The 57,671-nt window shown below is 38.2% G+C and carries 54 protein-coding genes (1 of these 54 running past the window's edge); 29 read left to right on the top strand and 25 right to left on the bottom strand.

What is annotated here, in order from left to right:
• A protein-coding gene (locus B4Z90_RS19830; protein ID WP_145330273.1) for a hypothetical protein crosses the window boundary here: on the bottom strand, positions 1-138 show its beginning. It extends 453 nt beyond the left edge of the window; the window shows 138 of its 591 coding nt (coding positions 1-138); it begins with the start codon at positions 136-138; its stop codon lies off the left edge, out of view.
• Positions 139-753: 615 nt separating this feature from the next.
• Between B4Z90_RS19830 and B4Z90_RS19825 the strand changes: the two genes are divergently transcribed.
• The 4 genes from B4Z90_RS19825 to B4Z90_RS19810 are packed head-to-tail and all read left to right on the top strand — an operon-like array spanning position 754 to position 7,768.
• Complete coding sequence (locus tag B4Z90_RS19825; protein ID WP_145330271.1) at positions 754-1,128, top strand: hypothetical protein; 375 nt, start codon at positions 754-756, stop codon at positions 1,126-1,128.
• 14 nt (positions 1,129-1,142) lie between these two features.
• Positions 1,143-3,209, top strand: coding sequence for a TlpA family protein disulfide reductase (locus B4Z90_RS19820; protein ID WP_286803091.1), 2,067 nt, complete (start codon positions 1,143-1,145; stop codon positions 3,207-3,209).
• Entirely contained in the window at positions 3,202-6,399 is a 3,198-nt protein-coding gene (locus tag B4Z90_RS19815; RefSeq protein WP_145330267.1) for a SusC/RagA family TonB-linked outer membrane protein, read from the top strand. Before B4Z90_RS19820 ends, B4Z90_RS19815 begins: the two co-directional genes overlap by 8 nt.
• 19 nt (positions 6,400-6,418) lie before the next feature.
• Complete coding sequence (locus B4Z90_RS19810; protein ID WP_145330265.1) at positions 6,419-7,768, top strand: RagB/SusD family nutrient uptake outer membrane protein; 1,350 nt, start codon at positions 6,419-6,421, stop codon at positions 7,766-7,768.
• Positions 7,769-7,832: 64 nt separating this feature from the next.
• On the opposite strand, the gene B4Z90_RS19805 is transcribed toward B4Z90_RS19810, so the two are convergent.
• Both B4Z90_RS19805 and B4Z90_RS19800 read right to left on the bottom strand, forming a co-directional pair.
• Positions 7,833-8,156 carry a hypothetical protein gene (locus B4Z90_RS19805; protein ID WP_145330263.1) on the bottom strand — a complete coding sequence of 108 codons (324 nt, stop codon included), beginning with the start codon at positions 8,154-8,156 and terminating at the stop codon, positions 7,833-7,835.
• A 158-nt stretch (positions 8,157-8,314) separates the two neighbouring features.
• Complete coding sequence (locus B4Z90_RS19800; protein WP_286803090.1) at positions 8,315-8,881, bottom strand: MauE/DoxX family redox-associated membrane protein; 567 nt, start codon at positions 8,879-8,881, stop codon at positions 8,315-8,317.
• 291 nt (positions 8,882-9,172) lie between these two features.
• Between B4Z90_RS19800 and B4Z90_RS19795 the strand changes: the two genes are divergently transcribed.
• The 6 genes from B4Z90_RS19795 (at position 9,173) to B4Z90_RS19770 (ending at position 17,876) form a co-directional block, all read left to right on the top strand.
• Positions 9,173-9,739, top strand: coding sequence for an RNA polymerase sigma factor (locus B4Z90_RS19795; protein WP_286803088.1), 567 nt, complete (start codon positions 9,173-9,175; stop codon positions 9,737-9,739).
• Positions 9,740-9,750: 11 nt separating this feature from the next.
• Positions 9,751-11,007 carry a FecR family protein gene (locus B4Z90_RS19790; RefSeq protein WP_286803086.1) on the top strand — a complete coding sequence of 419 codons (1,257 nt, stop codon included), beginning with the start codon at positions 9,751-9,753 and terminating at the stop codon, positions 11,005-11,007.
• 465 nt (positions 11,008-11,472) lie between these two features.
• Positions 11,473-14,610, top strand: coding sequence for a SusC/RagA family TonB-linked outer membrane protein (locus tag B4Z90_RS19785; protein ID WP_088160467.1), 3,138 nt, complete (start codon positions 11,473-11,475; stop codon positions 14,608-14,610).
• Between the two features lie 11 nt (positions 14,611-14,621).
• Positions 14,622-16,244 carry a SusD/RagB family nutrient-binding outer membrane lipoprotein gene (locus B4Z90_RS19780; protein WP_088160468.1) on the top strand — a complete coding sequence of 541 codons (1,623 nt, stop codon included), beginning with the start codon at positions 14,622-14,624 and terminating at the stop codon, positions 16,242-16,244.
• A 12-nt stretch (positions 16,245-16,256) separates the two neighbouring features.
• Positions 16,257-17,117: a DUF1735 domain-containing protein gene (locus tag B4Z90_RS19775; RefSeq protein WP_286803084.1), complete on the top strand. Its 861-nt coding sequence runs from the start codon at positions 16,257-16,259 to the stop codon at positions 17,115-17,117.
• A 66-nt stretch (positions 17,118-17,183) separates the two neighbouring features.
• Complete coding sequence (locus B4Z90_RS19770) at positions 17,184-17,876, top strand: energy transducer TonB (protein WP_088160470.1); 693 nt, start codon at positions 17,184-17,186, stop codon at positions 17,874-17,876.
• Positions 17,877-17,931: 55 nt separating this feature from the next.
• Here the strand turns inward: B4Z90_RS19770 and B4Z90_RS19765 are convergent, their stop codons facing one another.
• On the bottom strand, positions 17,932-18,291 hold the full coding sequence (locus tag B4Z90_RS19765) for a VOC family protein (RefSeq protein ID WP_286803081.1): 360 nt from the start codon (positions 18,289-18,291) through the stop codon (positions 17,932-17,934).
• Positions 18,292-18,765: 474 nt separating this feature from the next.
• Here B4Z90_RS19765 and B4Z90_RS19760 point away from each other — a divergent pair, with 474 nt between their 5' ends.
• The 3 genes from B4Z90_RS19760 (at position 18,766) to B4Z90_RS19750 (ending at position 25,093) form a co-directional block, all read left to right on the top strand.
• The gene (locus B4Z90_RS19760) at positions 18,766-22,008 is read left to right on the top strand and encodes a SusC/RagA family TonB-linked outer membrane protein (RefSeq protein ID WP_286803078.1); all 3,243 of its coding nucleotides are present in this window, start codon (positions 18,766-18,768) and stop codon (positions 22,006-22,008) included.
• 11 nt (positions 22,009-22,019) lie between these two features.
• Positions 22,020-23,555 (top strand): RagB/SusD family nutrient uptake outer membrane protein, encoded by a 1,536-nt coding sequence (locus B4Z90_RS19755; protein ID WP_286803076.1) that lies wholly within the window; start codon positions 22,020-22,022, stop codon positions 23,553-23,555.
• 302 nt (positions 23,556-23,857) lie between these two features.
• Positions 23,858-25,093, top strand: a complete 1,236-nt coding sequence (locus B4Z90_RS19750; RefSeq protein ID WP_070565147.1) for a porin — start codon at positions 23,858-23,860, stop codon at positions 25,091-25,093.
• A gap of 108 nt (positions 25,094-25,201) precedes the next feature.
• Here the strand turns inward: B4Z90_RS19750 and B4Z90_RS19745 are convergent, their stop codons facing one another.
• The 8 genes from B4Z90_RS19745 to B4Z90_RS19710 form a co-directional block, all read right to left on the bottom strand.
• Positions 25,202-25,768: a Crp/Fnr family transcriptional regulator gene (locus tag B4Z90_RS19745; protein WP_070565150.1), complete on the bottom strand. Its 567-nt coding sequence runs from the start codon at positions 25,766-25,768 to the stop codon at positions 25,202-25,204.
• Between the two features lie 12 nt (positions 25,769-25,780).
• Positions 25,781-27,055, bottom strand: coding sequence for an adenylosuccinate synthase (locus tag B4Z90_RS19740; protein WP_070565152.1), 1,275 nt, complete (start codon positions 27,053-27,055; stop codon positions 25,781-25,783).
• 122 nt (positions 27,056-27,177) lie between these two features.
• Entirely contained in the window at positions 27,178-27,759 is a 582-nt protein-coding gene (locus B4Z90_RS19735) for an NAD(P)H-dependent oxidoreductase (protein ID WP_070565155.1), read from the bottom strand.
• A 58-nt stretch (positions 27,760-27,817) separates the two neighbouring features.
• Positions 27,818-28,384, bottom strand: coding sequence for a Crp/Fnr family transcriptional regulator (locus tag B4Z90_RS19730; RefSeq protein WP_070565158.1), 567 nt, complete (start codon positions 28,382-28,384; stop codon positions 27,818-27,820).
• 102 nt (positions 28,385-28,486) lie between these two features.
• Complete coding sequence (locus B4Z90_RS19725; protein ID WP_236586118.1) at positions 28,487-28,672, bottom strand: cupin domain-containing protein; 186 nt, start codon at positions 28,670-28,672, stop codon at positions 28,487-28,489.
• A 37-nt stretch (positions 28,673-28,709) separates the two neighbouring features.
• The gene (locus B4Z90_RS19720) at positions 28,710-29,447 is read right to left on the bottom strand and encodes a metallophosphoesterase family protein (protein WP_046671713.1); all 738 of its coding nucleotides are present in this window, start codon (positions 29,445-29,447) and stop codon (positions 28,710-28,712) included.
• A gap of 192 nt (positions 29,448-29,639) precedes the next feature.
• Positions 29,640-30,401 carry an SDR family NAD(P)-dependent oxidoreductase gene (locus B4Z90_RS19715; protein WP_070565161.1) on the bottom strand — a complete coding sequence of 254 codons (762 nt, stop codon included), beginning with the start codon at positions 30,399-30,401 and terminating at the stop codon, positions 29,640-29,642.
• A 93-nt stretch (positions 30,402-30,494) separates the two neighbouring features.
• Positions 30,495-31,409, bottom strand: coding sequence for a helix-turn-helix domain-containing protein (locus tag B4Z90_RS19710; protein WP_070565164.1), 915 nt, complete (start codon positions 31,407-31,409; stop codon positions 30,495-30,497).
• Positions 31,410-31,575: 166 nt separating this feature from the next.
• On the opposite strand from B4Z90_RS19710, the gene B4Z90_RS19705 reads away from it, so the two are divergent.
• From B4Z90_RS19705 to B4Z90_RS19675, 7 genes are all read left to right on the top strand, one after another.
• Positions 31,576-32,001: an organic hydroperoxide resistance protein gene (locus tag B4Z90_RS19705; protein ID WP_046671710.1), complete on the top strand. Its 426-nt coding sequence runs from the start codon at positions 31,576-31,578 to the stop codon at positions 31,999-32,001.
• A gap of 3 nt (positions 32,002-32,004) precedes the next feature.
• On the top strand, positions 32,005-32,373 hold the full coding sequence (locus B4Z90_RS19700) for a DUF1304 domain-containing protein (RefSeq protein ID WP_070565167.1): 369 nt from the start codon (positions 32,005-32,007) through the stop codon (positions 32,371-32,373).
• Positions 32,374-32,385: 12 nt separating this feature from the next.
• On the top strand, positions 32,386-33,021 hold the full coding sequence (locus tag B4Z90_RS19695) for a nitroreductase family protein (RefSeq protein ID WP_046671708.1): 636 nt from the start codon (positions 32,386-32,388) through the stop codon (positions 33,019-33,021).
• Between the two features lie 48 nt (positions 33,022-33,069).
• Positions 33,070-33,501, top strand: coding sequence for a MarR family winged helix-turn-helix transcriptional regulator (locus B4Z90_RS19690; protein ID WP_070565170.1), 432 nt, complete (start codon positions 33,070-33,072; stop codon positions 33,499-33,501).
• Positions 33,502-33,671: 170 nt separating this feature from the next.
• A complete protein-coding gene (locus B4Z90_RS19685) occupies positions 33,672-34,385 on the top strand; it encodes a 2OG-Fe(II) oxygenase (RefSeq protein ID WP_286727244.1) in 714 nt (237 codons plus the stop codon).
• A 10-nt stretch (positions 34,386-34,395) separates the two neighbouring features.
• Positions 34,396-34,656 carry an Ada metal-binding domain-containing protein gene (locus B4Z90_RS19680; protein ID WP_070565173.1) on the top strand — a complete coding sequence of 87 codons (261 nt, stop codon included), beginning with the start codon at positions 34,396-34,398 and terminating at the stop codon, positions 34,654-34,656.
• A gap of 232 nt (positions 34,657-34,888) precedes the next feature.
• Positions 34,889-35,221, top strand: coding sequence for a hypothetical protein (locus B4Z90_RS19675; protein ID WP_139144961.1), 333 nt, complete (start codon positions 34,889-34,891; stop codon positions 35,219-35,221).
• 24 nt (positions 35,222-35,245) lie between these two features.
• Here the strand turns inward: B4Z90_RS19675 and nudK are convergent, their stop codons facing one another.
• From nudK to B4Z90_RS19655, 4 genes are all read right to left on the bottom strand, one after another.
• Positions 35,246-35,827: a GDP-mannose pyrophosphatase NudK gene (gene nudK / locus B4Z90_RS19670; RefSeq protein ID WP_046671704.1), complete on the bottom strand. Its 582-nt coding sequence runs from the start codon at positions 35,825-35,827 to the stop codon at positions 35,246-35,248.
• Positions 35,828-35,932: 105 nt separating this feature from the next.
• Positions 35,933-36,772 carry a helix-turn-helix domain-containing protein gene (locus B4Z90_RS19665; RefSeq protein WP_070565181.1) on the bottom strand — a complete coding sequence of 280 codons (840 nt, stop codon included), beginning with the start codon at positions 36,770-36,772 and terminating at the stop codon, positions 35,933-35,935.
• Positions 36,773-36,803: 31 nt separating this feature from the next.
• Positions 36,804-38,033 carry a hypothetical protein gene (locus tag B4Z90_RS19660; RefSeq protein WP_070565184.1) on the bottom strand — a complete coding sequence of 410 codons (1,230 nt, stop codon included), beginning with the start codon at positions 38,031-38,033 and terminating at the stop codon, positions 36,804-36,806.
• Between the two features lie 498 nt (positions 38,034-38,531).
• Positions 38,532-39,428: an SIR2 family protein gene (locus tag B4Z90_RS19655; protein ID WP_286803070.1), complete on the bottom strand. Its 897-nt coding sequence runs from the start codon at positions 39,426-39,428 to the stop codon at positions 38,532-38,534.
• Between the two features lie 728 nt (positions 39,429-40,156).
• Here B4Z90_RS19655 and B4Z90_RS19650 point away from each other — a divergent pair.
• The 3 genes from B4Z90_RS19650 to B4Z90_RS19640 are packed head-to-tail and all read left to right on the top strand — an operon-like array spanning position 40,157 to position 41,487.
• Positions 40,157-40,651 carry an N-acetylmuramoyl-L-alanine amidase gene (locus B4Z90_RS19650; RefSeq protein ID WP_286803068.1) on the top strand — a complete coding sequence of 165 codons (495 nt, stop codon included), beginning with the start codon at positions 40,157-40,159 and terminating at the stop codon, positions 40,649-40,651.
• Positions 40,638-41,015 (top strand): hypothetical protein, encoded by a 378-nt coding sequence (locus B4Z90_RS19645; RefSeq protein WP_046671699.1) that lies wholly within the window; start codon positions 40,638-40,640, stop codon positions 41,013-41,015. The genes B4Z90_RS19650 and B4Z90_RS19645 overlap by 14 nt, the downstream gene beginning before the upstream one ends.
• The gene (locus tag B4Z90_RS19640; protein WP_115049766.1) at positions 40,972-41,487 is read left to right on the top strand and encodes a hypothetical protein; all 516 of its coding nucleotides are present in this window, start codon (positions 40,972-40,974) and stop codon (positions 41,485-41,487) included. The genes B4Z90_RS19645 and B4Z90_RS19640 overlap by 44 nt, the downstream gene beginning before the upstream one ends.
• A 150-nt stretch (positions 41,488-41,637) precedes the next feature.
• Here the strand turns inward: B4Z90_RS19640 and B4Z90_RS19635 are convergent, their stop codons facing one another.
• Positions 41,638-42,210 carry a hypothetical protein gene (locus B4Z90_RS19635; RefSeq protein ID WP_286803064.1) on the bottom strand — a complete coding sequence of 191 codons (573 nt, stop codon included), beginning with the start codon at positions 42,208-42,210 and terminating at the stop codon, positions 41,638-41,640.
• 338 nt (positions 42,211-42,548) lie between these two features.
• Here B4Z90_RS19635 and B4Z90_RS19630 point away from each other — a divergent pair, with 338 nt between their 5' ends.
• The gene (locus tag B4Z90_RS19630; protein WP_053003475.1) at positions 42,549-43,355 is read left to right on the top strand and encodes a hypothetical protein; all 807 of its coding nucleotides are present in this window, start codon (positions 42,549-42,551) and stop codon (positions 43,353-43,355) included.
• Positions 43,356-43,880: 525 nt separating this feature from the next.
• On the opposite strand, the gene B4Z90_RS19625 is transcribed toward B4Z90_RS19630, so the two are convergent.
• The 5 genes from B4Z90_RS19625 to B4Z90_RS19605 all read right to left on the bottom strand — a co-directional run bounded on the left by B4Z90_RS19625 (position 43,881) and on the right by B4Z90_RS19605 (position 48,709).
• On the bottom strand, positions 43,881-44,384 hold the full coding sequence (locus tag B4Z90_RS19625; protein WP_070565311.1) for a hypothetical protein: 504 nt from the start codon (positions 44,382-44,384) through the stop codon (positions 43,881-43,883).
• Positions 44,385-44,734: 350 nt separating this feature from the next.
• Positions 44,735-45,256 (bottom strand): DUF1772 domain-containing protein, encoded by a 522-nt coding sequence (locus B4Z90_RS19620; protein WP_286803062.1) that lies wholly within the window; start codon positions 45,254-45,256, stop codon positions 44,735-44,737.
• A gap of 175 nt (positions 45,257-45,431) precedes the next feature.
• A complete protein-coding gene (locus tag B4Z90_RS19615; protein ID WP_312208518.1) occupies positions 45,432-46,205 on the bottom strand; it encodes a helix-turn-helix domain-containing protein in 774 nt (257 codons plus the stop codon).
• A 347-nt stretch (positions 46,206-46,552) separates the two neighbouring features.
• Positions 46,553-47,674 carry an NAD(P)-binding domain-containing protein gene (locus B4Z90_RS19610; protein ID WP_070565205.1) on the bottom strand — a complete coding sequence of 374 codons (1,122 nt, stop codon included), beginning with the start codon at positions 47,672-47,674 and terminating at the stop codon, positions 46,553-46,555.
• Between the two features lie 12 nt (positions 47,675-47,686).
• Entirely contained in the window at positions 47,687-48,709 is a 1,023-nt protein-coding gene (locus tag B4Z90_RS19605; RefSeq protein ID WP_112373585.1) for an LLM class flavin-dependent oxidoreductase, read from the bottom strand.
• Positions 48,710-48,890: 181 nt separating this feature from the next.
• Between B4Z90_RS19605 and B4Z90_RS19600 the strand changes: the two genes are divergently transcribed.
• Complete coding sequence (locus B4Z90_RS19600) at positions 48,891-49,487, top strand: HD domain-containing protein (RefSeq protein ID WP_286775417.1); 597 nt, start codon at positions 48,891-48,893, stop codon at positions 49,485-49,487.
• 71 nt (positions 49,488-49,558) lie between these two features.
• Here B4Z90_RS19600 and B4Z90_RS19595 read toward each other — a convergent pair whose 3' ends face one another.
• A complete protein-coding gene (locus B4Z90_RS19595; RefSeq protein WP_286752512.1) occupies positions 49,559-52,018 on the bottom strand; it encodes a bifunctional YncE family protein/alkaline phosphatase family protein in 2,460 nt (819 codons plus the stop codon).
• A gap of 751 nt (positions 52,019-52,769) precedes the next feature.
• Here B4Z90_RS19595 and B4Z90_RS19590 point away from each other — a divergent pair.
• The 3 genes from B4Z90_RS19590 (at position 52,770) to B4Z90_RS19580 (ending at position 54,307) form a co-directional block, all read left to right on the top strand.
• Positions 52,770-52,898 (top strand): hypothetical protein, encoded by a 129-nt coding sequence (locus B4Z90_RS19590; RefSeq protein ID WP_256602545.1) that lies wholly within the window; start codon positions 52,770-52,772, stop codon positions 52,896-52,898.
• Between the two features lie 157 nt (positions 52,899-53,055).
• Positions 53,056-53,277, top strand: coding sequence for a methyltransferase type 11 (locus B4Z90_RS19585; RefSeq protein ID WP_070565219.1), 222 nt, complete (start codon positions 53,056-53,058; stop codon positions 53,275-53,277).
• 187 nt (positions 53,278-53,464) lie between these two features.
• A complete protein-coding gene (locus B4Z90_RS19580; protein WP_286803058.1) occupies positions 53,465-54,307 on the top strand; it encodes an alpha/beta hydrolase in 843 nt (280 codons plus the stop codon).
• Positions 54,308-54,332: 25 nt separating this feature from the next.
• On the opposite strand, the gene B4Z90_RS19575 is transcribed toward B4Z90_RS19580, so the two are convergent.
• Positions 54,333-54,869, bottom strand: a complete 537-nt coding sequence (locus B4Z90_RS19575; RefSeq protein WP_115049783.1) for a GNAT family N-acetyltransferase — start codon at positions 54,867-54,869, stop codon at positions 54,333-54,335.
• 47 nt (positions 54,870-54,916) lie between these two features.
• Positions 54,917-56,083, bottom strand: coding sequence for an FN3 domain-containing metallophosphoesterase family protein (locus tag B4Z90_RS19570; RefSeq protein WP_286803057.1), 1,167 nt, complete (start codon positions 56,081-56,083; stop codon positions 54,917-54,919).
• Positions 56,084-56,322: 239 nt separating this feature from the next.
• Here B4Z90_RS19570 and B4Z90_RS19565 point away from each other — a divergent pair.
• Positions 56,323-57,671: TonB-dependent receptor plug domain-containing protein (locus B4Z90_RS19565; RefSeq protein ID WP_286803055.1), on the top strand; the 1,349-nt coding region annotated here is incomplete at its 3' end.

Genomic DNA, 57,671 nt, shown 5'->3' with positions numbered 1-57,671 from the left:
ATGTCCAATATATTTCTCTCCTTTCTTTAAAAAGTTTGAAAGCTCTTCTGCAACGATATTTAAATCTAATCTTATACGTCTTACCTGTATAATCAAATAAAGCTCTATAGGAAATAAAAACCAAATATTTGTAGCCATAAATAAAGGAAGTAATAAGATATCCTTATGCTTTATGTCTTAAATAATTTGATTTTTAAATTCTATTTTATTATCTTTGTTTTAGAAAGATATTAGATCAGTCATCTATAGTTTAGGTGTTTAAATCAAGAGTCTTGCGCCTGTAATTTCTCACGCCACAACGCAAGGCAGTAGTTTAAATACCCACGTCTATACTTTTATGCTATATTTGCATGTAAGATAGATGTGGGCGCTACTGTAAATCCGTGTTGTGTAAGGCGTGAGAACTTTATTTCAGGTACGGTTTGTAGCCCCACATTTATCATTAGGAAACCTACCGACAAGACTCGTTACCAATAAACGAGTTATGAACAAAAAACAAAGATCAAAAAACATCATCACTGCCCCCGAGTAGCTCGGCTGGTTTGGCCAAATAAGATTTGGCTTCTCTCGCCATGGAACGCGTAACGCCAATATTATACACCTTTGTGATCCCTCAATCAAACGCGCTCTGGCTCCCAGAATGAATTAATTATTACTAATGTGAACTGAGTAACATCAGGCTCCCAATAAAAAGCTGATTTCGATCGGAAGGGGCATGCTATGTACTTTCGGTTATGATTTATCTACTGAAAAATGAACAGGATTTTAGCGCTACAATTTGCTTTTGATCGTATGATTTATGATGTCCATTGCCTCGATTATGACCCTATAAAGGAGATTGAGACATTCTGGAATCACTATGCGCTGGAGACTGTATCTGCTAATACTTCGGAACTATTAATTGCTTATGTTGATGGTGACGTGAAGAAAAATAGGCTTCTGAAAGATGAGGAAATACAAGAATTTGCAACTGCCTTGTATCGCGTATTGATTGCTTATTGTATCGCCAATCATCACCATATAGACCTGAGTACAGTACAGCTGTCTGCAGAAGCAAAAGAGCGCATCGGAAAAGAGCTAGAGTTGAGCAGAAAGGTCGCTGAGTTTTTCGGTCGGTTATCGAAGTAACCACTAACAAAAAAATGATGAATACCCTAAAATTAATAACCTTTTTAAAGGCCTATATAACCTATATCTTTCAAGTACCTGTCAAGCAGTACTTAAGCACAGATATAGTACTATTTACACATCTGTTGCGCAAGAAAATTAGACAAGGAAAAACGTACTTTAAAGGTACTTCGATCCTGCTAAAAAAGCGCTACACGAGCGACTTTCAAAACCTAATAAAGATGGAGGCTTCTTCGGACTTTTGTCTGCCCAACTTCGCCCCAGCTTCTGCCTTTCATGCTATTGGCATCGAGTTTTCATCGGGATTTCATCGGGCCACACCGATCAAAACCCGATGCCGACCCGATGAAAATCCGATGAAACGTAGAAATTCGGTAGTTATTGGTTATTTAACGGTTGACTATACGTTCGCACAAGAAACACACAAGCTTGACTATAGCGCGACCCTAGGTTCACCCTTGCTAAGCCCTTGTTATACACAAGGACAACTAAACGATTGCACAAGTCCCACCCAACAAAAGCAAGCTTTTCAGCAGGTGGGAGAGTCTAGATTGACTTATGGAGTAGAATCTGAACGATCTGTTTTAAGGTTCTTTAAGTCGATCTGTAAGGCTTTGGAGTTTCGAGCCAATACTTTGCTTGGATCAATAGGCTTAGTTGTTCAGCGGGCTTTAAAATGCTTTTTATTCGTTGCATATTATAAGCGTGCGTATCGCATGGTTTTAACATGGATGTTTTTATGTTTTGTTTCTATGTTTAGTTTATCAGCTCAGACGCCCCGCAAGGACAGCGGGGCCGATGGGCTTTCAATCAAATCGCTGGAAGTAGGGAGCATTATTGAAAATCAATTATGGAATATGCCATTGAAGACTATCGATCACACTAAAGTTGAAAAAACAATAACATTGCAGAAGTATCGCGGCAAGAAACTTCTTATTCTGGATTTCTGGACAGTATGGTGTGCACCATGCATTCGTAAACTGAAAGAGTTATCGGCCAGTCAAACACTGATAGATACTAATGCGGTAGTCATACCCGTTACCATAAACGATGCACATGCAGCAGGCCGGATACTACAACAGAATAATATTGGTTTTTCTTCCATCTACGCAGATTCTCTCCTGAGAAAATATTTTCCCCATGTAAGCGTCCCTCATCAGATCTGGATCAAAGATGGTCGGGTAGCCTATATTACAGATGGAAACCTCACTTCCGTTGCCAATATAAATAAATTGGTGCACAACAAACGTGTTCAATTGCTGCCAAAGAATGCGGAAATAAGTCGCGAGGAACTACGTAATCTATCTAAGCCGGATATAGACTCAAATAGAATTGGACAGGTGATATTAAGTAGTGTGTTTGCTAAGTCTTTGCCATACAGTGTTTTTGCAAAATTCGATACAAAATATTCGCTGACTTTATACAATCATTCTGTTTTAGGTCTTTTGCTTTATGCGAATCGTAAAGAAATTCCTTTCGTAGGGATGCGTAATCGGGTCATATGGAACGTAGCAGATTCAACGCGGTATTGGATGGAATTGCCGGTAGAGCTTATCAATACAAAGAAGTATGAAAAGGAAAATGCATTAAGAGCTTGGAAAAGTTCCAATTTATATTGCTATTATCTTAAAAGTAACGAGATGCTGGACGAACAACAGAAGACAGATCTATTAAAATTGGATCTAGCTAAATTGCTTGAACTAAAATTTAATGCCCGATCCTACGTTGCGACAAGCAGGGTAGAAGCTTGGTGTCTCTATATTCGGGATGCAGCTGTCTTCAAAAAATGCTACAGTAAGAGTGGTGCTACAGGAAAAATAAAAGCTGACAAGGGCTATTTTAGTTTGGTCAATAGACCTCTGCAATCTTTGGTTTCCTATCTAGCCGATAATAATTATAAAGATAAATTGCCTGTTACTGATGCTACTGGTTATGCGGGGAATGTCAGCATGGATCTTTACGCTGATACAAAAAACCTCTGCGCAGTTGATGCTGCTTTGCAACGTTACGGCCTGGGGATAAAGAGAGATACAATAGCCTTGCCTATGCTGGTGATAGAAAGGAGGGGCGATCATGATTAATCGTTATTGTATACTTGCTTTCCTCGTTCTAATTACATTTTTTACTGCCAAGGGTCAATCATCTATTAAAGGGAGAGTTGTCGACGAAAAGACGCAGAAAGGTATTGCAGGGGCCACTATCAAGGCCGATCATTCGTTGGTACTGGCAAAAACGGACAGCGAAGGTGCTTTTGTTTTTTCTTTAAAGACATACGATACGGTCTGGATTTCATCGGTTGGGTATAAAGCAAAAAAGCTTGCTATTAAGCGTGAACAGAAAAATGTGTTGGTCAGTCTGATGCCCGAATCGGTGATGATAGAGGAGGTGCAGATCAGTACCGGTTATTATTCATTACCAAAGGAGCGTGCTACAGGTAGCTTTGATTTTATCGATAGAAAGACATTGCAGCGGAATACTTCTTCGGCGATACTGGATCGATTGGAAGATATTGCTCCTTCACTTCAGTTCGACAAAAGAAAAATAGGTCAGATGAACAGCGATAATAACCGGACTGCTATGCGCCTTCGTGGTACCAATACAATCTATGCCGATGGTTCTCCTTTGATCATATTGGATAATTTTCCATATGACGGTGATATCAATGGGCTCAACCCTAACGATATTGAATCAATAACGGTGCTTAAAGATGCGGCTGCGACGTCTATATGGGGTGCAAGGGCTTCAAATGGTGTTATTGTGCTGACTTCAAAAAAAGGAAAGAGAGATCAGCCATTGACAGTCAGCCTAAATGCAGTTAATTCTTTTTCTCCTAGACCGGATTTGACGTATGGTAAGGATTTTATTAATGCCAAGGACTATATTGATTTGGAGAAAGTTTTTTTTGAAAAGGGAATATATGATGCACGGTATAGCGATGCGAGCAAATCTCCATTGTCGCCGGTGGTTACATGGCTATATCAGCATAGGAATAATAAGATTAGCGATACCGATCTGGACCAGCGATTACGTAGTGCCGCACAGATAGATCTGCGCGATGAGGCGAAGCGGTACCTTTATAGGTCTTCCTTTTTGCAGCAATACAATGTAAATATGCGGGGCGGTTCTTCGGATCTCAGTTATTTTTTCTCTGGCGGATGGGATGGACAGCGTCTCCATGATATTGGCAATAGTCAAAAAAGAACCACCTTTTCATCTTCAGTCAGTTATTATCCGATAAGTCAGCTGAAGTTTGATTTTGGATACGGCTTTATTGCAAATAACAATGTGGCTAACACGGTGGATTTTAGAAATTTTGATTACCTCTATCCTTATATGTCGTTGAAGCAGGAGGACGGAAATGCACCTGTTCTAAGGGATTATAACTTAGAATATGTAGCGGAAGCTCCAACTTCAGGATTGCTAGACTGGAACTATAGACCATTGGATGAGCTCAATCTTCAAAGTAAGCGCTCCGGCATGAATGAGAATAGGTGGTCTTTAGCGATCAATTATGGAATTGTCAAAGGAATACGCTTGTCTCTCAATCTGCAGTCATTGATGGCATCGACCAATTATCGCAATCTGGAGAAAAAGGATGCTTATTATGTACGGAATTTGGTTAATCGCTATACACAGGCCGATGGGAGCCGGGTGTTTCCTTATGGAGATATACTCAGTCAGAGCCGGCAGCAACTGACCTCTAAGTCTGGCAGACTGCAGCTTGATGTCGATCGTCAGTTTGGATCTCATCGTGTTGTATTTCTTTCAGGCATGGAGCAGCGTGAAGTGGTCACTAAGCTGGATGATTACACACTGTATGGCTATAATGATGAATTGTTAACATCACAGATGATACTTGATTATACTAAGGTTTATCCACTTCGCCCGCAGTCTTCCGGAAGAATTCCTTTTCCGATGAGTACGCTTAAAGAAAATATTGATCGATACCTGTCTTATTATGCCAATTTGGGCTATGATTGGAAATCTAAATACCTGTTGTCGGGGAGTGTGCGCTGGGATGCTTCCAATCTGTTTGGCGTCAATACCAACCAAAAGGGTATTCCGCTCTGGTCTGTTGGTTTAGCATGGAATATGGGCGACGAAAATTTCTTTAAAAACGATGTTGTTCAGCAACTGAAATGGCGTGTTTCCTATGGCAAGAACGGTAATATTGACCGAAGTATGACTGCCTATCCTACAGTGTCATATAGTGTCAACTCATCGACCAATTTACAGCAGGCCTTGGTCACATCGCCAGGTAATCAAAATCTGCGCTGGGAAAAAGTGGCGACGTTAAATGTGGGAATGGATTTCAGGATCAAAGGAAAATTTAGAGGATCAGTGGATTACTATCGAAAGAAATCGGATGATCTTATCGGTATTGATCTTATCGATCCCACAGTGTATTATGGAGGTTCTCAGGCTAAGTTAAAACGTAATTATGCGAAAATGGAAACTGCTGGAATGGATCTGACTTTGGGCTATGGAGAAATAGGCAGCAGAATTAAATGGTCCAATGAATTTTGGTTATCGAAAACTAGCAACCGGGTGACCGATTATTATGGTGACAACACTATTACTGTAATGGGCTATACAACGGGTATGGATAAGCGTCCAATAAAAGATAAGTCACTGGATGCGCTGTATAGCTTGCCTTGGTTCGGTCTTGATCATACTACCGGCAATCCCTTGGTGATCAATGATGGCGTAAGGAATACCGAGTATACCAAATATATAAATAGTTTATCAATGAATGACCTTGTTAACCATGGCAGCAGTGTGCCCATCTGGACTGGGGCTTGGAGAAATAATTTTAGATGGAAAGACCTAACCCTGAGTTTCAATATCGCTTTTAAATTAGGATACTATTTCAGACGAAATTCAGTGGAATACAGCTTGCTGATGACAAATGGCAAAGGCATGCACGAAGATTATCTCAATCGTTGGAAGCAAGCGGGTGATGAAGCTGTGACAAATGTACCGTCAAATCCTTTTGCAAATATTGCGAACAGAGATATCGTGTATACGCAGTCTGAGATATTGGCAGAAAAAGGAGATCATATACGCCTGCGCGATATCAGACTAGATTATTCGCTGTCTAAATTGCTACATAATCGCTTCAAGATAAAGGATCTATCAATTTATGGGTATTTAAACAATGTCGGAATCTTGTGGCGCAAAAATAAGCTGGGTTTGGACCCCGATTATCCGTCTGCCTCTTATTACCTTTCACCACGTATTTTTTCTCTTGGAATTAAAATGAGCTATTAACCTTAAATGAACAGAGATCATGAAAGCTAGAAATACACTAACATTACTCTTCGTCTTCTTTTCCATCCTTATGCAGGGATGTAAAAAAGAATGGCTGGAGATCCGGTCATCCAAAGGATTGGTCATACCGAGCACCCTTGTAGATGCAGAAGCTATTCTTAATAGAACGTCTATCATGAATGCCAGCAGAGCCTCGCCGCTGGGCGATATTGCCGCAGGAGATTTTGTGGTTCCACCTAGTTATTGGTCGAGTCTGGTTCCATGGCAGGCGAACGCCTACCTCTGGCGAGATGAAGTTTTTATTGATAACGTTGGGCTGGAAAACTGGGGTAACTTTTATCAGCAAATCTATTACGCTAATTTGGCGCTGGACATCCTGTCAAAAAATGATAAAACCACCGATACCAATAAATTTAATAATATTCGCGGCAGGGCACTATTCTTCCGGTCATGGGCTTACTTTCAATTGGCACAAGTATATTGCATGTCTTACAGCGAACAGAATAAAAGTAAGCGGGGTCTGCCATTGAGAGAGGGAACTGATCTCGATGTAAAATTAGACCGTTCAACGCTAGAACAAACTTATATGCTGGTTAAGACGGATTTGGAAGAAGCGGTATCCTTATTAGATAAAAACTCTGAAAACATTTATCAGCCCAATAAGAAGTCGGCACTTATGATGCTAGCAAGAGTTAATCTAATTATGCAAGACTATAAGGAAGCTTTAGTTCATAGTGACGAGGCCATAAAGATTGACGGAACACTTTTGGATTACAACAAATTGAATCTTTCCTTGGCCTACCCATTTAAAGAAAATAATACCGAAGTGATTTTTTATGCTTCCATGAGTTATGCGCAGATTATCTCGGATACTCGTATTGATGTAAACGCAGAACTGTTGAAAACTTATGAAGACAATGACCTTCGCAAGAAAGGTTTTTTTAACCTGAAAAACGGTATTTACAATTTTAAGGGTTCTTATATAGGATCTGGTGTTTACTTTGCAGGACTTGCAAAAGATGAACTTTATCTCATTCGGTCCGAATCATATTTGCGAACGGGTGATGCAGACAAGAGTCTGGCGGACCTCAATCATTTATTGATAAATCGTTACTCGGACTTTCAACCTATAAAGGATTTGCCAAACGCCGAGCTATTGAAGCGGATACTCTTGGAGAGAAGAAAGGAATTGCTTTTGCGCTGTATTGCATGGTCGGATCTGAAACGGCTTAATTTGGATAAAGAAACTGCGCGAACAATTACAAGGAGTGTTGAAGGCAGTACTTATATCTTGGAACCGAATAGTGAACGATATGCAATGCCGATTCCAAAAGCTGTAGTTGACCTGGGTAAGTACGAACAGAATTAATTATTTCTAATCAGCTATCTCCCACATATTACGAGGCGGGAGATAGCTGATTATCCGTTATTGATTAATCTTCGTTACGGAATTTTGCATCATTAAATGGGACAGAACCTCCTTTCAGTTCTGTATCATTGATATGCGTAGCTGGAGGTGTGCCATTTGAGTTGGATTCCAATTGTATTTCACAGACAATTGGAAGTTCTTCCTCGCTACAGTCGCTCGTGGGCGAAGTACTCCCCGTACTGGAGATATTTCCAGACGAATCTACAGGGTACCACATTAAACCAGCTTTATTATAGTTCTCAGCAATCTTGAAGCTGGAGAATCCAATTATTGCAGCTCCGGCTAACATCACCGTTGCATGCTTTTTGATGAAAGATATTGCTTTCATACCGAGGCCTTTTTTATAAGAGCAAAAAAAGTTTACCTCCACAAAAAACTCAATTTTTTTATTAATGACTGAATCTTTGCTTTAACGAGGCGCTTCAGTCTGTTTTATACCTCGGGATCGATTTTTACGGGCTGTCCATCACGTGTCATAATTTATTTCTATACCGGCCAAGCCGGGAATAGTGCAAATTTTCGCGGAAAGCGTATTTGGGAAGTGTGATAAAGACAGAGTGTGACAATACCTAAATGAATGGGCGGTATAAAGGTAAAGCCAATTGATAGGTTCCTTTTCTTGTGCCTTTCCATGGGGCTGGTTGGGCCAGTCAAGTACCATCCCAATATGGATAACGTAAAAAGGACCATATTTACCACCAAGTGCCATTCCCACGACAAACTTTCAAATACGGATGCGCAGCCACACGGTTTCTGCGGATATAGATTGAGTAGTCCCAATGCAATATAGACACTGAAAGAGGATAATAAAGCTATAGATAGCAGTAATCCTATTTTTTTATACCGACCGGCTAAAAGGATTCCGGTAGCGAGCTCAATAGCAGGAAGTGTCAAAGAAAGAGGTTTTGCCCAGCTGCTTGGTAACGGTTGCCGGAGAAGAGCAGCTTGGAATGCGCTGGGTTCCATGAGCTTGTCTATAGCTACATAGATCCAAAAGACCATAAATCCGATTCGGATGCTTTCCATTGCGATATGTGCTGTTCTTGCGTTCATTTTTTTTGTTGTTACTGTCTTTTCTAATCTATAAAAGAAGCATAAGAGTATCGGGTTGAATTTTGAATTCAACTATTTGTAAATCAGTATATTGTAAATTATTTTTCTTGGTTTGTTATATAGCTTTTATTATCTTTGTTTTATTAATGATTTAAAATCTAATCTTCTAATTCTTCTATATACTACTAGCAATAAAGGCTAGTTCGTACCTGCTAATACGCTGTAATTTTTATAAGTATCTGATTTTTAAGTTTATAATTTTATCAAAATGATATTAGAGAGGGTAGACGAATGGCAAAAGAAACAAATACGTACGATCGTTACTTTTTTCAATTATTAGACTCACAGCCTAATGCAGCGCTTGAGCAGATTTTTGCGCATTATGGCGGGAGTCTGGAAAAGTATATCCGTCGGTTTATTTATGATAATGACGATCTGGTCAAAGATGTATTAAATGAGACATTAATCGTAATCTGGGAAAAAAGGCAATTGGTCGCGAAGCTAGAAGCACCCGTATATTGGATGCAGCGCGTAGCGAAAAATAAAGCTCTTTATTACATTAGAGATGAGGCAAAATATAATAAGATTTCGCTCGATAACGGTCTGGATATGGCTAGTGGTCAATGCGCAGACGATAGATTTGCCTATAACGAACTTGAGATGCTGATCTTGGAGGCTTGTGAGGAATTACCTCCCCAGGATCGGGAGCTCGTCATTAAATCGAAGTTTGAGGGTAGGAGTAACAAGGAATTAATGGCAACCTATGGAATGGCAGAACAGACGGTGAAAAATAAATTGTCTAGGGCACTGAAGGTGATCCGAAAAAAGTTGAAAGATCTTATGGGCTTATTTGTTTAATACAAGGTGAAATGATTTACAACAGAACATATGTAAAGGAACTGATTAGGAAGCGTATGGACGCGAGTATCAGTTTTACAGAATCCGATCAATTAGAAGCAGCGGAGAAAATTTTTAGTGAAGAGGAATTTGATGCAATGATTGCCGAGGTGATCGAAGAAATGTCTACTAATCGGTCAAACGAATTATCCATCGAGTGGCGGCCTGATTTTGAACAGATCCAGGCTGCGGGAGATCGGTTAGCTAAAAAAAAGAAACGGCAATTATGGTGGCGTTGTGCTGCAGCAGCAGTTTTATTTCTTTTGCTACCGGCTGTAATTGTCATGTTAAAACACAGGAATTATAGGGCTGAAATCGGTCTGGAATGTGCTAGTATGTCCTCTGGTACGGAAATACCGTTGTCTGAATCTGCAGGTACAATAATGCTTGCTGATTCATCTATCATTCGATTGGATACGAATGCAACCGGAGTATTGCTTGATTTAAACGGTATTTCGCTCGCCAAGACCGCCGAGGGGGTATTGGAATTTGATAAATCATCCAGCGGGCGGGAAATAAATACAAAAGATACGGCTATCGTGATCAGAACAGCTGCTCGTCAGCAATGTGTTATAGAATTCTCTTATGGTATGCGGGTCCGGCTAAATGCCCAATCAACCCTTCGTTATCCGTTGACGCAAGGAGGAGATAGTACACATCTGTTTATCGAGGGCGAGGTGCTTATAGACATACCTAGCCAACTGTTTGGGGGGGTGATGGTAATACAAACTAGCAATGGAAAAATTTCGAGTGATTACGGAAGGTTTGAATTAGCATCTTATGCCCAGTTTACGCGGGCAACGGTATCACATGGAGAGGTGCTTGTCTCTGATCGTAGATCATACAAAAGTAAGGAGCTTCAATGTTTGGATGAAGCTGTGGTTATCAAATCCTATTTACCTAAAGGTGAAAAAGTACAACGGGATAGTCTATTTTATTTAAAGAACGGGGATTTTGAACAAGCTTCGCAATGGGCGAATGCTGTACGTGAATACAAAGATGTCCCACTGAAAGAATTTGTCTGGCAGATGAGCCGCTGGCATGGATTTGCGGTTAAAAACATGAAATGTATACCGAACAAGTTGATAAGTACGACTGTCTACTATAGGACCAATCGGGAAAAGGTCTATGCCGTAATACGCGACGCTGGGGTGTTGATGTATGAGAAAAAAGGGATGATAAGTTTTTGTCCCGAAGATCATAAGGACAGTCGTACAGCGATGAAATGAAAATTTCCTTATCTATAAGTCTGAAGCGAACAGATGAATAGAGCGTTTGAGATCATTCATTTAAAGGTCGGATTTACCGCCAGTGGAAAATATACTATTATAAATAAATAGAATTTGATGAAAGATAAGTGAATGGATAACATGGTTCGAGGGGAAATACAAATAAATATGTTTGTTTAAACAATGTTACTTTAATTAATATTGCATCAAAAATAATAACCTGTTTATCAGATGTTTGTGATTTATTGTGAAATAAATGTTATCACAAAGTTATGCTTGCATTGCAAAAGTTAAAAAAAGTTATAAATTTGTATTTAACATTTTTTAACAGCTGACATTGTTGACTTAAAAGATGTATGACTAACTAACATCGCATATAATAATTATTGAGAAGTAAAAAATTCGCTAGCCAAGGTGCTGTATTGCCAAGAATTTAAATAAACATACTTAATTAAACATAAACATATGAAACACAAACTACTCAGTTTTTTATTGGGTGGTGCTATCCTCACTTCGGTAGCATTCGCCCAAGAAAAGAAGGTTAGTGGACGAGTGACAGGTACAAATGGCGAGGGGTTGCCAGGCGTTACTATTGTTATTCAAGGTACTAACCAAGCCACACAAACCGATGCAAACGGTAACTATTCCATTAATGTTCCTACTGGAAAAATTTTAGTCTTTCGTTCTGTAGGCTATTCAGACAAAACAATTACAGTTGCACAAGGTTCCAGTTTGTATAATATACAACTTAGTGGAAATGAATCTGTTCTTGATGAAGTCGTTGTGACTGGTGCGGGGTTAACTGCTAGTCGTCGTTCAATTGGAGCTGCACAGACCACAATTAAAGCGGAGGATTTACAACAGGCTAAGCCAACCAATATCGTGACAGGTTTAACTGGTAAAGTCGCAGGTCTTACTGTACAAGGTGTAGGATCGGGTGTGAACCCTAATTACCGTGTCATGTTAAGGGGGATGCGTTCGTTAACTGGTAATAACCAAGCATTGATTGTTATTGACAACGTAATTTCTCCATCTTCTATGCTGGGGAATTTAAACCCAGACGATGTTGAAGATATTACAGTTCTAAACGGATCTTCCGCGGCTGCCTTATATGGTTCGCAAGCTTCTAACGGTGCTTTGATTATTAAAACGAAAAGAGGTGCTGCTAGTAATGGATTAGAGGTAACTATCGATAATACGACTACATTTGAGAATGTTAACTTTTTGCCTGAAGTTCAAAAACGTTTTGGTTCAGGCTATTCGGCGCATGATATCTTTTATGTACCCTACGAAAACCAACAATATGGACCTGCTTTTGATGGGTCTATAGTGCAAATTGGTGATCCTCTAGAGGATGGATCAACACAAACAGGACCTTATTCGTGGAATGGTGGAAAGGATAAATTTTGGGAAACAGGAGTGACAAACATGACAAATTTGGCCGTGGCATCCAAACATGAGAATAGCTCTTTCCGTTTTTCAGGGCAATATTTAAAATCGACAGGTACCGTTCCTTTTGATAAATATAATAGAGCATCTGCTCGTGTAAACGGAAGTCGAAAATTAAATGATATTCTCAATATTAATTATACTTCATATTACGCTCAAAATAGATACGATCAAACATCTGCAAACGCAAATATTTATGATGCGGTTTTGCAATCTCCGGGTCAGGTGCCGTTAACAAGCTATAAAGATTGGCAAAATAATCCTTTTGCAAATCCAAATGGTTATTATAACGCTTACTATAATAACCCTTATTTTATTGCCGCAAATAATCGCCAAAAAATTAGGAATGATTATTTCATGGGTAATGTGGAATTGAATTTTAAACCTTTGTCTTGGTTAGACTTTATGGGACGTGTGGGTATGACCACTTCTAATCAATCCTATAAATATACGACTGGTAAATTCACCTTTACACCTTATGCTGCTGGTTTGCATGGTGCATATAAAGGAACTAATATTACTGGTAGCGTCTCTGATGCTGCAAGTTATGCAACAAGTATAGTGTCTGATTTTAATGCACATGCGACACATACAAACGGAGATTTCAAATTCGACTACACGGCGTTATTTCAATATGTTCAGAATCAATCTTCGAATTTGTCAGCTACAGTTAATGGTTTGGTTGTCGATGGTATTTACAATCAGGGAAATAGTTTGAATCCTCCATCTACAGGCCAAGCGGATTATCTAGCGAGAACTTTTGGTCTAGCTGGTAAAATTGATGTAGCCTACAAGAATTATTTATTTTTGACATTAACGGGACGTAATGATTGGGTTTCAATTTTAGATCCAGACAATCGTTCATTCTTCTATCCAGGGGCAACTGTTTCATTTGTTGCAACTGATGCAATTGAAGCATTAAAAGATTTTCAACCATTGAACTTTTTGAAGCTAAGAGGGAGTTTATCTAAAGTAGGTCAAGTCAACGTAGGTAGCTCATCCAACTTTGGAGCCTATGCAACGGTACCTACTTTTGGCCAAGGTTCCGGATATCCATATAATGGAATTGGCGGTCATACAGTTGGTAATCAGATAGTTCAGCCTGGATTAAAGCCGGAAATGACGCGATCTATTGAATTTGGTTTTGAATCTGCATGGTGGAATAATAGGGTATCTGCAGATGTTACATATTTTAATAATAAAACAACAGACAATACAGTTCCAACAGATATTTCTTGGGCATCTGGTTATAATAAATATTTACTGAATGCAGGAACAACCACAGGTAAAGGTATCGAATCGAGATTAAGCGTATCACCAATCCGTACGGCAGATTGGGACTTGACTTTAGGCGGAAATTTTACTTATATTCAGAATAAGGTTGTCGAAATTGCAGAAGGTTTAGACCAGTTGGCTTTGGCTACGTACACAGGTGGTACAGGATCTTACGCAGTAAAAGGCGAAGCTTTCCCTGTAATCATGGGTTCTACTTATAATAGAGACCCTGAAGGACGTATTATTGTGGATCGTATTACAGGATATCCAACTACAGATGGTACATTGAAGGTGCTGGGAGCAGCGCTTCCAACGCATACACTAGGTTTAAACTTGTCATTATCTTATAAAGATCTAACATTTTACACAAGTGCTGAGTATCGTACAGGTAACTATATCTTTAATAATGGAGCAGATTTGTTTGATTTCTCCGGATCAGGAATAAATACCGTTGCTTACGATCGTGAACGATTTGTTATTCCAAATTCATCTTATTGGGATGAAGCAACAAATTCTTATGTAAAAAATACAAACATTACTGTTTATGATGGTGGAGCTGATTATTGGACAATGGCTACTGGACGACGAAATATTGACGAAACCTATGTGACTTCAGCAGCATTCTGGAAAATCCGTGAAATGTCATTGTCTTATAATTTACCGAAATCTTTTCTTGCCGGTCAAAATGTGATTAAGAAGGCTCGAGTGAGTGTACAAGGTCGTAACTTGTTTCTATGGACACCTGCTACAAATGTTTATACCGATCCAGAATATTCTGATGGAAACGGATCATCCAATGGAAATGCGCTTGGTTTGACAGGTTTAAGTCAAACACCGCCGTCTCGTTACGTTGGTTTTTCTGTTAGTTTAACTTTTTAATATCGAATCTCATGAACAATAAAATAAAATATTTATCCATAGCAATGTCTACTTTATTGGTAGCTTCTTCCTGTAAAAAGGCTTTGGATATCAATGATAATCCAAATTCACCGACTCAGTCGACCCCAGAGCTTGTTTTGCCTCAAGCTATGGTTGCAACAGCGCTTTCTGTTCCAACATATAATACCTATGGCGGACGATTAGTAGGTTATTATGCTACATCGGGCGGGGTCTCTGGTTGGGGTGATATGATTACCTACGATTTTTCAACCGGGTTTATGACTGGCTTGTGGAGTACTCCATATAATACATTGACTGATCTTCAGTATGTTGTAGAAAAAGCAGGCGAAGGGAAAGCCCTTTTTGTACAAGCTGCAGAGGTCATGAAAGTGTATAATTATGCGAATCTTGTGGATACCTATAATGATGTTCCTTATTCAGATGCGTTAAAGGGCGCTGCTTCGCTAACTCCTAAATACGACAAGGCAGCTGATATCTATGTCGATCTTGCTAAAAAATTGGATGCAGCAGTGGCTTTCTTTAAATCGGCTACTGCTAGTGATGATTTTAAAACTGCAGATGTTATATTCAAAGGTAATACGACCTCGTGGGCTAAATTTGCTAATACATTGAAATTGAGGTTGGTGTTAAGAGCTGGTAGTAAAGCTACATTTGCTAATAAGACAATAGATAATATTGGCGTTATTGAAAGCGATGTAATTGTACAACCTGTATTTACCAAAATTGCGGGTAAGCAAAATCCGATGTGGAATACTTGGGCTTATGGCGCTGATAATGCCGCTGTGGGAACATGGGGAACCCAATTTATTCCTACCAATTATATAATGGCTTTCTACGATGGTTTTAAAATATCTGACTCGGAACGTGCATCATTAGTCTTCGCAAATGGAATATCAACCAATAAAAATCAACTTGGAAATGTTGATAATCCTCCAACTGGAGTTGCGCCATCTGCCTGGGTCATGCGTCCAGTCTCGGGTACGATAAGCGGTACAAATTATAGAGGGTTAGGCGTTATCAAAGGTCCTGCTGCTGGTCAACCATTGATGTTAGCTGCAGAAAGTCAATTTTTGGCTGCTGAAGCTGCATTAGACGGACTTATTTCTGGTGGAGATGAAGCATCCCGAACTTATTTTAGAAAGGGAATAATGGCATCTTATAACTACTTATACATGAATGAAGGTGATGCGCCTACTAAAAGTGCAGCTGATGCTCAAGCTTATTTAACGAAATATGAAACTGATAATAATGATACTTATTTAGTGAAATTTGTAGATTATTTAGATCAGTCTAACCCTAATAAACCTGAAAGAAAAGAGACTGGGAAAGAACAAAAACGCGAAGCTATCATAACACAAAAGTATATTGCTTTGAATTTTCTATTTGGCCATGAGGCATGGAATGAATTTCGTCGCAGTGGATATCCAAAGAATGTTGGTTTAAACACTACTGCGAATGCTAGAACGACGTTTGTTTCAATAGCGTCACGTGCAACCTCGGAAGACAAATTACCAACTAGAATATTATATCCAAATACTGAATTTAGTTATAATGCAGCAAATGTTCCTGCAGATATAAATAAGTATTCTTCTAAAATATTTTGGGCTAAATAAATTTAGATTAACATGAAAAAAATAATAAAATATATTTTCTTAGCGTTAGCTTCTCCATTAGTGCTAACGTCTTGTTTAAAGGATAAAGACTTAATAGGACCGGATGCTGATGGTGCTGTTGCGAATATTATAGAGTTTGGGGATGTATCTGTCCCAATATCTAATGAATCAAGTTCTATACCTTTATACTCTTTAGCATTTAATATTGCTCCTACTGGAGTAGTAAATTTGAAATTGAAATGTGTTGGAGCTAAAACAGCAGAAAGTGATATTAAAGTAACAATAGCTGTTGACAACTCATTGCTAGAAAAATATAATGACGAAAATGAAACCGAATATGAGGCGATGCCTGCTTCACAATATAGTTTAAGTACAACTGAAGCGGTAATAAAAAAGGGTGAAAGAGAAGTTGCGGTCCCAATTAATTTGAAACCGGATCAGTTTACTTTTGATGCTGATTATGCTGTTGGTTTAGCTATAAAGACAGTGTCTTCTGGAGAGATTTCGGGAAATTTTGGCAAGATTATATTGAATTTAGGAGCTAAAAACTTCTTTGACGGTGTTTACAAATATACGACATCTGCGAATACGGCTTTGGTACCTAATGCAAATAAAACGGTTAAGTTAGTAACTATCGGAAGTAATAAATGTATGTTGGACCCTGGCTTGTTAGGTACTTATTCAAATCAAGTAAACTATACAATTGATCAGGCTACTAATAAAATTACTGTGGAAATGTTTTCGCTTCTGCCAATAGCGACTAAGTCCACCAGTGTTTATGATCCAGCAACGAAGACATTGACGGTTAACTGGACGTCAAATGGTGGATCCAGAACGTTTGAAGAAAAGTTTGTTTACACTGGATCAAGATAGATTTAGAAAGGGGGAAGTGTCGAATTTCCCCTTTTAAATAATGTGAATTTTCTGAAACAATAAGATATGAAACCACTAATTTTTAGCTTAATCGGAATGCTTAGTTGCGTATTCTCCTTTGGACAGGAAAATGCAGCCCTACCAAAAATAGGATATGACAGTTTTGTCAAACAGGTCAATCGTTCTTTCAAATTAACGGATAGTGAGATCTCTAAAGATATTTCAGGGGAAATCATATTGGACATCCGTGTAAATGAATTTGGAAAAATTGATTCAGCTGATATCGCGAAGGATATTGAAAAAGGGATGGGGATACGTTTGTTGAAGGCTGTTAAAATGTCTGGGGATTGGGAACCTGCTACGAAAAATGGAAAACCGATTGCTTCTTGGGTACGTTTTCCTTACAAAGTGTTGAGCTTTAAAGAGTCTGCAAATTCAGCTGCAATAGTAAAAGCAGAACCAATTGAAGGCATGTCTACTTTCATTGAAAAATTCTATAAAAATTTCCAATATCCACCTGAAGCACTGAAAGCAGGTTTGTCTGGTGACTATGAGTTAAATTTTATTGTGAAAGAAGATGGGAAAATTACTGGTGTTAAATTAAAAGATGATCCTGGTTATGGCGTATTAACGAGTGCGCAACGCGCCCTTAACAGAGCAGGTAAGTGGAAGCCAGCAACCCAAAACGGGGAGGCTGTAAAGTCTTCTGTTGTTGTTCCATTCAAATTGAATTTGAAAGAATTCAGAACACATATCTAGTTAGATCAAAAAGGAATTTTTATGTAATATAGAGGTAGCAAGTATTTTGCTGCCTCTATATTTTTTCACCAAACTGAAGCACATATCCATTATTATCATAAATAGCAAACTCGCGCATTCCCCATTCGAAAGTTGCTATTTCATAACATATTTTGACATTATCTTTCAAAATTTCCCATAAATTATCAACATCCGCTATGTTAAAATAAAGGGACCCGGTAAATTGTGCTGTTTCAAAAGCAATGCTTTCGCCAGGATGCGAAAACATGATTTCGATGGTTCCACTTCGCAGTAGAGCCCAGTTCAATGCTTCGTTTTTTTCAACACATGTAAACCCGAGTTTTTCAGCATAGAACTGAATAGTTTGATCTAAGCTTTTTGTATATAATATTGGATTTAAGCTTTTGTAGTTCATCTTTTTTTTTGCCTTTGATTAGTTCGAACTATTGTTTTGTCTTTTTGATAGCAGTTACGTGTGTTTTTTTATTATTATCGATAGTAAGGATAGTTTTATGATGAAAAATACAAAATATTACAGTATTTATTGTTACTTCATAACACAAATAGTTACTTTTTTAGATTAAGGTGTGTTATTTGTGTAATTGTTTGGTATTTAGTGTTTTTGTGTGTTATTTTTTGTGTGAAATACTATGATTTATATCGTTTGTTTTCCAGTTTTTTAATTCTATTTCTAACTTCTTGCTGCATCTTTAAAAGATTGTTTTATCTTTGCTTTTAACAAAACCTTAACATTTCGTTGATAGCTTTTGTACACTAACTGTATTAGCCTGTTGGGCTCATCACTTTTGAAAAACATATATTAAAAGTTTCTTCGGTGCTTTTATCGTATTTAGTTAGATAAACTACTTATTTAAACAAACATAAACATATGAAACACAAACTACTCAGTTTTTTCGTGGGGAGTATGATCCTTTCTTCTGTTGCTTTTGCGCAAGAGAAGAAAGTAAGCGGTCGTGTAACTGGCGCTGACGGGAAACCGTTGGTAGGAGTTACAATTGCTGTTCAAGGATCAAACATTGCTACTCAAACAGATGCAAATGGAAAATATTCTTTATCAGTTCCTGTTGGTAAAGTAATGGTTTTCAGGTATGTCGGTCATTCTGATAAGACTATAATCGTTAAAGATGGACAGTCATTATTCAACGTGTCACTAGAGGATCAGAATACAGCATTAGATGAGGTTGTCGTAGTCGCTTATGGTACTGCCAAAAAAGAATCTGTGACTGGATCCGTAACCTCCGTCTCTGCTAAAGATATCGAAAAGAGACCAGTTACCAATGCATTTGCAGCTTTAGAGGGATCTGCTGCTGGTATTCAACTGAACAATACTTCTGGTATGCCAGGTGCAGAACCTAGTATAAGGATTCGTGGATTTTCATCACTAAATGGTTCGAATGACCCTCTTTATGTTGTCGATGGTGTTCCTTTTGGTGGTAATATCTCCGATATAAATCCGAATGACGTAGAAAGTATATCGGTATTGAAAGATGCTTCTTCTTCAGCTTTGTATGGTAGTAGGGCAAGTAATGGTGTTATTATTATTACAACAAAGAAAGGAAAAGCTGGACGCTCACAAGTGAATGTTTCCACTGATCAAGGGTTTTATTCAAGAGGTATTGCAGAATATAGCCGAGTGAATGATAGACAATTCATGGAGGCTATGTGGATGGGGTATCGAAATAACTTATTGACAAGTAGTTCAACCAAATATCCGACAACCCAATCGGCAAATGATGAGGCTTCAAAGTCATTGGTAAGTAACTATCTTAAACTAAACATTTATGATAAAGATGATGATAAATTATTTGACGCGAATGGTAAGCTAGTTTCCGATGCGCAAATTAAAAGTGGATATCGAGATGACTTGGATTGGTTTAGTGAAGTAGATCGTATAGGACATCGTCAAAATTATAATATTGATGGGAATACAGCCACGGATAAAGCAAAAGTTTTTTATTCTACTGGATATTTGGACGAAAAGGGCTATATTAAAAATTCAGGTTTAAAGAGGTTTACAGGTCGTTTAAATGCAGAATTGCAAGCTAAAAATTGGTTTAAATATGGCTTCAATTTAGCAGGATCACACCAAATTTCAGATAGAATAAGCGGTTCCACGGATGATGCTGGTTCTTTCACAAATCCTTTTAATTATGCACGTTCAATTGCACCAATTTATCCGATTCATCTACATAATCCTGATGGTACCTATGCATTAGATGCTTTAGGAGATAAACAATTCGATAATGGTGAATCAACAAGATTACAATATGTTGGAAGGCATACTATTTGGGAAAATGAATTGAACAGTGATCAAACGATTAGAAATACTGTCAACGGTCGAGGATTCCTCGAATTTAAATTCCTGAAAGATTTTACGTTCACGCTAAATGGTGATTTGAATCTTCGTAATTCTGAACGCCGTACCTATAATAATGCAGTGATAGGAGATGGTAATGGACAAGGTCGCGCTGCTAGAAATATTTATCGGTACAAAAATTATACGCTACAACAACTGTTAAGTTGGAATAAGGACTTTGGAAAGCATCACGTTGACGTTTTAGCAGGACATGAAAATTATTCCGATAATTGGAGCTACTTGTATGGTTATAAAACGGATGAGACGTTTGCTGGAAAAACTGACATGGTTAACTTTACCAAGATTACCTCTTTGTATGACTACCAAGAGGACTATCGCGTCGAAAGTTTCTTGTCTCGCGCTCGCTATAATTATGATGGTAAGTATTTTGCTGAGGCCTCCTTTAGAAGAGACGGATCTTCTAGATTCAGCCCTGAAAATCGTTGGGGTAACTTTTGGTCATTAGGTGGAAGTTGGATAGTTTCCAAAGAAGACTTTTTTAAAGATGCACTTCGTGTCGTCAATGATTTGAAAGTAAGAGCATCTTATGGAGAAGTTGGAAATGATGAAAGTGCTAATAAATATGCACACTTAGCTTTGTATGATATAGATCAAAATGCAAATATGGCGGCTCTTTATAAAAAACAAAATGCGTCGCCGGATCTGATTTGGGAAACTTCAAGTTCTTTTTCTGCAGCTATTGAGACACGTTTATTCCAGCGTGCAAATTTAAGCTTTGAATACTTTAATAAGCAGTCACAAAATCTGATATTTGACGTTAATTTGCCGCTATCTGCCGGTGCGACATCTACTTCTTCTGCTGTTTCCACAATTACACGTAATATCGGTTCAATGTCAAATCGCGGTTTTGAGCTAACATTTGATGTCGATGTTTTGAAAGGTGATGGATGGAAATGGAATATTGGAGCGAATGCAACATGGTTGACCAACAAAATATTAGCATTACCAGAAGAGAATAGAGAAAATGGTATTATCACTGGTAATTTTAAATGGATGGAAGGACGTGGAAGATATGATTTCTGGATGTTTAAATTTGCAGGTGTAGATCAAATGACCGGGCGTTCTCTGTATCTTCCAGATACACAAAGATTTAATGTAAATGGTTCAGCTCCTGATAAGGCAGCTATACCAGCTGCTGAATTAATCGAGATTAACGGAAAATATTATGTTACCAATCCATCCAATTATGGTGTAAGGGATTGGTCGGGATCTGTTATTCCTAAGATGAATGGAAGTTTCAATACCAACTTTGAATATAAGAATTTTAGTTTTTCGGCTTTATTTACTTACGCTATCGGAGGTAAAGTATTTGATTCGTCTTATGCAGGTTTAATGTCTATGTCTGGTACGCCAAGTGCTATGCATACAGATATTATGAAGTCATGGAATGGAATTCCTGAAGGTATGACTGCGACTTCTGTAAATAGATTGGATCCGAATAGTATTCCAGCAATTAACTTTTCACAGAGCAATATGAACAACTATTCAAGTGATCGTTTTTTAACGGATGGCTCTTATTTAGTTATCAAAAATATTGCGGTGGGCTATAGTTTGCCAAAAACATTAGTTAGTAAAATAGATTTGTCTTCAGTAAGAATTGTTGCGGGGATCGAAAACTTGGCAACAATGACGAAACGCAAAGGAATGAACCCGCAACAGCAATGGAATGGTACTAGTACAAATGCTTGGGTAACTCCGCGTACTGTATCTTTTGGAGTAAAAGTTGGACTATAAGAAATAAAAGGATGAAAAATATAAATTATATTAAAGTATTATTTGCAGGAGTGTTGTTGCTAGCTTCCTGTAAAAAGGACTATTTAGAGACACTTCCTACAGACTCTGTAAGTACTCCTACGGTATTTGAAACAACAAAAAATGCCAAGTTAGCTGTAAATGGCTTAGCTAAAATGATGACCCAACAATATTTGGGAAGCCAGGGCTTTAATGGAGAAGGAACAATCAAAATGTATTACGGGAATTATCCTGGAAACAATTTTTTTGTCAACTTAAGTGGTTGGGCCGATATCATTAATGCAAATTACAATCAAAATTTAACAAGTATTTACCTTTATTATCCTTGGTATTATTATTACAAGATTATAGGTAATGCAAATCAAATTGTAATAAGTATTGATGGAGCGGAGGGACCAGCCGTTGAAAAAGATTTCATAAAAGCACAAGCATTAACCTTTAGAGCATACAGTTATATGATGTTAGCTCAGATTTACGGAAATAGATGGAAGGATTCCAATAATGGTCAAACTGGAGGCTTAGTTCTAAGAACCGACGTATCAACAGGAGACATGCCTTTATCTACTTTAGGGCAGACATATGATTTAATTTATAAAGATTTAAATGACGCAATAGCGCTATATGAATCGTCTAAATTGGATAGAGAATCCGACAAAAATTTCCAAGTGAATGAGGATGTGGCTTACGCGATTTACGCAAGGGCAGCACTAAACAAACAGGACTACGTTAACGCAGAAAAATATGCAGTTCTTGCTCGTAAAAATTATAAATTGATGAGTAACGCTGATTATAAAAACGGTTTTTCTACTCCGAATGGCGAATGGATATGGAGTAGTTATGGAGCCTCTGATGAAACGTTATATTTCTATTCATTCCAGTCTTATATTGCCTATAACTCAACAGCTAGTGCCGTAAGAACAACACCAAAATGTATCAGTAGAGAATTGTTCGATAAGATACCGACGACAGATGTTCGTAGAGATTTATTTTTGGATCCAAAGAATGAAGCATATACTACCGCAACGGGTATTGCGGGGACAGCTATGAAAGCGAGAGCATTTAAGTTGTTCCCAGATTTACAAGCTACTGCAGTTCCTTTTGCGTATATGAATTTCAAATTTAAAGCGAATGATATACCTGGTATCGGTCATGTGAATCATTTTAGGGCTTCCGAAATGTATCTCATTGAGGCTGAAGCGAAATTTTTCCAAAATAAGGCAGCAAGCGAAGTTCAAGGTGTTCTTAATGCATTAAACGCTACTTCAGGAAGGGATGTGAATTATGTTTGTACAAAAACAGGAACAGATCTACTTAATGAAATTAAACTTTATCGCGCGGTTGAACTATGGGGCGAAGGATTCGATTGGTTTGATATGAAACGATGGGGAGATACTATTGTGAGAAAAGACTTTGCTAACGGTGGTAATTATTTGACTTCATTGGTTACTACAATTAAGCCAGAAGATAAAAATAAATGGACTTGGGCTATACCTCTTCGTGAAAGCGATTATAATAAGGGGTTGGAATAATTTTAAGAAGGAATCAATAGTTAGGTGGCCGATACGTGAATTTCATGTATCGGCCATTTTTATTTTAAAATATAATCGAGATCGTATGAGTTCTCAATGTCTGGAAACGACCTCCAAGGTGATATATTACTAAATCGTTAATTTTATGTATATAAATTAATAGACTAACAATTTATTAATATTAACTTAATATTGAGAATCTATTTTTACGCCGTTGAAAGATGATGGAATAGAAGAAGGAAAAATGATTCTGCTCGTATCATATCATCAAAAGCGAAAAAGATAATTTATTTAAAATTCTCATGAAAAAAGCACTTTTACTCTTAGCTCTGATAGGACCCGTTGTAGCACTTGCGCAAAATAATAATGCGCCCTCCAGCTATGATCCACATGATATCAAGATTACGGGGTATCTTCAAACACAGTTTCAAAAGGCGCAATCTCCTGGAATTACGTCCTTTTCAGGTGGGGATTTTTCAAAGAATTCGGATAACAGATTTATGATCCGCAGGGGACGTCTTAAAATTGACCGTGTGGATACCTACTCGAGTATTGTCTTTCAATTGGATGCTACTCAAGACGGTGTACAACTAATGGATGCCTTTATTCAATTGCGTCACCCAAGTCAAAAAGGCCTTAGTTTAACTGCGGGACTTTTCAATAGACCTTTTGGATATTCCATTGTATACTCATCGGGCTATCGTGACTTTCCGGAACGGGCACGTGTATTCCAGACGTTGATGCCACGCGAACGTGATCTTGGAGGGATGGTAAGTTATCATCCTGGGGGTAAAGTTAAATTCTTAAATTTAGATTTAGCCCTGGTGAACGGTAGTGGTCACTCCGCTAAGGACTATGATTCTAAAAAGGACCTGATCGGTAATCTTGCTTTTAAATTTGATAGTTTAGCCGATAAAAAACTTCATTTGGGTTTTGGCGGCTCGTTCTATAAAGGTTCAGTGCGTAATGATACGAAAACGTACTATACGCCCAATAGCAATGGTTATACAGCGCATACCAGTGATGAGAATGAAGGTAAAGCCATCGGCAGGAACTATTATGGAGCAAACTTACAGGTCGAGTTTGATAATAGCTTCGGGAAATCCAGTTTCAAAACCGAATATGTGGCAGGAGACCAGCCTGGAGTTGCCGGTGGTGTCGATATTAAAGGACCTTACGCCAGCAGAAGTTTTACAACCCAGCCGACAACAGACCTTTATCAACGTAAATTTAATGGATACTATCTTTGGTTTACGCAGGAGATTGCGAAGACCGGTATTACTGCATTGATAGCGTATGACGTATATGATCCAAATACGAAAGCAAGTGGCATGACAATCGGCATGCCTGATAATTTTACGGCCGATGGCGATGTTAAGTTTAGTACGCTGGGCTATGGTCTTGCATATCAGATTAACAATAGGATAAAACTGACTGTATATAATGAGCATGTAACGAACGAAAGCACAAGTTTACCAAACTTTTCGGCTGATCTGAAAGATAATGTTTTCACTACAAGGCTGCTTTATCGTTGGTAAATTGGCTCAGTGCTGTTTTTTCGCGAGTATCGGTGTTGAGGGATCAATATTTAGTTTGACCAATATAGTAGGTTGTTTAGGCCGTTTGATTTAGAGATCTCCCGACACTTAGATGTTTTTCCGAATCCGGCTCAGTGATGATGCGGTAATCCCTAAATAGGACGCTAACATGGCTAATGGAACACGATTGGCTAAACCGGGGTAAAGCTTTAAGAACAGGAGATAGCGTTCTTTGGCATCGAGATTCATCATGGTATTTGCCGTTTTTAGCTTACTTTCCACCACAAAAGCATAAAGTTTGGCCATCAACAACGGCCAAACTTTAATTTCCTTTTCAAGAAGCGTAAAATTCTCAAAATCAAGGCTCCAGATCTCACTATCTGTGAGGGATTCTATATAGTCGTTGGAAGGTGTTCGATCCAAGAAGCTCTGAAGATCCCCAATAAAACGACCTTCATAAATAAAATAACGCGTAAAATCGTCGCCTTTACTGTTGTAATAGAGCGAACGGAATACCCCCGATTCCACAAAAGCAATGCTATTGTTTACTTTACCGCAAGCGACAAAATAGCTTGACTTTGGAATACTCTTTTTTTCGAATGCTTGTCGAATTAAGTTCTCTTCTCGCAAATCGAGCTGTCCAAATTTTCGGATGTATTCCAGTAATTGCTCCATGTTACCTTTATATTACTTAGCTAATTTAATCAATTCTTCACGTTGAGGTCCTGTTGAAAGATACTTTATGGGAACTTCTAATTCTTCTTCGAGAAAAGATATAAATGTCCTCAAGGTTTGTGGAAGCAAGTTTGCTTGCTTGATATTACAGAAATCGGTATTCCAACCTTTTAAATATTTCCAGATCGGTTTAATTTTTTGTTCATAAGATTGGGAAAATGCTAAAGAAATTTTTTGTTCATCTATTTCATAATGGGTACAGACGGGGATTTCAGCCATTTCGTTCAAAATGTCGGCTTTCGTAAGAACGAGTTCCGTAACTCCGTTTAACATGATGGCATATTTTAATGCTGGGATATCCAGCCAGCCGACACGACGGGGACGTTTGGTATTGGAACCGAATTCAGCTCCTTTGTCCCGTAAATCATTGGCAGCTTGTCCTGTGATCTCTGTTGGGAAAATACCATTCCCCACACGAGTGCAATAGGCCTTTGTAACACCATAAATTTTATCCACCAGTTTAGGCGACACACCCAAGCTTACACAGGCTGCGGAGGCTATCGTATTTGATGAGGTCACATAGGGATAACTTCCATGGTCGATATCAAGCAGAGTTGCCTGCGCGCCTTCCGCCAATACCTTCTTCCCATCTCGGATTGCCTTATTCAGAAAGATTTCGGTATCTATAATTGGCACTTGTTTTAAGGAAGTGCATCCTTGAATAAAATTGTGGTAGAGCTCTTCGAATGCAGGCATTTCTTGCCCCAAAAACTGTAGTTCTTTGTATTGACGGTTTAAATTTTGATATACGTCAGTATCAAAACTATCCGAGTGAAGATCACCAACGCGAAGGTTCTGTCTGAGTATTTTATTGGAATAGCTTTGCGCAATTCCATTTTTGGTCGTTCCTATCGTGCGATACAGTGGGGACTGTTCCATATAGATATCCCAATAACGATGGGTCGGTAAAACGAGATGCGCTTTTTGGGATATCAAAATCCTATTGAAGAGATCTTGATCTGGCATAATGTGCGCTAGTTCTTCGATTTCTGCTTTAAATGCTAATGGGTCAACGACCACACCGGTGCCAATAATGTTTTTGACATGCGACGAAAAAATACCCGATGGGAGTAGTTTAAGCGTAACTTTGTTACCTTGATAATAAATACTATGTCCGGCATTCGCGCCGCCATTAAAACGGGCGATAATATCATAGTCGCTTCCGATCAGATCAATGAATTTTCCTTTACCTTCGTCTCCCCATTGGAGCCCAATTAGAATGTCCATGTTGCGTTTGTCTTGAAATTATTGTCAAAGCTAGGGCTTGCAAGGCGGAGGGCAATTGCCATTTGGCAAAAAGTGCTCCTCATTATCATTTGGCCAGCAGTCTTAATGCGTTTGGATTGCGCTTAAGCTTGTTTGTGTCCCAACCGTTGTACTTTTTGTAGCCATTTATTCCGTTTAATAGGATCGGAAGTTTTGATAATTCCGATATAGGTGACTTTAACCGGCGATATTCCACAAAATTGAAGGGTTGATCTTTTTAATTGATTAACACTTGGTCTGCCGTAAACTAAAGCATAATACCAACTTGGTTGATCGAGTGTTGTAATGATCCGAGCAGATTTTCCTTTGAGTAATTTGTCCCAAAAAAGAGAGTTTTCGCGATATTGAAAAGCCCGTCCAGGTAAAAAAAGTCTATCGATAAAGCCTTTCATCAAGGCTGGAAGGCCGCCCCACCAAACGGGATGTATCCAGACCAAATGATCGGCCCATAAGATGTCTTCCCAGGCAAGGAGTAGGTCCTGCTCAAGTTCTGTCCGTTTACGATAACCAAATTCAAGGTTTGGATTGAAATCTAGGTCAATAATATGGATTGTTCGTACTGTAGCTCCGGACGCTGCCGCAGCTTCTTGATAGGCATTTGCGATGCCAAAATTGAAAGATTCCCGATTCGGGTGGCCATTGATAATCAGTATTTTTTTCTGCATGATGTTATACTACATCACAAAAATAGAGATACGCTTACCGTCTTTATAGGACAAATGTCTAAAAAGAAATTTCGCTGCGGATACGACTTAAATGACGTTGTGTAATGCCTAAATAGGAAGCGAGGTATTGTAAAGGAAGCTGTTGGATAGAATCAGGATGATCTTTGAGTAAATTGGCATAACGTTGTGATGCGGTTTCTTTTTGTAATTGAAAGACGCGTTTTTCAAGTTCAAGATATTGTTCCTCGGCAATCATTTTAAGGTATTTTGTCCATTTTAGGCTATTCGTAGCAAGCTTATCAATCATATTTTTTTTGATCGTCCACAGTTCGGCAGGGGTAATGGCCTGCATGGTCTCCATACTTGGCCCGCCTGTAATAAAGGAGGAGTAGGCCGCTATCCATGTATTGGGAAAGCGGAAACAATAGGTAATATCTTCCCTATTCGCACTGCTATAATAAGAACGGAAGATCCCTGATTGTATAAATGCAACCTCATGACAAGGTTGATTCTCTTTAACAAAAAAGTCGTTTTTGTTCAGCTTTCTGTATTCAAAAAGCTGAACAATCTGATTGATCTCTTCTTCGTCGAACAGACGCAAAGACCGAAAATATGTTGCTATCATGAAGTCCAAACTTAGAAAAATTGCGGTGTTCCTACAAGATAAATTCGATGTGTTTTAATCGGCTCAATGTTTAGTTTGCCGATTGAGCAACAGGGTAGATTTTTAATTCGCATCAATTAGAATGGCCAATTGCAGGCACATTTGATCGGAGCGATTGCTCCAAGCATGATTGGTGCCGCGTTGGATGACAATATCGCCGGCCTGTAAAAGCGTTTCTTCTGTGTCTGTAATCAAGTAAATCTCCCCTGTAAGAATAACGATGTAATCTAAACTTGCTGTCTGATGCATGACATTAACCTTAGCTATTGTAACAAATTGACAATGATTAAAGTGTATTATTCGCAAGTAAGAAGTCTCCGTAGAAATCGGGGATATTGCTGTCGTAAATTGCATTTGCGACAGCTGTTATTGGGTAGTTTACTTTAACGATCTCGGCATTAATTTCTTTTTCAGATAAGGTTATTATTGTGTAAGTTGCTTTTCTGTCTTTTTCTTTACTACGTCCGACGGAACCACAATTGATAAACAAGACATCTCCATCCTGTTGAATATAAGAATGGTGTGTATGTCCCATCACCAGAATATCGATTGCTTTTTGCTTTAATTGAGTTGATAGAGCACATTTTTGGGTTGATTCATGGATGTATTCGTCATTGCTTTGGAGACTGGCATGGACAAGAAGGATTTTCCTAAAACTCGTTCCAAGTTTGAAGGTTAGTTCAATGGTGTAGGGTAATGTTGCTAGCCATTTTTTATGAGGGGCCGATATCTCCTTCTTACTTAGCTTGATGGCGATTTCTCGATTTGAAGTCTCTATTACATCATGGTGTGGTAAAGGGATAATGGCTTCGTCAAAAGCAATTCTTTGGTCATGGTTTCCCAGTAGACATGGAATGTTTTTTTCTTGTATTCTGTCAATGACTTCATTGCCCCAGGGAGCGAAATCAACAAGATCACCTAAGCAGTAAATTTGTGTTAATCCTTTATTTTTGATATCTGTTAATACCGCATCCAATGCAATTAAATTGGCATGAATGTCACTTATTATGGCAAGTTGTATCATATTCTTATGCTACAAACATAATCATTCGGATAGTCAGTCAACGTACACTTTAAGAGGTAAAGAAGAAAATGATAATAGCATTATAATTTTTATTCTAAAAGAGGAGGAACTGGATGGGATTGGTGAAGAAATACTGTTAAATAAGCACATATCGAATAGGCTCAGATATGTGCTTATTTAAGTGATACGTTACTAAAGATTCATCCCGCCCGATACTTCAATGCGCTGTCCGTTGATCCATCTTGCATCTTCTGTACAAAGGAAGGCCACCACTCCACCGATATCATCGGGTACACCAGCAACTCCTAAAGCTGTAACAGCTGCAATATGCGCATTTGTTTCTTTGTTATCCCGCACATGCCCGCCACCAAAATCAGTCTCGATTGCGCCAGGAGCAACGACGTTTGCTGCAATACCTCGAGGACCGAGTTCTTTGGCAAGATACCTCGTGAGTACCTCGATTGCCCCTTTCATCGAGCCATAGGCAGATGATCCCGGAAATGCAAAACGGGCGAGGCCAGAGGAAATATTGATAATACGTCCGCCATCATTCAAATAGGGAAGAGCTTTCTGCGTGAGAAAAAATACCCCTTTATAATGGATATTATAAACTGTATCAAATTGTTCTTCTGTGGTTTCTATAAAGGGTGCATATAAGGCAGTGCCCGCATTATTGATCAAAAAATCAAAATTAGACTTTCCCGTTTGTTGTAGCAAATGTTGCGTAACCCGTTCAATAAAGCCATTAAAGGACTGCACATTTCCTGCATCCAATTGGAATGCAGCTGCATGTTGCCCTAAAGATTGTATCGTAGCAACCACATGATCCGCTTCCTCCTGATTGCTATTGTAGGTTAAAATGATATCGATTCCTTTTTTTGCAAGGCTAACAGCCATGTTTCTACCTAAACCACGGCTTCCGCCTGTTACCAATGCTATTTTGTTTGTAGCCATTTTAATTTGTTTTAAAGATTCAATAGCACAAAGATCCGCCGAAAAGTTGAGCCTTTCCTTGCGAAATGCAAATGGATGTTTGCGAAATTCAAATTATAACGTTTGGGAACGAAAAATGTTTGGGGCAAAGCTGGTTTGCTTTTTGAAAAAATTGGAAAAATGGGCGATCTCCTCAAAGCCAAGTGAATAAGCAATCTCAGATATATTCCAATCGGTTTGTCGCAGTAAAATTTTTGCTTCCTGTGTGACTCTGGCTGCGATGACATGGCTGGTTGTTTTTCCAGTATTTTCCTTTAAAATTTTATTCAGGTGGTTGACATGTATGGCCAGTCGTTCCGCAAAATCATTAGCTGTTCGTAGTTGTAGGCGTTGCATCGGAGATTCAAGTGGAAATTGTCTTTCTAGCAATTCTACAAATAATGAAGTAATCCTATTGGAGGCGTTGTGTGTAGGATTTGTTATACTTTTGGGTTGCAGCTTTTGGCCATAATGGACGATTTCAAGCACATAATTTCGCAACAGATCGTATTTAAAAACGTAATCTGAAGATAGCTCTTTATTCATTTTTAGGAAGATTCCCTCTATTTCAATGCGTTGTTCTTCTGATAGTTGGAAAATCGGAAGGCCGCCTGGTTGAAAGATTGGCAAATCATCTATGATCACACCACTTTTATTCCTTGCCAGAAATTCATCGGTGAAAACGCAAAAATAACCTTTTTGATGCTCATCTTTCGGTATCCAATGGTAAGGAACCTTAGGAGTAGCAAATACAAGTGCCGATTCATCGATTTCGATTACTTTGTCGGCATATTCGGCTGTGTTTTTTCCTGTGATTAAACTGATTTTATAATACGTTCGCTTATTGTAGGGCATGATCGGTTTATCTTTCAACTTAGCGGCAAGTTCCTCATAACTGAACACATTAAAATGACCAATCTCTCTTGCGATCTCTTTTGGGATACTCGCATTGATCTCCCGATAAAATTGTTCGATGGAAGTTGTTTTCATTTAAGCCCTATTTGCAATAATCAAATGTAGTGCTTTTAGATTACATTCGGTAACAATGTACTTTTTTTGAGATTTTGCAATTCTCATTTTAATGTAAATTGCAAAATTATATTTTGCACAACATAAATCCTTGCCATACATTTGTACAAACAAAACAAATTAAAATATGAAAACGTTATATAACATCGGTGCGACAGCCAAGGGAGGACGAAATGGTCAGGTAAAAAGCGAAAATGGTGTATTGGATTTAGCTGTTCGTATGCCAAAAGGTCTAGGAGGGGCCAATGATGATTATGCCAATCCAGAGATGCTTTTTGCGGCTGGTTATGCGGCATGTTTTGATAGTGCCTTGAATTTAGTGATTAGATCAGAAAAAGTAAAAGCGGGCGAAACTTCGGTAACAGCCCATGTGAGTATCGGACAATTGGATAATGGTGGTTTTGGTTTGGCTGCAGAATTACATGCAAATATACCTGGTGTAAGCCTGGAATTAGCGCAACAATTGATTGAAAAAGCACATCAAGTTTGTCCCTACTCAAATGCAACAAGGGGTAATATGGATGTCAAATTGACGGTATCAACTAACGAATAATATATGAATTATATTGCCAACGTGCTTACAGCACTCGTACTTTTAGAACATGTATACATTGTATGGATGGAAATGTTTGCTTGGGAAACTGCAGGAAAACGTAGTTTTGGAAAGGCTCTTCCGGCAGAATTATTTAAGCCAACGAAGGGGCTTGCTGCAAATCAAGGGCTCTACAATGGCTTTCTGGTTGCAGGTTTAGCCTGGTCTTTTTTAATCAATGACCCCATCTGGAGTTACAATGTATGCCTGTTCTTTTTAGGATGTGTCCTTGTTGCCGGTGTTTTTGGCGGAATTACAGCGAGCAAAAAGATATTTTTTGTACAAGGAGTTCCTGCATTGTTGGCGTTGTTATCCGTTATTCTCTTAAAATAAAACTATAATTATATGTCATTAATAGAAGATTTACAATGGCGTCATGCTGTGAAAGCATACGACCCGACAAAAAAAGTTAGTCAGGAAAATGTAGATAAAATCGTTGAGGCTGCACGCTTTGCACCTACTTCTTCGGGTTTACAGCCATTTAAGATATTGATTGTTGAAAATCAGGCATTGAAAGAAGAACTGGCAAAAGGAGCACTAAATCCAGACTGTATGCGTGAATGTTCACATGTGCTTGTTTTCGCTGCCTGGGATCGTTATACGGAAGAACGTATTGATAAAGTTTATGATTTTACAACGGATGAGCGGGATTTGCCAAGGGGACGCTTTGGTTCTTATACGGACAAGTTGAAATCTATTTATTTGAGTGAAGCTGCCGAAAGAAATTTTGCACATACTGCAAGACAAACTTACATTGCTTTAGGTTTGGCGTTGGCTCAGGCAGCTGAACTTCGTGTCGATTCCACACCCGCCGAGGGTTTTGATAACCAAGTCGTGGATGAGGTTCTACAATTAGAAAAGCATGGACTAAAAAGCGTTTCATTGATGTATGTTGGCGTGGCGGACTCTTCGAGAGATTGGATTTCGACGATGAAGAAGGTTCGGGTTCCTAAGGAAGAGTTTGTTGTTGAATTCAAATAAACCGCAAACAACTTTTTCAATCCCTCAGAAACTCAATATATTTGCAAGATGGATGATTTATTAAAATTAGACAAACAACTCTGTTTTTCCGTGTATGTGCTACATAGAGAAATTATGCAGCAATATCGAACTATTCTTGAAGAGATTGACTTGACCTATCCACAATATATCACGATGATGGCTTTATGGGAGAATGATGAGCAGACAGTAAATCAATTGGGGGCTAAGTTATTTCTAGATAATGGAACGCTTACACCACTATTGAAGCGCTTGGAGGCTAAAGTTTTGCTTACACGAACACGAAGCAAAGAAGATGAACGCGTCGTGAAGATACAGCTTACAGCACAAGGATTGCAATTGAAGGAAAAGGCGAGCTGTATTCCCCTGCAGATTTTTGAAGCCCTTAAGCTCGACTATACTGATATGGTTCAGCTTAAAGCTTTGGCAGAAAAAATCGTGAATAATGTTGGGAATAGCTAGTTTTTATACGATATGAAATCAAAAAAGGATTAAATACACCTGCCTGTATTTAATCCTTTTTTTTGTGCTATGGATTGTCTTGAGCGATACATGTTCGCGTTCCTTTTATTATACATCATATTAGCATATTTCGGATTTTTTCATAGGACTGTAATGTGGAGATTCGTGGTATGGAAAATATCATTCAAAAGATAGAAGATCTAAATTGGCCTTTGATTACCGAAGAGATGCATAAGCATGGTTATGTGGTTATACCAAACCTGTTGACAGCTTTACAATGCGATCTATTAAAAAAAGGGTATAGCGATTCGACGCTCTACCGTAAAACTGTCGTTATGGAAAGGCATCGATTCGGATTAGGGGAGTATAAATATTTTGACTACCCACTACCTGAGTTGATTCAAACGATTCGATCTCAACTTTATCCCTATCTTGCCGTCATTGCTAATACCTGGTTTCGTGCGCTGAAAATCGATATATCATTTTCATTGAAACATGAAGACCTTTTGACGGATTGCCGTTTGAAAGGACAAGAAAAAGCAACAGTATTGATTTTGAAATATGGTCAAGGAGGTTTCAATACGCTACATCAAGACTTGTATGGAGCGGTTTACTTTCCGATGCAGGTGATTTTGATGTTAAATGAGCCAGGAGTCGATTTTATGGGCGGAGAATTTGTATTAACACAACAAGTTCCGAGGGCTCAATCAAAGGCAATTGTTTTGAAACCTAAAAAAGGTGATCTCGTTTTATTCGCAACAAATTTTAGGCCTGAGAAAGGACGAATGGGATATTTTAGGGTTAATATGAAACATGGAGTGAGTGAAGTCACGGCCGGTGAACGCCATGCGTTGGGTATTATTTTTCATGATGCCGAGAAATAAATCCCACACAATGGAATGGCATAAAAATATAACAGATGCTTCATTGCGCGCCAAGATTCGAGCGGGAGAAATTCAATTTGGTGGCAATGAAAAGCTAAAAATTTATGGATTGCTTTGCTGTATTTCGGGAAAACGGATGAAGCGGGAGAACAGGGTCTTTTTTTCCACTGAGCAAGAAGCGCTAAAACATCATTATCGCCCTTGTGGGCACTGCTTAAAAGCGAACTACGTTGAATGGAAGGAAGAAAATAAAAGATTTGATAAAGTGTAGTTCGCATTAAGTTTGATTATATAGAGAATCTAAGTAAATCAAATTTGGAAAAAGAATCTTATGTCAAATTCCTTGTATATTGTTGAATTTTGTGTTTATCTTGAGACGGGATTAATTATCGTAGATCAAAAGAAAAATGCGTTTATATTCGATTGCTGTTTATTTTATTTTTTCGACTCTGCTGTTGATAAGCTGTGAAGAGGGGAGGCGAGATCCTAAAGTATTGAGTTATATGGCTCATACTGAACGTGACAGTGCCCGTTTGGATCTTAATCTTTTTGAGAGCCGTTTTCATGGTAAATTGTTCTTTTATAGACCTGGAGGTGAGGTTGATTCGGGAGACATTCGCGGCAATATCCAAAAAGACACTTTACTTGGGGACTATTATTATACGCCATTTGGCTGGGGACAGAAAAAAAGAAGACCCTTTGCTTTATTAAAAAAAGGGTCTTTGTATATTTTAGGTACAGGAACGGAGCAAGTGTATATGGGAATTCCACATTATATACCTTCAACCATCAATTTCCAAGACCCAAAGTTTATCTTTGAGAAAGTTAATCACTAGCCTCTTATCATCTAAATTAGGCGTCTACAGTATATTTTTTAATCGAATATATTGTAGTAGCATAATGGTTTTTCCATCTTTGATTTCACCTGTATCAATCATATGTAGTGCTTCTTCGATATTGATTTCTAGAATTTCAATATGCTCTTCCTCTTCTTCTAAACCACCGCCATCGCCAACTTTCATGTTATTGGTGTATTCTGCTATAAAAAAATGTAGAATTTCAGTTACAGAACCTGGAGACATATAAGCTTCAAAGATCTTTTTTGCTTCCTTGATCTGATAGCCTGTTTCTTCTTCTGTTTCCCTTCGTATACAGTCATGGGGAGAATCTTGATCAAGTAGACCTGCACAAGCTTCGATAAGCATGCCTGACTCATTCCCGTTGATGTAAGTTGGTATTCGAAATTGCCTTGTTAATATGACTGTTTGAGCACTGGTATTATAGAGTAAAATGACGGCTCCATTGCCACGATCATAAGCTTCTCGACTTTGTTGCTGTACCGTCCCATCGGGTTTGCTGTATTGATAAGTCACTTTTTTTAACGTGTACCAGTTGTCTGATAGAATTTCAGTTTTTACAATTTTAATATCTTTTATTGCCATTTTTAGCGCGTTAAAGTCAAAAGATAAAAATAAGAATTGCAATCCAAACTAAGCAGGAAAAACTAAGAGAAGCTTTGATGAATTTATACGAAGTATTGGTGAATCTCAGTCCGTTCTAAATTGTTTTGGATTCAGACCTGTGTGTTGTTTGAAGAAATTAGAGAAGTAAGGAGAGTCGACGAAACCAAGTTTGAACGAAATTTCTTTGATAGATAGATCGGTTGCTTTTAACAATCGTTTTGCTTCCAAGATAGTTCGTTGTTGAATAAGCTGGCTCGGAGATACTTCGAGCTTTTGACGGCAGATTTTAGTAAGGTGCGGAGTTGATATATTAAGTTGTTTCGCATAGAAAGATACCGACTTCTCATGCTGAAAATGGATGTCAATTAACTCTTGCAACTTTAAAAGACATGGATTGGAGTCATTATTTTGTTCATTTTGTACTATTTTCTGTACCTCTTTGCTTATTATAGATGCGACGACAGCTGTGCGAGAGTAGATAATTGCAGGAACGCAATTGTGATCCTCAAGTTCTTTTCTTATTGCATTAAATTCATAATAAAGCAGAGCAAATGTTTCGCTAGAGAGTGAGATAACAGGAGTACGTTGATAGTAAGCAAATGAAAAATGGAAATTGGGCGAAAATTTCTCGAAGTGTTCCCTATCGACCATCAATTGGAAACCAGTTGTATTGGCCCCTAATTTCCAACTATGAACTTGCTTTGGAAACAGGATATGGATTTGATGACGATCAATATGGTAATCTTTAAAATCAATCGTATGAACACCTTCTGCTTGGTCAAAAAGTACCAATAAAAAAAAATGATGCTGGTGTGGACGCGCTATATGATGTTCACCACGTAATTCCGAGTATAAATATCCTTGATTACCTGCAAGCTGGTCTTTTCTAAATTCTTGAATATCTATTGTTGGAAATAACTCCATCGAAATGACTTTGAACCTAAATATAACTATTTTATTTTAAACCATCTTCCAATACCTGTTTGCTGATGGTGAATTCACGATAGCCAAAGGCTCCGGATTTATAACCAATTACGGCGCCAAATTCAATGCTTTTTAAGGAAGATGTCTTTGGGAATACAGAAGAGCGGTATACATTGGCCGCAGCTAAAGGTTTTTCGAATACACGAAAGTGTATACCATCCTTTGAATAGGCGAGATAATTCATATCTGAGGTAAATCGGTCGACGTTTCCAATTGCCAGACATAAAAAATAATATCCATCAATATAGGAACCTTGCAGATGCCAAGTCGAATACCCCTTGCTGAATTCTAGCCAAGGTTTGTTCATAAATTCAACTTTCTTACTGTCGCGATATGCTGTAAAATCTAATCCATTTGTAGAAATACGCGATAGGATATTGGTCATAATTGGTGCTTTGTAGCTAGGCATGAAATCCACTTCGTAACTGGTCGTTAAATTTGTCGAATTTCTCACAAATGTTGGTGAAAGGATATGGTTATCTTGGAAAGATGTAGGTTCATTACTATTATACACGAGTTCCAGCGGTGTCCAGTCAATCCCATTTTTTGATGTTTGTCTTACAATAACACGTTCAGCTTCTTCATTTAATTTTTTATCGTTGTTTGCGCTTTTGGCGCCCCATTTTTTTAAAATTTTGCTTGAGAAAAAGCAGCCTCTATAATATAGTTCGAATTCCTCACCGTTGAAATTCCAGTCTACATCGGACCAATAACCTTGATTGGGGCTACCATCTTTTTGGATGAAAGAATCTTCTAGTGCCGGACGTCGTTGAATAGGATTTATTAATCCAGCCGGAGTAATCCATTCTTTTCCATCATTAGAAACTACCACAGTCGGATTTTCATAGAGAGAGGCGGTACGGTCTGACCCGATTATGCCAAAATATGGCGTAAATACCATCCAATATTTGTATCCTTTGAAACCGGCAGGGAAATATTCAACATCTGGGTGGCAATAACTCGCGCTATTGCCAGAGATATCGCGTATCCAGCCTGGGAGTTCTTCGCCGGGTTGGTTTGCATTGGCAATTGTATTAATTTTTATTGAACCTAGGTCGCTTGTGAAACCTGTAGGGATGGGTAATTTATCTTTTTCAATGACTTCGGGATCAGGTGGTACAATTCCTGGATGAATATCTCTTTTACAACCAATAAATAACAAAAATCCCAAAAAGAAATAGGCAATTCTCTTAAATGACATATAGATCAATAAAAATAAAATATGAATGATAATCCCTTACGGTTTTACTTTTCCTGTTAATCTTAGCTAAATGATAGCAAAAATGATTTATTTTTTTTATTTCTCAAAATCAATTTAATAAAATACTTTATATGTTGTAAATATTTGGTTTTCTGATTTATAAGTGTCTTTTTGACTTGTGTCGATGGAGGCTGTTCCCGGCTTTATCCCCCTGTTTGATCCATCAGTTGGTAAAGGCCTGATTGCGTAGTTTCACTGACTTTGGTCGCCAATCATTTTCAGCATGAAATAAGGGTTGCGTAAGGATGTCTCATTATTTGGGGCTCGTTAGATGAAATAAACTAGTGGATAATGTGCCTAATTAGCTTGCTGTTCAGATTTTGGACGATTCACCAAGCTTTCAATGCTTAATGTAAATTTATTTTGTTTGGCAACGCGAAATTCTTTTTCAATTAATGACATGATAACAAGCTAGAAATCTATAAATTGCTTTGAGGTTCAACTTAATATTTTGCTGGATAACCTATATTTTTTTTTGATGTTGGCGAGGACGTTCTTGTAGTATTTCGTTTTATCGGTTTCGTCAATAACAACAATTTCAACATCGTTTGCTTGAAGTAATTGCATTTTATCTTTGGAGAGTGCGAACCATTTTTTTGTTGTATAATAGAAAAGTTTATTTTTAATAAAGGTACTTCGTCTATAAAACTTATTTCTGGCGCGGTAGGTTAGCAACCACCAAAGGTCTATTTCTACAAAATCAAGCGATAGACCTAGGATATGGATATCCTGCGTGAAAAATAAGTCAATCCAGGATTGGAGTTTAGTATCTTTTTTTCGACTTAATCTTTTAATTAATGCAGCCTTGTAGACTGTTTGCGAATTATAATTTGTCCCATTAACGACATAATCCCTCATTTTTTGCAATTGACCACAGTAATGTTCATAACCGAGGTTAATGGAAGAGGGATTTAGGCAGTCGCCGTGGATGTGCCAATAGTTCGTGTTGCCGATTTGGTGTTTACGAAATACACTGTAGGTTGTTTCACGGATAAGGCCAGCATTTGCTGTTGCGGTTTCTCCTTCTAAACTGAATTCATAGTTAGTTGTGATGATATTTTCGATCGAGAGATCCCGAATTAATTGGTGGATTTCATTTTGATTGATTTGAGAGACACAATCCGATATATAGCTTTTAAGTTCTCTTTCATTAATATGCTTTTCTCGAATTGCGTTAAGGAATATTTCCTCATACAACATAGGGAACGGTTTTTGTCCATTTTCCAATGAGCTAACTTTATACTTTTCTTTGATGTTGTGTAGCAAATCACTCCAGCTTATCCCTGGTGAAATATTATTAATGTCGTTCCCGACTAATAAAGCAAACTTGTTCATTGTTTTGTAAATCAAGATTTACGTCTGTAAAGTCAAATGAAGATGTCAATCGATCGCATCTTTTGATATAACATTTAATCGATTGAATTTAGATTTCTTCCATACGAATTTAATAAAAAAATCGAAGGATTTTGTACATGACCACAGCGATGAATGGGTTCTTAATCTCATTATATACTGCATGGAAACAATGTGATGTAAATTGAAACTTCTGTGAAAAATGACTACGTCATTGCGATGGATGGATCAGTCAAATATGTTGGTTTTATTCGTCAAAAAAGGCTAGGCGAACCAACTTCCTAGCCTTCACGGTATAACTCATCCTATGCTATAACAAACAAATAACAAAGGAATACAGGAAATGTTTGATGTCTCTTCAAGGATGGTCTGTTGTGATATGGCTTGACAATGATATCACGGTCTTGGCAACATATTCCCATAAATTATAGTAGTATTTTGTTGTGTTATTCTCGCTTTTGAGAGTGCTATGAAGAGCAAGTCCTGTTAAGCTCGCTTTTGGTGTATACGTACATCGATGAAAATTTTGCACAATATTCGGTATCTGTAACCTACCGCTTACATCCAGCTAATAGTGCGCTTCACTGCGCAGGATCACGCTTAACTTTGTATAAATTAGAAGCTAAATAACTCGTAATAAAGTGTGTTTCCCTTCTCTCAATACAAGTTTTTTAGTGTAAGAACAGATTAATTCATAAAAAAATCGTGATATGGAAATTAAAGAAAACAAACTTATCGGTGTTTCTTATAGAGAAACACCAAACAAAGGTGGGATTATTAAACCCGTTTATATTATTATGCATTACGACGGTGCGTCCAATGCTACAAGTGCAATTGATTGGATGACCGATTCCCGGAGCAAGGTTTCCGCTCATCTTCATATTAGTCGTGATGGTATCATATCGCAATTGGCGCTTTTTAATACAAAATGTTGGCATGCAGGCCTTAGTACTTGGGCCGGTCAAAAAGATTTGAATAACTGTAGCATTGGAATCGAATTGCAAAATAAAGGGATGGAGAGTTACACTGAAAAGCAGATCAATGCGGCAATAGCAGTATGTAAAGCAATTATCCGTACTTATCCGATTCGAGAGATTTTAGGGCATTCGGATATTGCACCTGGAAGAAAGGAGGATCCAGGGGTACAATTTCCCTGGGAAAAATTTAAACCGTTAACAAAAGGAAGTTATAATGGAATTACTTGAGATTTTAGAGAAATTGATTATCCCTGTAGCGACAGCTGTAGGGGGGTATCTTGTTGGAAGGCCTAAGCAGCAAGCCGAGGTGGAGGCGACAAATGTTGAGAATGCCGGAAAGGTAATTGAAAAATGGGAAGGCTATGCCAATAGGTTAGAGAAAGATATTGAGCATTTACGGACGATCATTGAAGATCTTAATGAAGGGTTACATTTGGCAAATGACGAACGTATGTCTTGTGCTAAGACTTTAGCGGATTTGCAGGTAAAATATGATGATCTTATGAAACTTTATAATAGGCTACAGATTGAATTAAAGCGCGTTAAAAATGAAAAATACACTACAGATAATCGCAATGCTGCTACTGGTTAGCAGCTGCGGTTTGTTTAAAAAGGTTGAGAAAACCAATGCATCACAAGAGTTTGGCATCAAAGAAAAAAATACAGAGTCTGCTACTATAGCACAGAAGACAGGACATATACAAGTTGTTGGATTAGCTAAAGAGGCTTTGGTAACAGATGAATATGTGATGCAAGTTGAAGGTGAGGGGATTCAGATTATGCAGGATGGCGTTGTTCAGCTACATAAGGGGAAAGTCTATGCGAAAAAGGAACATTATTCTGAAAAGCTGCAGCTTGAAAGAAGGTTAAATACCAATTGGAAAGATCACAAAGCAAAAAGTAGTCAGCAAATTGAAACGAAAACGGAGCTAACTAAAGAACAATCAAAAGAGGTTGCAAAACCAGCAGTGTCAAGTCTTCTTTATTTTTTAATGGGGTGCAGTATATTGGTCGGCTTGATTATTTGGTGGATAAATAAACGTAAGTTGATCAGAATTTGGTAGTTACCCATTAAAAAGATCGTTACCATTATATTTTAGTAAAATTCAGTAAATAACACGAAATAGTCCTTGAGTATAAAATTCAAGGACTATTTTGTAGAGCTGGATACAGTTGCTGAATGAGCAGAGCTGCTGTGATTGTATAAAATAATATTAATCCCCATCGAAATGCCGGTCAATAAGGTAATAATTGGCAATCTGTTTAATCTCTTTTTTGAAATCACGATAGAGGTCAAATTGATTGCAAGCACAGATGATAGATTTCTGTAATGTGTCATTGTTTATTTTTAAGTAAGGACCAAGTTCCTTGTATATGCTACTTTTTACTTTTGTTTTCAGATTATTTAATTTTTCCGGCTGAAAGATACGTAGAACAACGGCGATAGCTTTGTAACGATGCTGTATGTCCTTGTAATTGATATATTCGCCCATAATCTGCTGAGAAGGAATGCCCACAAATTGACAATAACAGTCAATTACTTGGCTGATTTTGGAAAGATCAGATTCATAGATCTTATCGATGGATTTTAGTATCTCGGGATGATTTTCTTTTAAGAAACTCATGATGAATGAATAATATAATGTGTTCATACGTTGTGAACGATTTTTGTCGGTTACTATACTGCTTTCCTCTTTTCGTGAAATATTGCTGGTTTTTTGTAGTTGATAATAATCCACTGGGTATACAATGGGCTGTCTGAGATGTTGTGACATGAGCTGTTCCATTTTCTTTTATCTTTAAGTATGAACTGATTTTCGTCTCGCAAATTGCAAATCCTACGAATAGCTGATCTGCTTACTACCCTGCTTATCTATTCTAGGGGTCTATATTTTTTTTATTGTTTAACAAAGTTAAACAAATTTGTTAATCTTGCAAGTTTATTAAAACCTAATTTTTACTTTTTATATGAAATAGTAAACTTATTTGTTTAACTGTAATGCTTTGATAGTTAGAATTTTATTGTTTTATTTTGATTGTCTATTTGTTTAGGTTTAATAAGTTGTGTAACTTAGTGTCAGATTGTTATATATTTGTGTAACATTTGTTAAATACCCGATCGACTATGGAAACTTATCCAAATAATAACTTTGAAGTTTTACGCTTGGAGATGCGCGTTACTAACCGTGAATTCGCGTCTTTACTAGGGGTACGCGAGCAGGTGTACTCGCGTATTAAAAAAGGAGAGTATCCTATTGGACTTACGATGAAAACACGTATTCAAGCGGCTTTTCCTCATGTTCAGTATGACTGGTTGCTGTATGGAAAAGGTGAAAGAATGGAGGTAGCTCCTTTAGTGCAACCCGACACGATAGCCATGCTTAGTATTGGTAATGGTAAGTCAATAGGATATTTTTCGGAGGACGTCAAGTTTATTGACGAAAATAAGAATAATATATTTTTTGAAGTTTCCCCAGGACGATATTTGATGCAGACAAAACTTGTCACAGAGAAAGCTAAAGCCGGGTATCTTTCTGGCTTTTCTGATGCTGAATATATGGACGATTTACCGGCACATTTTATTACAGTCACTGAGTTTCATAAAGGTGCCTATCGTTCTTTTGAAGTTAGTGGTGATAGTATGACCGATGGAACAGACGCAAGTGTATTGGACGGTGATATTGTGACGGGACGTTTGATTAAAAGAGAGTTATGGCAATCAAAATTTCATACCCACAAATATCGGTATTGGGTTGTTGTACATAAATATGAAGGAGTTATTATTAAAGAAATTGCTCATCATGATGTCAATAACGGAATTCTTACCCTTCGTTCGCTAAACGCTGATAAAACAAGGTACCCAGATTTTGCAGTAAGTTTGGATGATGTTGACCAAATTTTTAATGTTGTAGATATCAGCCGTTCGCTTTAGGAATAGCCTAGCTCGGATTATTTTCGGTTTGACGGTTCATCTTTTCATACCAAAGTTAATAGATGGACCTTTTTGCTTCAGCTATATATGCGATAAATTAACCCAATCGCGCACTGTTAATTGAAAGTTATCCGTACCAAGTTTGTATGGTGTTGCTAAAAAATATAGAAATAAAAACTAATTATATTAGTTTTTATTTCTATATTTGGCTATAAATTGAACGTATGCGGACATGTTGTTGCGTCCTATCTTGGCGCTCCTAGTATATATTTAACGTTAAGAAGACTGATAACGTGACGAGAATATTGGTTGCTCATTATTCAGGCATGTTCGTAGCGTTCAATTGAAATAATAGGTACATGTGCGTAGGTTATCAACGCGGGGTGGAGGAATTTTCGAATAATTGAACTATCTACTAAGCTGTACCTATGGACTTGCCATTTACTAATCATCATATGTTTATTTTTAAAGCCAGGTTTCGAAATCTGGCTTTTTTATTTCTTATGCTATCAATTGTTGTTAGTTTTAATCTTTGACAAAGCTTACATCGGTTATTTTATAGGAAAAATTATCTTTTTCCCGTTCATTTACAGGTTTTTCCATCTCATTGTAGTGTACTGTTCCTGTCATCTTGAATGTTGTATGAGAATCTAGGTTGATTTTTTCTCCCTTATCGTCAAATACATAAAAGTTCTTAAGCGTATAATTTTTCTGATCTGTAGGAATTTCAAATAAAACATTGTTCTTTTCTGTCCCTACAGGTAATATAACGCTGAATGCAGTGAACTTTTCAGAACTAAACGCATGAGATTTAACTACGAAATTCATGGCCATAGTTTTTGATTTTCCTGATGAGAATGTAAAAGAAGGCGCATCAAATTCACCTGTTAACGTAATAGTTTTGTTTTGGTTGTCATAGTTTGATTCGATCGCTTTTACCGTATCGACAGAACTACCATTGCAAGATGAGAACAACCCTATGGCTGAAGATACTAATAATGATGTTGAAATTAAGTGTTTAGTTTTCATGGGGAAAAATTTCATTAATTGTAAAGACTATTTTTATTGATAGACAACTTCTGCTTATTAATGTTTTGGTAATCTATCGAAGATTTTTTGGAATCTTCGATATACCTGCCTTCATGCTGATTTACACTCACATTCAATAACATCCGTCGATTAATTTTTATAAAAGTAAGGTATTGAGGAAGAGGTTTTAGCACTTGATTTAAATTCGGGGGGAATGGATTTAAATTCGCATACATTGGACTTTTTTTCGTCTAAAAGAGGTCGGTAAATAATAGCAAGTTTTTTTCGGTGGAAATGCCAGTAAACGGGCTATATGGTATTTGATCCTAAACTATTACCTCATATTATGATCAATTTCTTGCTTTAAAAAATACCAAGTTAATAATTAAACAAGTGAGTGTAAGTAAAGAGCAGCAAGTTCGGATGTTATTCCAAAATACCCAGGGTTTTTCAAAGGCATCACGTGCAAGTCTTAAAGATTTTTCTGGAGATATAGATAGGTCGATCGAGGCCAATTGATTGTTCAAGGGGACATTCTGTGTGCCTGTGACCACAATTACACCAATGATATAGCTTAGGCATGCTACTAGTATTAGATAAAATTTTGGTGACGATAGATCCAAAGATAATATTGTAGCCATCAATAATAAAATTGGAGCGCCTAGAAAACAGCAGTAAAAAGCTGAATTTAGTATTTCTTTATTAATATTTTGCATGGCGGTCAAATAGGCTTTATCGCTGAGTTTATGTAGCCCCAAATTGACCGAAAAGGTATACGAAAAAAATAAGCCTGATATAATAGCCGAAAATATTGTTGCCAGCGCTAAAATGATGTCTTGTAATTTCATGTCTATATTTTTTTGATGTATCATGTTTTGCTGAACTCATTGTCTAAGCGTTCTGATTTATCAAAGCATTGTTTTCTTATCGTAAATTTTTCGAAGGAGTTGAGGCTAAAAAAAATACACACTTTCGTTGCTCTCGACCTTAGACAATACAAAAGTTGTGATAATCAGGGAGTCAATATAGAATAAAAACGACAGTGACCTATTTTTTGTTAAATGACGCTGGAGTTGTGCCTGTGAAAGTCTTAAAGACACGAATAAAATGCGATTGGTCGGCAAATCCATTTTCATAAACAATTTCCGTTATCTTTCGGAAGTCTTTGCTATTGAGCTGTTTAAAAGCGGCCTGAAATTGTACCATTTTAGCGAATTGTTTAGCGGATATTCCAGTTTCCTTGAGAAACCTTCTTTCAAAAGTTCGGATGTTCAATGCTTCTCTTTTTGCAATTTCTTTAATAATGATTTGGCCCTGGCTTTCGATGATTTCAATAATTGCTCGCTGAATCGAAAAATCAAGTTTATTTTTCTTGCTATCGAAAAAGCTGAGAAGCGATTGTGTCAATAGTTGGATGCTGTTTTCAGTTGTTGAAAATGAGGATAATGTGCCGGTAAGTTGGTGGAAGGTTGTATTTGAAGGAGTATTTAGATCATAACAGTCGTCGTTTATGCTTTCGGGCGAGATGCCCCAAAATGTCCGTAATACAAATGGGTAAAATTGAAAAACGATAATCTGAAAAGGGCCTTTTACATCGATTGAAATCGGTTTTATTGTCTGACCATAGAGGAAAATCTTTGACATTTTTTTATCATGAGGCTTGATTGTAAAATCACCATAGCATCGTTGAAACAATAAACCAGGGTAACCATCAGCATAAAAAGGTAAGTTTACGCAATCATTCGTCTGACTTTCAAACACTAGGATCGCCTTTACGAATAATGCAATGGATGTATCTGGACAGATAATCTGAGGCTTCATTTATAAATTGTTTGGCTTTGCTTTACGACTTTTTATAATTTTAAATATACAGAAATATGAAATAAGAATATATGGATAATCGTTGGATTTCGATTAGTGGATTTACTGTGACCCGTAGTGTTTAAAGTATATGTCGTTGATTCAACTTATTTGAAATAGTAGAGCGGTTTTTTTCTTCTCACCTGAAATAATTGTGCATGTTCCAGTAATTTAACATAATTATTTTGCCAATAATTGGCAATCCAATTTGAATCCAATGAAGGGTTGTAATGACTCAGGTCACTTTTTAAAACGACTGAATCCACTGCTTTGACTTTTTATTATTGTACTCAAAATTGAAACTACCATTATAGTTGGCTCCCACTAAATTTATTTGTGTTCAGGTCGGCAGCTGAAAGCGTTTTTAGAAGTTCTCTAGCTGCGGCGCTACCTGCACGGTTTGCACCGATTGTCGATGCTGATGGACCATAACCCACGAGGTGAATTCTTGGTTCTTTAGCGACCATGGTCGCTAGTCTGCCTGCCATTTGAATGCCACCCTGTTTTTCTTTTGGTAGCATTGCGTCTAGATGGCTCAATGAACTTTTAAAGCCTGTATTCCAAAGTATAACATCTGCTTGTTGTTCTGTTCCATTGGCCCATTTGATCCCCTTTTCTGTTATTTCTTGAAACATTGGAAAACGTTGAAGGACACCCCGTTTTTCCATCTCCTGGATTTCTGTAGAATAGGGGAGGCCCGTAACGGAAACGACAGACAAAGGTGAAAGCCCCAATCGTACACGTTCCTCTACCATAGCAACCGCATTATGCCCGGCCATGTCATCAAATGGCCCCTCTCTGAATAAAGGCGGTCGTCGTGTTACCCAGGTTGTCGTTGTAACCTGGGAAATTTGGTCCAATAGCTGAATGGCAGAAATACCGGCTCCAACAACAATAACATGTTTGCCACGAAAATACTCTGCAGTTTTAAAATCCTTTGTGTGGAGTTGCTCGCCCCGAAATAATTCTGCACCTGGATAGGTAGGAATATAGGGGTTTTCCCATGTTCCAGTGGCGTTGATAATACCGAGTGCTGAGAAAAGAGTTTCTGCCGTATCGATATGAAAGCGATCTTGGTACATGTAGACTTTTTCTACTTTAGCTGGTCGATATACTTGAAGTCCAAATTTTTCTTCATAAAGTTTAAAATAATGGGGAACAGCGGTGTTGGCTTGAACTTCCGCCCCTTTTGTTGATAAAGTCTCCTCAAACGACATGCCGGGCAAATCGTATATTTTATTGACTGTACTTAAGGTAAGGGAGTCCCAGCGAAATTGCCAGGCTCCTCCTGGTGCAGAGGCTTCATCCAGGATGATAAAATCCGGCCCGATTTTAAGTCCGAGCTTCTTCAAATGATAAGCAGCAGAAAGTCCAGCCTGACCCGCACCAATGACTGCAATTTTTGTTTTGTAGCGAATGTTCTTTATCATACGAAAGAGGAGTTAACGCCAACCAAGTTCGGGAGCTACGTGTTCCAAAATGGCTGAAAGAATGTGGACATTGTAGTCGACCCCTAGCGTATTTGGAATGGTCAATAATAGCGTGTCTGCTTCCTGTATTGCTTCATCTTGCGCTAATTCTTTCACGAGTTGATCTGGTTCTGCGGCATAACTTCGCCCAAAAATCGTCCGCTTGTCCGATTCGATTACCCCAATTTTATCTGTTTTGTCAGCCTCTTGCCCGAAGTAATAACGATCTAAATCATCGACCAGAGCGAATATGGATCGACTGACTGAAACGCGGGGTTCACCAGGGTGCCCTGCTGCTTTCCAGGCCTCTTTGTATAAACGTATTTGTTCGGCCTGCTGGATATGAAAAGGTTTGCCATTTTCATCATATTTCAAAGTGGAACTTTGCAGGTGCATTCTGTTTTGAGCAGCCCATACAGCCGTGGCGTTCGATGCTGCTCCCCACCAGATACGATCACGTAACCCTTCCGAATGGGGTTCGAGCCTCAGCAGACCGGGCGGGTTTGGAAACATTGGATAGGGATTTGGTTCAGCGAAACCAATTCCTTTAAGTTTTTCTAAAAATTCCAATGCTTTTTGCCTTCCCATATCAGCATCTGTTTCGCCCTCGTTGATATTGTAACCAAAGTAACGCCAACCATCTATTACTTGTTCAGGCGATCCTCTGCTGATGCCGAGCTGCAATCTGCCCCCGGAGATTAGATCTGCAGCTCCAGCGTCTTCCACCATATAAAGGGGGTTTTCATAGCGCATATCAATGACACCGGTGCCGATCTCAATTTTTGAGGTTTTGGCTCCAATGGCCGATAATAAAGGAAAGGGAGATGCTAGCTGATTCGCAAAATGGTGTACACGGAAATATGCACCATCTATGCCTATTTCTTCAGCAGCTACTGCTAGATCTATGGATTGCAATAAAGTATCGCTTGCGGTCTGCGTACTATATGCGGGATGCTTGGACCAATGGCCAAAAGATAAAAAGCCTATTTTTTTCATAAATCACAATGGGATTTGATGTCAATCAAATTTAATAAATGTTGCGATTATATCGGTAGTTTGGATTGTCCGATGGGTGTCAATAATATATGGTTTGAATGAATTTGCCAAATGACAAGTAGGCTGTGGCTCAAAAAGAGTAATTTTATGTATTATTCAATTGTATAAGTGATTCAGAGTGATGCTTTCAGACAAATTATTACAACAGATCGAGTTTATTAAGGAGATCGACAAGATTAAATATATCCAGCGCAGGACAAAACTTTTCAATAGTGACCGTCCCGAAAATGACGCTGAACACAGTTGGCATCTTGCCCTAATGGCTATTGTGCTTTTAGAACATGCAAATCAATCAGTGGATTTATTGAAGGTAGTCAAAATGGTATTGATACATGATATCGTCGAAATCGATGCAGGTGATACTTTTATCTATGATACAGGAAAAAACCATACCAATACAAGTGCGGAGCGTTTGGCAGCTCAGCGGATTTTTGGAATTTTGCCTGGGCAGCAAGCAGAGGAACTCATTGCGATCTGGGAAGAATTTGAAGCTGGTCAAACGCCGGAAGCACAGTTCGCACGAGCGATGGATCGATTGGAGCCACTTTTACAGAATAGTTCCAATAATGGTGGAACCTGGAATGAACCTGGTGTAAATTATGAAAAGGTTTATGCAAAAAAATCTGTCATTAAGGATGGCTCAGCAGTATTGTGGGAATATGCAGAAAAATTGATTGATGCTGGAGTTGCTCGGGGGATTCTGAAAAAAGGAGAGTAGGTAGGATACTCATCAATGGCCAGCAGTAATCCCGATACTATTGCTGACCATTGTGGTTTTATAAATATACATTAATCGTCATCATCCTCTTTTTGTTCGCTTACCTTTAGGAAGGCGGCTCTTTTTGGAGCTGGAGCAGATTCACCTTTAAGTCCCTGCCATAGAATTTCATTGAATACCAAATCAGGTACTGCGTCTTCTTTCGACCAATCATATTTGTCACTCCATACAGCTAGTTTCCCTTTACTTGGATTGCGCTCATTGAGATCTACATTTGCGTCGACATGATCAAATGGAGTATAATCGGGGTTATTGCTAAACGATCGCCACATGGGTGTTGCAGCAGCGTCGTATTGCGTCATTGGTTTCATCCCTAAAATCAGCTCTATCGTTCTAATCATCCCTGAGGTTGAATACATGGTGTGATCTACAGATCTTCTTTTTACATAAGGGCTAATCAAATAGGCAGGACTACGGTGTGCATCCACATGGTCAGGACCATTCTGGGCATCATCTTCCAGTATAAAGATCGCAGATTCTTTCCAGATTGGACTCTTGCTGATATGGTCAACAAACATCCCAACAGCGAGGTCATTGTCCGCTACATGAGCATAAGGGGACTTTTTGCCGGCACGCATCCCTTCCGTATGGTCGTTGCTGATTCGAATGGTTGTCAATTGGGGCATTTCTCCTTTTTGGATGAGTTGATCAAAATCAGCTTTCCATTGTCTTATACGTGTGGTGTCGGCAACACTCAGGTCATAACTTGTATATCCAGTGGCAACATGCCCTTCCAAAGATTTTACGTTGGGTTTTCCTTTATCTGCGAATTCACCATAGGTGCGATAAGATACCTGATGTCGCTTGGCATTATCCCAAATAAATCCGCCTTTATTGTTGGCTATTTCTCGTTCCCCTTCTCCTCCATAAGTGCCGCCGCGACCGCCATAGCTTGATGGCCAGGTTTTCTCCAGATAGTCGGTGGCATAAGCACCCATACTCCAATTGTGCCCATCCGCACTAACTTCCGCATCGACATAGAAATTGTCTAGAAGTGCAAATTCATTGACAATTTTGTGTTGATTAGGCGTGATTTTTTCGCCGAATAAACAAAGTGAAGCGTCTCCATTTCCTTGTTTAACATCACCTAGAACTTGATCGTAGGTACGATTTTCTTTGATGACATAAAATACGTATTTGATCGGAGAGGGGGCTCCAACTTTCATTGGAATAGGGTTGCCGGCTTCACCCTCTGTTTGCAGCTCTTTTTCTTTCGAATAGGGCGTATTCCGGTATACCGCACGAGAATATAGGGCGAGTTCTTCTGGTTTAGGATCAGGTATAAAGCTTAACGTTCCCCTAAAAAGACCAGCAATATATTGTATCTCTTTTGGTTTGTTGAGGTCGCCTGCATGACGATCGACTTTTTCCTTTTGGTCTGTCGGATTGGGACCTTTTGGATTAGCTTTGGATGATAAGCCTTTACCATTTGTAACCAGAATTGTTTTATCGACTACTTTTACATTCGTTGGATACCAGCCCACTGGAATAAATCCTTTCGAAATAGATCTCCCAGGCTTGCTTACGTCGAATACTGCTAAACAATTGTTGTCTGCATTGGCTATGTAAAGGGTTTTACCATCTGTGGACAAAGCAACACCATTGCTGGTCGATCCACTTGGAGCATTAGGATACAATGCTGCATTCAATGTTTCTACGACTGCTCCTGTTTTAGTATCGATTATGGATACCGAGTTGTCATTTGCGTTGGCGACAAAAAGCCATTTACCATTTTTACTAAACGTAATTTCATTTGGGTGGCTACCCACAGGGATCTCTTTGGTTATCTTATTTTGTGTAACATCCCATACTAAAATCTTTTCTCCGCCCCAGACGCTGATATAGAGTTGTTTTGCATCAGGTGTTAGCTGGCAGGTATACCCCTCAGCTCCCAAATCATAAGTTGCTTTCGTTGCTTTGGTTTTTAAGTCGATGACATATAGTTTTTTATCTTCTCTGGTGACAGTATATAATTGTTGTTTGTTTTTATCATCTACAGCCAATCCGGCTATTCCTATTTTATTGGGCCATGGCTTGCCAAGAACAATAGAATCTTTGGATGCAATTTTTCCACCGTTGATTTTATAGATCCTGATCATGTTATCATGTCCCCCAGAAGTATACAGTGTATTATCATCGCTCGAAAAAGCCAATCCATACCAAGATTTTGGTATAGCAATACTATCGATTTTTCGTTGTGAAGCGAGATCGATAAGATCTATTGTTTGTGTACTTTGTCCATTGTTGCTGACAGCTGCAAGCTTTTTATGATGACTGATAACTAAGTTCAGCGGTAAATCTCCGAGCTCTATCTGTTTCCCAACAGGGGTTAGTGTCCAGCCATTTGGTAGTCCAACTTTATTGCTTTCCAAAATTGAACTAATCCTATTTTGTATATTGTTTTGACTGAATGTGAGTTGTGAGGTTGCAAACATACACGTTGTCAAAATAAATGTTCCTATTCTTTTCATGGGACATATTTACGAAATTGAGTAGTCAGACTAAATAGGAAGCTTCAAAATTAAAGAAAACTTAATATTGGACCGCGAACTTAGTGTAGGTGATGACGCGCTGTTTTTTAGTATGGTCAAGAGCCTCTGAAAATCTGTAATACAGGACTGATCAGAAAATTTTGCACGGAATACTCTTTGTAATCGTTTATAACAAGGGGTGATCGGTTAATAGGTAAAACTCTGTTGTTTACCGATGAAAATTGTTTTTTCACCGAAAAATTATGGTGTTTTACAGTTTGTTTTTTGAAATTGGGCGGATAAACTATTCAATCTTTATTTATGATACACTTCTTTAATTCATTAGCAATTTTAACTATAGTAGGATTGGTAAGCCTCTCTACCAATGTGAAAACTAAAGATTCCCAGGCCAATATTGGAGACACGATGGTAGAATATAAATCTTCAATCAATGGCACTGTAAAGCCTAATACCTTACACAGTATGCGGCAAGATAAGATTCATTTATATACCGACTGCAAAGATTCCATTTTATAACATGAACTTTCTTATTTGAAGCTGCTGTTTTTATTTTTGAAAAATATAATTTTTAAATTACTTTTTTGTTATATAGATTAATTTCGTATATTGAGTTATAGTGAAAAATCCAAAGGGTATGTTACGGCATCTGTTCATTTGTGTAGAGCTCTAGCGTAATTTCTAGCTTTGGGAAGCCTATATTTTTAAATTGATTATTCTTAAATAGCTTGTTATGAAAAAGAAAAGTTCGTCGTGGTTTTTTTATGCCATTATTGCTATTGTCATTTGCGTATTTCTATTATTGAATCTACCAGAACTTATTCAGGGATTTATGAACGGTTACAATTCAGTTATTAAATAGCAACTCGATGTTCACCGTTTAATTTCCCATATTTACCGAGTTTTTTACTGTCTTTATCTAAATTTTGTAGCTGTTGCACGCCCCGTATTGTAGTTTAGAATGAGTAAACGGAATAGGACTAATACCGTATTTCTTGAATGGAACTTAATCTGATCTAATGAAACGAGTCGAAATATTTAAAACCAATGTTTATCGAATGAAAGATGCACAGCAAATTGTTGCAACTCTTGTCAGCCTGTTTTCATCTTATAAAATTAACTTCGATCTTGAAGATGAAGAACGTATTCTAAGAATTGAATCTTCGCAATTGGAAATTGAGACCAACAGCATTGTTAGAAAGATGTTTGAGTGGGGTTATCGTTGCGAAAGAATCATTTAATCATTCATGAAAAATAAAAAGCTAACTATTATATTAATTTTCGTTGTAAATTGCGCTGGTAATTTGTTGAACAAAACTGTTGGCAGTCCCTAAGGATGTTATGTCTAATAGTCAAGTATTTCAATATAAGATTACTCAAAAAAACATTGTTGGTAAGCGTAATATATCGGATATGATAGGCAATAGCATGCTCATTTTTTTAATGCTCTTTATTCTTAATACAGACTGTTTTGCACAAAATGGAACACCGTTAACGATAGGCACATCAGAGATATTGCATTCAAAAGTTTTGGCTGAAGACAGAATGATCAACATTCATCTTCCCGACAATTATAACCCCAATGATTCTGTTCGCTATCCAGTGGTATATGTTCTTGATGGTAGTATGGATGAAGATTTTTTTCATATAGCCGGTATTGTACGTTTCAGTACACAACCCTGGATCGATAGATTCCCGCAAAGTATTGTTGTTGGAATCGGTGGAAACACACGAAGGAGAGATTTTACCTTCCCTGTTGAAAACACAGATTTTATAGAAAAGGAAGGTTTTCAAAAAGCGAGCTTTCCTTCGTATGGTGGTTCAGAAAAATACCGGATATTCCTGAAAAATGAATTGATCCCTTATATAAATGGCAATTTTAAATCGAACGGAAAACAGACTTTAATTGGAGAATCATTGGCAGGACTTTTTTCATCAGAAATATTATTTAAACAACCCGAATTATTTGATGATTATATTATTATAAGTCCAAGTTTATGGTGGGGAGAAGAGTCTTTATTGACGCATGGGGAGAAGTTTCTGCAAACTAATTTGAAAAAAAATATAAAGGTTTACCTCGGTATCCCCAACAAGGAAGAAGACATAAGAATGTATGATGAGGCTATAGTGTTATCGGAGATTCTTAAACGAAACAAGAAGATTCATTTTGTATTTGATTACATGCCCGATGAATTGCATTCGACTGTAATACATCAAGCGGTCTACAACGCTTTTAAGAAGTTGTATCCAAAAACGGTCTATTCAAAGTAGTAATATGTCTATTCTGAGATTAGTTTTATTTTATACTTAGTTTTGTGCGATCACGCCACTCATCTTCCAGGATTGACATCAATAGCTTGTCGTGAAATTGATTATCTCTAAAACAGGCTTTACGCATTCTTCCCTCCAATTTAAAACCGGCGTTCTCATATGCTTTTATGGCTGTATAGTTTGGCTCAGATACCGTCAGCATAATTCTGTTGAGCTCTAGTTTTCCAAATCCGATAGCTAAGATTAATTTGGTAACTTGAGTGCCTATTCCCTTCCCCCATTCTTCGCGATCACCTATAAAAATAAAATACTCTCCGGATCTGTTTGCTTTGGAAATATTACAAATGCCTGTATAACCAATCAGTTTATTAGAGTCGTTTAGGAAAATTCCACGATTAAAATTTTTAGAATCGTTGACAACGGAGAGAAACCAATTGTCGATTTGATCCCTTGTGTTTAGCGACTGAAAAAGAGAAAGGGAGTACTTTATAGACATCTCATCATTGATCCATTCATAAAATGGAGAGACATCTTCGAGTGAGAGCGGCTTTAAATCGATCATCGTTTCATAAAAATGGTGTTCGTTATTTCATACGCGAATTTACCGCTTTATTTTAACGGCTTAATGATTACTTGATCGACCATTTTCCCCTGCTGATCGAGAATTTTGAAGATTCCTTTTTCGTCGTCTAAATCTACGCGGAGCACATTGTTGTTGGAATTTACAATGATCGGAAATTGTACTGTATTTGTCGCATTTTTGATAATGTGTCTATGTAAATGTCCTGATAACATGATCTGTGTTCCTGCTTTGTTGAGGATAGGAACAAATTTCTCCAAAATCTCCTGTTCCCCGTGCCAGCCACCAAAAGGGGGCATATGGCAGATTACGATCTTATATTTAGCATCTTTAAATGACGGGTTCTCAACTGCTTGAGCTAACCAGGCCGCTTGTTCGCTTCTATAGTTATCCATGTCTACAATACCGCTATATTCAATGTCGGTATCGGGCTTGTCTTCACCGCAATCTAAGACGATAAAACCGGTATTCCCATGCTTAAATTGGTAATATAGTTTACCTGTTGGTGTTGGGAAATATTTGGGATATTCAATGGCAAAAGGTCCACGTGTTTCATGATTGCCTCTTGCATAAAACATTGGTTTTTCACTGGCGAACTTTTTAATGGCGGTATCCATGAACCCCTCATACAGCTGTGTTTCACTGAGTAGATTACTAACCATATCACCGTTGAATACCACAAAGTCACTTGTCTTTAGATTGCCGATATCCAGTAGCTTATCGAGTACCTCATTGCGCTCATGAATATCATTGACAACTGTAAAATGGGTGGAGCTGGCATGGCCAAAGGTTTGGAAAAATAAGGGTGCCTTTTGATAAACATCACTGGCTACTACTTTTCCATATTGTACATTGACGCCAACATGTTTGAGGACTTCTTGACTATACACACGATATCTATAGCGTGTTCCAGGTTTTAGGTTGTTCAATGTAACTTGATGCAACGTACCTACTTTTTTGAAGCCATAGACAGCCGCATAATATTTTGGTCTTTCCTTAAAGTAAAAGTGACTGGAGTCATCTGGGGCCAGCTCAACCCAGCCAGTAGCAGGCTTGTCTGTCGTCCAAATAATGGAAACAGATTGCTCAGTTAATCCTTGAATGAAAGGTAAGTGATTTATTCTGATCGCATCCTGACCAACTGCCATAAAACAATTGAAGAACAACAATAGGATGATGCATTTTAGTTTAGTCATTGTATTACCTGGGTCTATAATTGATTTTGGAACCTAAATCGGTTTTTTCTTGCGCTAAAGATATAAAATTGTGTGAACAAGCTATGGATTGAAATGTAACAGTCTTGCTAGACTAAAAGGTGGCCCGTTTTGTTTTTTGCTAAAAAAGTGCTGTAAACAGGTAATAATTAAGAAAATGCGACCTGTGTTTGGCACTTATATTTGGAATAACCTAAGTAAGAGCACCTAATCAAACACAAATGAAAAAGATAGTTTTATTTTTATCTGTGTTTCTAACTTCACTAATTGCACTGGGCCAGCAGATCACGGGAACCGTACGTGATAAAAATGGTAAACAATTGGCCGGAGTAACTTTGAGAAACACGAGTACTTCCAACAGTACACAGACCGATGATCAGGGGAATTTTAAGATTTCAGGTAAATCCGGAGATATCTTAGAGACAAGTTTTATCGGATACGAGCGGGCTCGTCAACCCATTCCCGCGGCGGGCAAAATGACCTTTACCCTGGTCGAAACATTGAGTATTCTAGATGAAGCCGTAGTGATCGGTTACCAGAGTACCTCCCGCAAAAAAGCGACCGCTGCGATTTCAAGTATTTCGGGTAAAGATCTGGAAAATCTTCCGGCAGCCAGTTTTGATATGTTGCTTCAGGGAAGATTGGCCGGCGTCAACGTTCAGAATTTTTCTGGCGCTCCAGGTGCTTCGCCGACATTGGCTGTTCGTGGTACATCGGCCGTTAGCCTGAATTACTCCAATGACGATTATTACAATGTCATTAGTAATCCACTCTATGTTATTGACGGAGTTCCGCAGCCAACGGAACAATTTGTAGGCCCGAATACAGGAACAGGAACAAATTATCTAGCAGGTCTGAATCCTAATGATATCGAATCTGTGGATGTGCTCCGAGATGCTTCTGCCGCCGCAATTTATGGTTCTAGGGCAGCAAATGGGGTGATCATGATCACGACGAAAAAAGGGCGTAACGGAGATCCGCGTTTTATGTTAACCGGATATGGTGGTCTAACGCAACGGCCCGAACTCCGTGAAGTGACACTCGGAAGAACCGAGCGTGAGCAGAAGATGAGGATACTAAAGAATCAGCTTTCTTCCAACGATTTCAGAAATCTGCCCTTTATGCTTACCGATTCGTTGAACCCTGCATTCAATGGGAATACAGATTGGCAGGATCTATTCTACCAAAAAGGAAAGATTAAGAGTGCAGATCTTTCTGTTAGCGGCGGGTCAGCGATTAGTTCATATCGTTTTAGTGGGAACTATTACGATGAGGCGGGAATCATTAAAGCAACCGGATTTAAACGCTATACTGGAAGGCTCAATTTGTCCAGTAAGGCAATCAATGAACGTTTAACGATCAATCCCATTGTGGCCTATTCGTATAATAAGCGAGCGCGAGGAAGCGGGAGTGACGTGAGCCCAATTGCCTTGAGTGCCGGTAGTATGCCATCATCACTTTTTAATCTTTCAGATGCAAAAAAAACTTACCTTTTGGGTACCTATAATAGTAGTCTTGATAACAATGAATCTTCTAATCTGAATACCATGTCTATTTCGGAGATGCTGGG

The organism is Sphingobacterium sp. UBA5639 (assembly GCF_002421245.1).
GTDB lineage: Bacteria > Bacteroidota > Bacteroidia > Sphingobacteriales > Sphingobacteriaceae > Sphingobacterium > Sphingobacterium multivorum.
This window is presented reverse-complemented; position numbering and strand designations above follow the sequence as displayed.

Coding starts and splice junctions, on each gene's coding strand:
- B4Z90_RS19650 (WP_286803068.1), top strand. CDS start 40,157: ATGGAAATTAAAGAAAACAAACTTATCGGTGTTTCTTATAGAGAAACA.
- B4Z90_RS19820 (WP_286803091.1), top strand. CDS start 1,143: ATGATGAATACCCTAAAATTAATAACCTTTTTAAAGGCCTATATAACC.
- B4Z90_RS19785 (WP_088160467.1), top strand. CDS start 11,473: ATGAAACACAAACTACTCAGTTTTTTATTGGGTGGTGCTATCCTCACT.
- B4Z90_RS19710 (WP_070565164.1), bottom strand. CDS start 31,409: ATGAAAACAACTTCCATCGAACAATTTTATCGGGAGATCAATGCGAGT.
- B4Z90_RS19700 (WP_070565167.1), top strand. CDS start 32,005: ATGAATTATATTGCCAACGTGCTTACAGCACTCGTACTTTTAGAACAT.
- B4Z90_RS19765 (WP_286803081.1), bottom strand. CDS start 18,291: ATGAACTACAAAAGCTTAAATCCAATATTATATACAAAAAGCTTAGAT.
- B4Z90_RS19600 (WP_286775417.1), top strand. CDS start 48,891: ATGCTTTCAGACAAATTATTACAACAGATCGAGTTTATTAAGGAGATC.
- B4Z90_RS19805 (WP_145330263.1), bottom strand. CDS start 8,156: ATGAAAGCAATATCTTTCATCAAAAAGCATGCAACGGTGATGTTAGCC.
- B4Z90_RS19745 (WP_070565150.1), bottom strand. CDS start 25,768: ATGGAGCAATTACTGGAATACATCCGAAAATTTGGACAGCTCGATTTG.
- B4Z90_RS19635 (WP_286803064.1), bottom strand. CDS start 42,210: ATGGAACAGCTCATGTCACAACATCTCAGACAGCCCATTGTATACCCA.
- B4Z90_RS19795 (WP_286803088.1), top strand. CDS start 9,173: ATGGCAAAAGAAACAAATACGTACGATCGTTACTTTTTTCAATTATTA.
- B4Z90_RS19780 (WP_088160468.1), top strand. CDS start 14,622: ATGAACAATAAAATAAAATATTTATCCATAGCAATGTCTACTTTATTG.
- B4Z90_RS19810 (WP_145330265.1), top strand. CDS start 6,419: ATGAAAGCTAGAAATACACTAACATTACTCTTCGTCTTCTTTTCCATC.
- B4Z90_RS19655 (WP_286803070.1), bottom strand. CDS start 39,428: ATGAACAAGTTTGCTTTATTAGTCGGGAACGACATTAATAATATTTCA.
- B4Z90_RS19620 (WP_286803062.1), bottom strand. CDS start 45,256: ATGATACATCAAAAAAATATAGACATGAAATTACAAGACATCATTTTA.
- B4Z90_RS19790 (WP_286803086.1), top strand. CDS start 9,751: ATGATTTACAACAGAACATATGTAAAGGAACTGATTAGGAAGCGTATG.
- B4Z90_RS19685 (WP_286727244.1), top strand. CDS start 33,672: ATGGAAAATATCATTCAAAAGATAGAAGATCTAAATTGGCCTTTGATT.
- B4Z90_RS19595 (WP_286752512.1), bottom strand. CDS start 52,018: ATGAAAAGAATAGGAACATTTATTTTGACAACGTGTATGTTTGCAACC.
- B4Z90_RS19605 (WP_112373585.1), bottom strand. CDS start 48,709: ATGAAAAAAATAGGCTTTTTATCTTTTGGCCATTGGTCCAAGCATCCC.
- B4Z90_RS19615 (WP_312208518.1), bottom strand. CDS start 46,205: ATGAAGCCTCAGATTATCTGTCCAGATACATCCATTGCATTATTCGTA.
- B4Z90_RS19825 (WP_145330271.1), top strand. CDS start 754: ATGAACAGGATTTTAGCGCTACAATTTGCTTTTGATCGTATGATTTAT.
- B4Z90_RS19740 (WP_070565152.1), bottom strand. CDS start 27,055: ATGGACATTCTAATTGGGCTCCAATGGGGAGACGAAGGTAAAGGAAAA.
- B4Z90_RS19675 (WP_139144961.1), top strand. CDS start 34,889: ATGGCTCATACTGAACGTGACAGTGCCCGTTTGGATCTTAATCTTTTT.
- B4Z90_RS19690 (WP_070565170.1), top strand. CDS start 33,070: ATGGATGATTTATTAAAATTAGACAAACAACTCTGTTTTTCCGTGTAT.
- B4Z90_RS19630 (WP_053003475.1), top strand. CDS start 42,549: ATGGAAACTTATCCAAATAATAACTTTGAAGTTTTACGCTTGGAGATG.
- B4Z90_RS19750 (WP_070565147.1), top strand. CDS start 23,858: ATGAAAAAAGCACTTTTACTCTTAGCTCTGATAGGACCCGTTGTAGCA.
- B4Z90_RS19575 (WP_115049783.1), bottom strand. CDS start 54,869: ATGATCGATTTAAAGCCGCTCTCACTCGAAGATGTCTCTCCATTTTAT.
- nudK (WP_046671704.1), bottom strand. CDS start 35,827: ATGGCAATAAAAGATATTAAAATTGTAAAAACTGAAATTCTATCAGAC.
- B4Z90_RS19680 (WP_070565173.1), top strand. CDS start 34,396: ATGGAATGGCATAAAAATATAACAGATGCTTCATTGCGCGCCAAGATT.
- B4Z90_RS19640 (WP_115049766.1), top strand. CDS start 40,972: ATGAAAAATACACTACAGATAATCGCAATGCTGCTACTGGTTAGCAGC.
- B4Z90_RS19730 (WP_070565158.1), bottom strand. CDS start 28,384: ATGATAGCAACATATTTTCGGTCTTTGCGTCTGTTCGACGAAGAAGAG.
- B4Z90_RS19760 (WP_286803078.1), top strand. CDS start 18,766: ATGAAACACAAACTACTCAGTTTTTTCGTGGGGAGTATGATCCTTTCT.
- B4Z90_RS19590 (WP_256602545.1), top strand. CDS start 52,770: ATGAAAAAGAAAAGTTCGTCGTGGTTTTTTTATGCCATTATTGCTATT.
- B4Z90_RS19735 (WP_070565155.1), bottom strand. CDS start 27,759: ATGCAGAAAAAAATACTGATTATCAATGGCCACCCGAATCGGGAATCT.
- B4Z90_RS19645 (WP_046671699.1), top strand. CDS start 40,638: ATGGAATTACTTGAGATTTTAGAGAAATTGATTATCCCTGTAGCGACA.
- B4Z90_RS19715 (WP_070565161.1), bottom strand. CDS start 30,401: ATGGCTACAAACAAAATAGCATTGGTAACAGGCGGAAGCCGTGGTTTA.
- B4Z90_RS19720 (WP_046671713.1), bottom strand. CDS start 29,447: ATGATACAACTTGCCATAATAAGTGACATTCATGCCAATTTAATTGCA.
- B4Z90_RS19665 (WP_070565181.1), bottom strand. CDS start 36,772: ATGGAGTTATTTCCAACAATAGATATTCAAGAATTTAGAAAAGACCAG.
- B4Z90_RS19775 (WP_286803084.1), top strand. CDS start 16,257: ATGAAAAAAATAATAAAATATATTTTCTTAGCGTTAGCTTCTCCATTA.
- B4Z90_RS19625 (WP_070565311.1), bottom strand. CDS start 44,384: ATGAAAACTAAACACTTAATTTCAACATCATTATTAGTATCTTCAGCC.
- B4Z90_RS19580 (WP_286803058.1), top strand. CDS start 53,465: ATGCTCATTTTTTTAATGCTCTTTATTCTTAATACAGACTGTTTTGCA.
- B4Z90_RS19800 (WP_286803090.1), bottom strand. CDS start 8,881: ATGAACGCAAGAACAGCACATATCGCAATGGAAAGCATCCGAATCGGA.
- B4Z90_RS19695 (WP_046671708.1), top strand. CDS start 32,386: ATGTCATTAATAGAAGATTTACAATGGCGTCATGCTGTGAAAGCATAC.
- B4Z90_RS19815 (WP_145330267.1), top strand. CDS start 3,202: ATGATTAATCGTTATTGTATACTTGCTTTCCTCGTTCTAATTACATTT.
- B4Z90_RS19610 (WP_070565205.1), bottom strand. CDS start 47,674: ATGATAAAGAACATTCGCTACAAAACAAAAATTGCAGTCATTGGTGCG.
- B4Z90_RS19725 (WP_236586118.1), bottom strand. CDS start 28,672: ATGCATCAGACAGCAAGTTTAGATTACATCGTTATTCTTACAGGGGAG.
- B4Z90_RS19570 (WP_286803057.1), bottom strand. CDS start 56,083: ATGACTAAACTAAAATGCATCATCCTATTGTTGTTCTTCAATTGTTTT.
- B4Z90_RS19755 (WP_286803076.1), top strand. CDS start 22,020: ATGAAAAATATAAATTATATTAAAGTATTATTTGCAGGAGTGTTGTTG.
- B4Z90_RS19660 (WP_070565184.1), bottom strand. CDS start 38,033: ATGTCATTTAAGAGAATTGCCTATTTCTTTTTGGGATTTTTGTTATTT.
- B4Z90_RS19770 (WP_088160470.1), top strand. CDS start 17,184: ATGAAACCACTAATTTTTAGCTTAATCGGAATGCTTAGTTGCGTATTC.
- B4Z90_RS19585 (WP_070565219.1), top strand. CDS start 53,056: ATGAAACGAGTCGAAATATTTAAAACCAATGTTTATCGAATGAAAGAT.
- B4Z90_RS19705 (WP_046671710.1), top strand. CDS start 31,576: ATGAAAACGTTATATAACATCGGTGCGACAGCCAAGGGAGGACGAAAT.